Raw genomic sequence first — 56677 nt, forward strand, 5'->3', positions numbered from 1 at the left:
CTTCTCCCCCGCTCTCGCCCTTCCCGTCGACACCGCCGCCGCCTCCCCCGCCGCCACTGACTTTGGCGACTGGCACCACGGTTATGCCGTCCTGGCTGATGGGTGAGCCGAATACCTTTTGTGCCGCCGTGCTATCGACGACCTCTTTCACTGTCTCCATAACACTTGTCGCGTGGTTTGTCCGTTGCTGCATGGTCGGACTTCCCTTCCCACACCGGCGTTCTGGTTCCTCAACGAGAATACCAGTCAGGCGTTGGTAAGGATCAATATCCGGGCGTCAGTTGCCGTCGTCGCCCGACCATGGCCGCAGCCAACGGGGATCGGGCTCGACGTCGATGGGAACGAACCGGATGTCGGCCGACATGCGCATCGAGCTGGTCGTGGTGTCGAAGGTGGCATGCACCAGGTGCGGCGAGTGGATGGCCACATCGCCGGCGGCGAAGTCGGCGCACAGCCAGCGCCCGCCCAGCTCTTGCTGGGTCCAGCCGAGGTCGTGGCTGATGGGCCGCGGGTCGTCGGGGCGATCGGTGCGCCTGTTCTTGAGCAGCTGCAGCTGCGCCTTCGGGAGGCGATGAGAGCCTTCCAGATAGGCGATGCCGCCGGTTGGCACCGGGCAGTCACCGATCGGGATCCACATGGTCAGGACCTGATCCGAGCCGCGATCCAGGTAGTCGAAGTCGGTGTGGGCGCGCGAGGCGCGCGGGCCCTGGTGAAAATGCCGCACGATCTGGCGCGGCAGCCGCATCGTCTCGGCCCCATCGAAAAGCGTCTGCGCCACGGCGAGCAGTCTTTGGTCCTGCACGAAGTCGGCGAACACCTTCGAGCGCACGAAAGCGTGCGCGGGATGACCGGGATGGCCGTGCGGCGGCAGCCCGGCTGGCGCCTCGCCGGACCAGATTCCTTGCTGTGGCGTGGTTTCCTTCGCCAGGTACGACGGATCGAACATGCCGAAGTAGGCGCCGCGCAGCCCGATCACGGTGTCGCGGTCCAACACCTGACGCAGCAACACATAGCCGTCCCGGCGAAAGTTCTCCCGCAGCGCCTGCGGATCATCGAGACGGGACGTGCGCATGGCAGAGGGCGCGGTGCTCAGGGCGACACCATTGGACGTGACTCGCATCGATTCAGGCCTTCCTCGCAACAACTGTGCACCCGATCTTCGCCTGGTCGGCCGCGCCCGGTGCAGAGCAATCGTCCCTGTCCGTCTAGGGACCAAAGGCCCTACCGCCGTCCCCGGCCTAGGGCAACGCGGGGCATGCGAGCTAGCATCCGTTATGCAGCTATTGGTGCTTGGGCACGACGAAGTCACGCAGTTGTTGCCGATGACGGAGTGCATCGAGGTCATGCGCGACGCGCTGCGAAGCCTGGCCGCCGGTGACGCCCGCCAGCCGTTGCGGTCCACGATGATGGTGCCCGGCCTTCCCGGATTCCTCGGCCTCATGCCCGGCTATGTGGGCGGGCCGCAACCGTGCCTGGGCATCAAGTTCCTCGGCATCTTTCCCGGCAACCCGGCCGTGGGCAAAGACCCCCATCAGGGTGTCGTGATGGTGCTCGACGCGGCGACCGGCGAGCCGAAGGCGGTGCTCGATGCCTCCGCGATCACCGCGATCCGTACCGCGGCCGTGTCGGCGGTGGCCACCGATCTCCTGGCCCGCGAAGAAGCCGCCACGCTGGCCGTCATCGGGACAGGCGGGCAAGCCGTGGCGCACGTGCGGGCCATCGCGCAAGTCAGAGCCTTGACCGAGGTCCGGCTGGTGGGCCGCGACAGCGTTCGCGGGCAGAACGCGCAGGCAGGTCTGGCCGCACAGCTGAGAGTGCCGGTGCGGTTCGGCACGGACTGCCAAGCCGCGCTCGACGGCGCCGACATCGTGGTCACGGCGACCAACTCGCCCGTACCGGTGCTGCGCCACGACTGGCTCAGCCCCGGCGCACACGTCAACGCGGTCGGCGCGTGCCTGCCCAGCCTGCGTGAGCTCGACACCGCGACGGTGGTTGCCGCACGGCTGTTCACCGACCGGCGTGAGTCGGCGCTCAACGAATCCGGTGACTTTCTGATCGCCGCCGCGGAATCAGGCATCGACGCCGATCACATCGTCGCCGAGCTGGGCGAGGTGCTGGCGGGAACGGCAGCCGGGCGCACCTCGGCCGGGCAGCTGACCGTCTTCGAGTCGCTGGGGCTGACCGTGGAGGACCTGGCGGCGGCGGCGCAAGTCTGCGCGCAGGCGGAGCGGCTGGGGGTCGGCACGCGGGTCGCGTTCTGACAGGATGTCGGTGTGCTTCCCACGATCGAGCAGATCATGGCCGCCCGCGGCGCTATCGCCGGGATCGCCATGCGCACTCCTCTGGTACCCCTCAACGCGCCGGTCGATGGCCCGCAGATCTTCTTGAAGCTGGAGAACCTGCAACCCACCGGATCGTTCAAGCTGCGCGGGGCCGCGGCGTTGCTGGCCGACGCGAAACCCGAGGAGCTGGCCGAGGGGATAGTCACCGCCTCGGCGGGAAACATGGGCAAGAACGCGGCCTGGTTCGCCCGCCGCCTGGGCGTGCCGTGCACCGTCCTGGTGCCGCCGACCGCGCCGGAGGCGAAGATTTCGGCCATCCAGCACCTCGGCGCGCACGTCATGAAGGTAAGCGCCGACGACTGGTGGCAGGCGTTCGAAACCCGGCGCGCCGAAGGCGTCGACGGCGTGTTCATTCACGCCTTCGACGACCCGGCGGTGATGGCGGGCAACGGCACCATCGGCCTGGAGATCGCCGAGGAGCTTGCGGACGTGTCGGCTGTCCTGGTGCCGTGGGGCGGCGGCGGTTTGAGCTGTGGCATCGCCACCGCGCTGCGGTCGGTGTCGCCCGCTACCAAGGTTTTCGCCGCCGAGGTCGCCACCGCGGCGCCTTTGCACGCCGCGCTGGCCGCGGGCCTACCGGTCACCGTCGACTTTGAACCGTCGTTTGTGGACGGAATAGGAAGCAAGACCGTGCTGGCGCCGATGTATGAGCGCGCGGTCGAGCTGGGCATCGACGCGCTCGTCGCACCCGTGGCCGAGGTGGCGGCGGCGTTGCGCACCCTGCTGGAACACAACCGGGTCCTGGCCGAGGGAGCGGGCGCCACTGGCGTGGCGTGTGCCCTAGCCGCGGCACGCGACGGCCGCTTCGGCGCCGGCGACACCGTGGTCTGCGTCGTCTCCGGCGGCATGATCGGGCTAGACACCCTAGCCGGCCTGCTGGCCTGACCACGCCCGGCCGGTGGATGTTGTCCACCGGCCCTATGCTGACCGGCTATGGAAATGCTCATCCCGGTCGTGTTGATACTGGCAATTCTCGCGTTCGCGCTGGGCACGGCGCGCGACAAAAGTCTCGCCAGGAAGATCGGCGGCGAGGTCAACGCGCAGACGCCGCCGGAGGATCCGGTGGTACTGATGGAAAAGCTGCACCAGCTGCACAAGGCGGGGGCGCTCACCGACGCCGAGTACGAGGCCCAGAAGGCGAGGATCCTCAACGAGCCCCGGGGTTGATAGGCAAGTGGCTACTTGCCTATAGTGGGTGGCGTGGGTGATGTCTTCAAGGCGCTGGCCGACCCGACCAGACGCACGATCCTGGACGAGCTGGCCGAGCGCGATGACCAGACGCTGTTCGAGATCTGCGGCCGGCTGGCCATGAAGCACCAGCTCACCTCCTCGCGGCAGGCGATCTCGCAGCATTTGGAAGTGCTGGAGGCCGCCGGCCTGGTGCGCACGCGCCGCGAGGGCCGCTACAAATTCCACACCCTCGACGCCAGCCCGCTCGAGCAGATCGCCGAGCGATGGATCCGCAAGCCGCAGGAGAAGCCATGAGAATCAACCTCGCCAGTGTCTACGTCGACAACCAGGACAAGGCGCTGGCCTTCTATACCGACGTGCTCGGCTTCGTGAAGAAGACGGAGGTGCCGGTGGGCGAACACCGATGGCTGACCGTCGTCTCGCCCGACGCGCCCGACGGCGTCGAGCTGCTGCTGGAACCCGATGAGCACCCGGCTTCCAAGGTCTACAAGGCGGCCCTGGTCGGCGACGGCATCCCGTTCACCTCGTTCGCCGTCGACGACGTGCAGGCCGAGTACGAGCGCCTCACCAAGCTGGGCGTGACGTTCACCCAGCCGCCGCTGGACATGGGCCCGGTCACCACGGCCGTGCTCGACGACACCTGCGGCAACCTGATCCAGATCGCCCACCAGAAGTAAGCCTTCTGCATTTCGGGGTGTGCTCGCTACGCTCACCGGCATGCGGATCGGTTTGGTGTTGCCGATGGGCGACGAGCGAGGACCCGGCATTCCCTCATCAGGGCGGGAGATTTTCGGGTTCGCCCGCGACATGGAGCAGGCCGGCTTCGACTCGCTATGGCTGTTCGATCATCTGCAGGCCTATGAGGGCGAGGCGGCCGATCCGAGCGCGACCTGGGAGGCGTGGACGCTACTGGCGGGCCTGGCCGCCACCACCGAGCGGGCGAGCCTGGGCACCATCGTGACCTGCACCGGGTTCCGCCCGCCCGCGCTGCTGGCGAGGATGGCGCACAGCGTGCACGAAATCAGCGGCGGCCGGCTGATCCTCGGGCTGGGCGCGGGCTGGCACGAGCCGGAATATCGGGCGTTCGGCTACCCGTTCGACCATCGCTACTCCCGTTTCGAGGAAGCGCTGACGGTGATCCGGGGCATGCTGGTCGACGGATCGTCCACTTTCGACGGTCAGTACTACCGCACCAACGACGCCCGGCTGCTGCCACCGCCCACCCAGCCCGCCCCGCCCATCTTGATAGGAACCCACGGGCCGCGGATGCTTGCGCTGACCGCGAAGTATGCGCAGGCCTACAACACCAGCTGGCATGCCCTGCCCGCCGAACGCTGGACCAAGGTCAAAGCGAGCCTGGAACAGGCCGGCGTGACCCAGCGGGTCACGGTCGGGCTGATGGTCAAGGGCGACAACGCCAGCGACGACGCCTTCGGCGTGCGCTGCGAGCCCGGCGCGCTGGCTGAGGCGTTCCAGCGCTGGGCGGCCGAGGGCATCGACGAGCTCATTGTGCTGCTCGATCCGGCCACAGTGGACCGAGCCGAGCGCACTGTCCAAGCGCTGCACGATTTTCGGGCCTCAACCACGTAACCGGCACCGGTGGAACTATGGCCCACCGGTGCGGCGTGGGATCTCCCGCAGCTTAGAGCGAACGGACGTTGTCCGCCTGCGGGCCTTTCTGCCCCTGTGTCACCTCAAACTCGACATGCTGGCCTTCGCTGAGTTCGCGAAAACCGCTGGATGCGATCGCGGAGTAGTGGACAAAGACGTCAGGACCTCCGCCGTCCTGCTCGATGAAGCCGAAGCCTTTTTCGGCGTTGAACCACTTAACCTTGCCGGTTGCCATTCACGTTCCCTTCACAGGTGCGGCGAGATCGCCCACACTGTTCCAGCCTAGCCAAGCCGATCCGGGACGTGGTCATTTTGCGCCGCGTCGGTGGTAGTTGGGCCCATCCGGGCTGTTCGTGAGCCATGCTTTGGATATGGCCTCCACCGCGCTCGACCGCCTGCGCCTCAGGCCGGTACCGCTCGTTCCCCAGATCCGGCTGCTGCTGGCCGAAGACGTGTGGGTTTTGACGGCACGTATGGAGGCCGAGGCAGGCCACGCGCTGGCGACCCCGTTCTGGGCCTCGGCGTGGCTTGGCGGCCAGGGCGTGGCACGCTACGTGCTCGACCATCCGCAGACCGTCGCCGGGCTGCGCGTGCTTGACCTCGCGGCCGGCTCGGGCCTGGTCGGCATCGCCGCCGGCCTGGCCGGCGCCGCACGGGTCACGGCCAACGACATCGACCCCAACGCCATCACGGCCATCGCCACCAACGCCTGGTACAACGGGGTCGAGGTGAACACGCTGCTTGCCGACCTGGTTGACGGCGATGCCGGTGACGCCCAGGTGGTGCTGGCCGGCGATGTCCTTTACGGCCAGCCGCTAGCTGACCGGATGCTGTCGTTCCTGCGCGCCGCGGCCGCCAACGGCGCCCGCGTCATCGTCGGAGACCCCGGCCGTGGTTACGCCCCACCGGATCTGTTACCGCTGGCCTCTTACGAAATAGAGGCGGTGGCCGACTTCAGCGACTCCGAACTGACCCACACCCACGTGCTGGAGATTCCTTCACCGCAGGGCGATCATGGCAGCGCCGCGGTGAGGTCGTCGGCGAGGTGATGCAGCTGGGCGATGATGCGCGGCATCGCCTCGGGCTCATGGCGCAGTTTGAACCGCACGATGTCGAAGACCGTGGCCACGGCACACACGGCCAGCACCCGCGGCCCGGCCACCGCCTGCCCGGCGCGCTGGATCATCGCGGCGACCTGCTCGCCGTAGTCCTCCAGGTAGGCCTCGCGCAGCAGCCAGGCGTAGTCGATGACCCGCGTGCCGCTGCCCAGCGCCTCGATGTCGATAACGCCGCTGACCCCGGTCTCGTCGAGGAAGATGTTGCAGCTGTTGAAATCCCCGTGCACCATGTCGCCGCCGGGAAGCCGTACCGGCCCGGCCTCGTCCCACAGCCGCTGGTAGCGATCCACCAGGCAGGTCGGAACCTGTGCGGGATCCGGGCGCATTACGTGGTCGCACCAGTCGCGCGCCGGGTCCGGATCCAGCCCGGCTTGGCTTTCCAGCACCCGCAGCAGCATTTCCGTCTTGTCTGAAGTCAGCGGCGTCGATGGCCGACCGGGCACCAACCGTGCGATGTGGTAGCCGGAACCGTCGGAAAACCGGCCGCTGGCAAGCCATTCAGGCGTCGGGTACCCAGCCTTCCGGATCGCGGCGATAACCTGACCGAGGCCGGGGATCCTGGACGCCGACTCGTTGCGGCAGATCTTCAGCACGGCCAGCGATTCCTGCGCCGGCGGACCGGTATGCGCCAGCAGCCACGCTCCGCCCTGCATGCCGCCGGCGCACCGGCCCCGCACGGTGAAACCCAGATCGTGCTCGGTGAGCAGCGCCTGCACGCCGGCCGCGTCGTCTGCGGTCACGGCACTGCCGGCTCGGGGATGAGATGGTCCTCAGCACGGATTTCGGGCAGGCGATGTTCGTGCAGGCCGAAGCGCGCGTGCAGCTGCGACAGCCAGCGGGGCGCCCACCAGTTCCACCTTCCCAGCAGGGTCATCGTGGCGGGTACCAGCAGGCAGCGCACCACGGTGGCATCGATGAGAACCGCCACCGCCAGTCCCAGCCCGATCTGTTCGATGTTGCCGATGCGGGCGGCGGCGAAGCAGCCGAACACGATGACCATCAGCAACGCGGCCGAGGTGATGACCCGGCCGGTGCGCTGCAGTGCTCTGCGCACGGCGGCATCGGTGTCCGCGCCCGCGTCGACGTACTCCTTGACCCGGCCGAGCAGGAAGATCTCGTAATCCATGGACAGCCCGAACGCGAACGCGAAGACCAGGACGACGACAAACGGGTTCAGCGCACCGATCGTCAGCGTGTCGAGCAGATCGCTGGCGAAGCCGTCGCCGAAGACCGCGGTCATTACGCCGAAGGTGGCGCCGAGGGACACCACGTTGGCCAGGATCGCCTTCACCGGGATGACCAGGGATCCGGTCATGGCGAAGAGCAGCGCCACCATGGCCAGCACGGTCAGGCCGATCGCCCAGGGCAGCCCGTCGCCGATGATGGCCAGCAGATCGCTGAGCGTGGCGGCGTCGCCGGTGACCCACGACTGGCCGCCTGCCGGGCGGTCGGCGCGCATCGCGGCGACAAGGCCTCGGGCCTCGGTTCCCTGCGGATCCCCGACGACATCGAAGCCTACGGATGCGGCCGTGGGCGCGCCCGTAGGCCCGAGCGGCTGTACCGGCCGAACCTGGGCCACCGCAGGGTTTGCGGCCCACCGTTGGGCCCACGCCTGCAGTGTCGCCGGGTCGGTATGCGCCACCACGGTGATCGCGGCGGCGGGCCGGCGGGCGAAGCGCTGCGCCAGGGTGTCGGCCACCCGGGCCGACTCGATGCTGCGAGGTATCCCCTCCAGGCCGGGCAGCCGCATCGCCGAGTCGACCAGCGGCGCGCCCGCCGCGAGCAGTATCGCGGCGGTGCCCAGCGCCACCAGGACCGGGCGGCGCTGAACCAGGCGAGAGAGCCGGGCGAAGAAACCGCGATCAGCGGAATCGGCGCCGAGGGTGGCGGCTTCGCGCAACTGCCGTTTCGTCGGCCGGATCCACCGGCGCAACAGCCCGGTGAGGGCGGCGGTGAACGTCAGCGACGCCACCATCGCCACCACCGCTATCGAGACCCCGGCCGCGCCGAGCGCGGTCAACGTGGGCAGGTCGAACAGGAGCAGGCCGGACAGGGCGGCCGCCACCGTCAAGGCGCTGAACAGGATCGTGCGGCCCGCGGTCGCCCAGGCGCGGGCGATCGCCGTCTCGGGCGGCCAGCCGCCCAGCAGCTCCTCGCGGTAGCGGGCCACCAGCAGCAGGCCGTAGTCGACCGACAGGCCGAGCCCGAGCAGGGTCACCACGGTGACGCCGTCCTGGTCGACGTTGGTGAACGTGGAAAAGCCGAGCATGACGCCCATCGCGGCGGCCACCGAGACCGCGGCCGTCAGGACGGGCAGACCGGCGGCGACCAGACCGCCGAAAACCACCACCAGCACCAGCAAAGTCACCGGCAGCGAGGTGTACTCGGCTCGCGCCAGATCCTCCTGCACGGTGCCTCGGGTTTGGACACTGAGCACCGGCGCGCCGCCCACGTCGACGCTCGCCCCGGCGGGCAGGTCGGCGCGCAGTTCATGGAGGGCATCGGTGGTCGCGATTGCCGCCTTGTCCCGGCCGGGCCGGTCCAGCGCGGTCAGCACTACGGAGACGAAGATCGCGTGACCGTCCGCCGAGACCATCCGCGCCGACGGCGTCGCCCCCGTATAGGGATGCTCGACCGTCTTGACCCCCGAGATGGCGGCCAGCCGGGGCAGGGCGGAAAGGACGGCTGAGCGGACCCGCGCGTCGGCCGGGTCGATCCCGTCGACGACGGCGATGACGGTGCCGGCCGAATCGTTGCCCTGCGAGATCACATCGGCGGCGGCGACCGACTCCACGCCCTTGGGCAGCCGCGTATCCGCAAGACGGCTAAACAGCGGCCCGACCGAGAAGACGCCGGCGCCCACCGCGACGGCCCAGATCAGCAGCACCCAGGCCCAGTGCCGAAAACACCAGCGCCCGACCCGCCCGACAACACTTTCCGGCATGCCCGCTCCCGTCCACCGCACCGCCTGTCCCCCACAGAATCACCTATCCCGATGCGGGCCTTCCTGTGGGGTCCGGGCGATCTGGACAGCGCCGTTCTGAGAGGTTACTCTCGAAACATGTCTCTCACGAATCGGTACGGCGATCTGGAGATCTCCGATCCGCAGGCGCTGCGCGCATTGGCGCATCCGACCCGGCTGGCGATTCTCGAGCGGCTCCAGCGCCATGGCCCGTCCACGGCGAGCCAGCTCTCCCCTTATGTCGGCGCGACACCGTCGGTGGTCAGCTGGCATCTTCGGCATCTGGCCGGCTTCGGCTATGTCAAAGACTGGGACGGTGCGGCCACCAAGCGGGAGCGCGGCTGGCAGGCGGCATCTCGTGGTTACCGGTATGTGGCTCGCGAAGGCGATGCGGAGGCGCTGGAGGCGGCCCGCCAGTTGCAGGTCGAGCACTTCGCCGGGGCGGCCGAGGTACCCATGCGATGGCTTGAACACGACGAGGCCCAGCTGCCCGCGCCGTGGCAGGAGATCGCCGGCCTGTCCAACACCAGGGTCAAGCTGACCCGCGCTGAGCTCGCCGCCGTCGAAGACGGCATCGAGGCGCTGCTTGCGCCCTATGTCAACCGCATCGAGTCCGACGCGCCCGAGGATGCGCGCGGGGTCCGCATGCTGCGCTATGTCCTGCCCGAGGCCGACGCCGAGCAGGCGCAGCCGTGAGCGCCGATGTCGTTGCCGCCGAAGAGATCCGGCCGGCTCCGTTATGGCGCGATCGACGTTTCCGCACCTTCTGGGTCGGCGACACGGTGTCGCAATTCGGCGACCGCATCAGCGAGCTGGCGATACCTTTCATCGCGGTCACCATGCTGGCCGCCACCCCCGGGCAGGTCGGCGTGCTCACCGCGGCAATCTGGACGCCCAACCTGCTCGCCGTGCTCATCGGGGCGTGGGTGGACCAGCGCCCGGTCAAGCGGCGGCTGATGATCGCGGCCGATGTGCTGCGGGCCGTGACGTTGCTGAGCATCCCGGTGGCCTATGCGGCCGGTGTGCTGACCCTCGCCCAGCTCGTCGTCGCCGGTCTGCTCACCGGGATCGGCCAGGTGCTTTTCGGCATGGCCTATCAAACCTTTTATGTCAGCCTGGTACCCAGTGAGTCCTATGTGGACGCAAATAGCAAACTGAGCATGTCGCGTGGCGTCTCCTTCATCGCCGGCCCGGCCGCGGCCGGGGGCCTGATCCAGGCGCTGACGGCCCCGGTGGCCGTGGTGGCCGACGCCCTGTCGTTCCTCGTATCGGCAGTGCTGGTGAGCCGCATCAAAGCCCAGGAGCCGCCGCCCGCCCCGGCCGGCCCGTCGACCTGGCGGCTGGCCGTCGACGGCATGAAAGTCGTGTTCGTACAACCCATCCTGCGGGCGAGCCTGGGCTGCACGGCAACGGTCAACTTCTTCACCTTCATCGCGAACGCTCTCATGATTTTGTTTGCGAGCCGCGAGCTCGGCCTCTCCGCGGGGGCGATCGGCCTGGCGTTCGGCGTCGGCGCCACCGGATCCGTGGTGGGGGCGGCAATCACCCCGCGCATCTCGCGCGTTCTGGGCGTCGGCCGCACCGCGATCGTCGGAGCCGCGGTGTTCCCGCTCCCGCTGGCCTTCGCCGCGTTGGCCTCCGGCAGCGACCTGCAGAAGACCGCGTTGCTGGCCGGGCTGGAGTTCGTGTCCGGGGTGGGCGTCATGCTCATGGACATCAACCTCAACGCCGTGCTCACCCGGGCCACGCCCGAAGGCGCGCGCGGGCGCAGGGCCGGCGCCTACAGCGCGATCAACTACGGCATCCGTCCGGTGGGCGCGTTGGTCGGCGGCTTCGCGGGCGCCGCCATCGGTTTGCGGCCGTGCCTGGTCATCGCCGGAATCGGAGGAGCCCTCTGCGCCCTGTGGCTGCTGGCCTCACCGGTGCGAAACCTGCGCACCGTGGAGGATGCCGCCGCGGCTTGATCTGCGACCACTGTCATGCATTCGACTGTTTGACTTTGCTTTCCGGCTCCCCGGCGGTTGCCCCGTCACGGAAATGTCGGGCAAACTTCCAGCCGTGCCCGACATTGTGCGGCTTGAGTTCGCCGGCCCCGACAACGCCCAGCGCGGCGACAAGCCGCTGCGATTGCTGGCCGCCGACATCACCGGCCAGCAGCTCGGCAACGTCGAGTTCGGATACGCGCCACCGCCCGAAGACAACAAGGGCGCCGATGGGATCATCGAATGGGTCAGCGTCGGGCTGGCGGCCGGTTACCTTCTGCGTGACCTGCTGCGCCTGGCGATGGACTGGTCGCGTCGGGAGAGACGCCCGGTCGTGGTGCACATCGACGGCGACTCGCTGATGCTTGGCGACGCCACCGATGAGCAGCAGCGCGAGCTTGTCGACGCTTTCCTTGCCCGGCATGGCGCCGATTGACGATGCCGCCCGACGACATGCTGCCCGCGCCGCCTCTGCCGCGCGGGCGGCGGCTGGCGCTGGTGATCGCGACCTCCACCTATCAAAGCCGGGCATACGAGGATCTGCTCGCTCCCGCGGGCGACGCCGACACCATGGCACGGCTGCTGTCCGATCCGGACATCTGCGGGTTCGAGGTGACCCGGGTCGTCGACCGGCCGTGGGCGGAGATCCAGCTGGCGATCAATCAGATCTTCAACGCGGGTGATCCCGACGATCTGGTGCTGGTCTACGTTTCAGGCCACGGCGAAAAGGACCACAACGGCCGCCTGCACCTGATCGCCACCGACACCGACCCGGCGACGATGCCGGCCACCTCGGTGACCGGCCGCTGGCTGCTGGACCGGGCCGAGGAGGCGGCCGCCCGCCGCCAGATCATCGTCATCGACACCTGCTTCAGCGGCGCGTATGACGTCAAAGGTGCGCTGCTGGCCGACGGGCTGGCGGCTGACCTCGAGGCCGACCTGTTTCCCTCGGCGGGGCGGGTCATCCTGACCGCCAGCCGGGGCACCGAATACGCCTATCAGGAGCGCACAGCGACCAACGCGGTCCTCGGGTCCGTGTTCACTTCGGCGCTTGCCGAGGGGCTGCAGACGGGGCACGCCGACCTGTCCGGCACCGGCCTGATCACCGTCTCGGACGCCTACCGGTACGCCTTCGCGGTCGTCGCGCGATCCAAGCACCGCCAGACCCCTCAGCTTCACATCAGCGGCGGCGAGGGCGCCGATATCGTGCTGTCGCGCAACCCGGCCGGGCTGCGGCCCTCGGCACCCGATCTTCGGGACATCCTGGTGGCCTTGGACAGTTCCTCCTCGGCCCTGCGCCGCGGCGCGGTGGACGATCTCGGGGCCCTGCTGCGCGATCCCAACCCGGCCCTGGCGGCGGCGGCCCGCAACCGGCTGGAACGCCTGGTGGCAGAGGACCAAGCGCTCGGGCCTGCGGCGCGGGCCATCCTCGACGGCGCCCGCGAGCGCACCGAACCCTCGTTCGTCGGCCGGGCACGACGCACCCCACGCACACGCCATACGCCACCGGGCGCGGACGTGCCATGGACACCGCCGGAAGACCGGGCACCGCAACAGCCAGACGTGGAAGACGACCCCATCCCCCAGCTGTTCGACTTTTCCGAGGAGGAGTTCAGCTCGCTCGGGCCGGTGGAGGACCCGCTCGGCGTCTTCGGCTCAAGGCGCGTCGTCCCCCTGGAGGACGTACCTTCGAACCTGGTGGCACGTTACCTGTTCCCGACCGAACGCTACCGGGGCGAATGGCGGCGGCACTGGTGGGACCCGTTCGCCGCGGCCGCGGTGTCGGGCTGGGCCATCGGCCGCGCGCAGCGCCCTCTCGACCCCGCCTTCCTGCGCCTGCCTTCACAGGTGCTGGGCTATCCGACGGCGACGGTTCTGATGTGGACACTGATCGGCATCGGCGTGCTGGCAGCGCATCGGGCGCTGTCCTGGCCGGTAAGGCGGCTGGTGCTGACCAACAAACGGGTGATGACGGTCAGGGGTCTGCTGTGGCGCCGCGTCTCGGCGGTCGCCCTCTACGACATGGTGGACATCCGCTTCTCGCAGACGCCATGGGGCGCCATCCTCGGCTTCGGCAAGCTGACCTTCGTGACGGGCAGGCTTCGGGCCTACGCCGCGCACCACCTGCCGAACCCGAACGAGCTTTACCTGCGCGTGATCGAGGAAAGATTTGAGCCCAACGCGGTCGAGGCGCGCCTTGGCCGCAGCGACGACGACGACGACGGCTACTGAGCCCGTCCCGGCGAGCCAGGCCCGCGGGTCCCAACGAAGTGGTCGTCGTAGTCGTGGCTGAAGCGGCTCACCTGATCCCAGCGAACCTGGACCCTGCGCGGGTTGTAGGCGTCGACCTGCACCGGCAAGGTTTCCCCCGCAACCGGCCAAAGCGAAGCTGCGACACGGTACTGGCGGATGCGCACGGCATGCGACGGGCTGCCGGGCGCATCGACGACGACGCGAAGCTCGCAGTCGCCAAAAGCCCCGGTGGGCGCGGGTGAGGCGGAAAGAACGCGCGCTCTGCCCTGCACCCACATCCGTTCCCGCCCATACAGATACGCCGCCGCCATCGCCACCCCGGCAGCCGCGAACAGGCCAGCACCGGCATAGAGCGCGTCCCATCGCCAGGCGCCAACGGCGAACAGGCTGACGAAGACCCCGGCCAGCGATGCGGCCGCAGCCCCATTGCGCACGAACCGGCCGGCACGCCGGTATGGGCGGTATCGCATCGCCACCTCCATCCGGCATCGTAAACGCCTTGTCGTCAGCACGGAACCGCCGAGCGCCCGATGCGGCAGCGCTCAAGCGGACGGGACCTTGACCGCTCAGCTTCCGTTGCAGGGCTGGCGATCCTGGCCGGGCGAGTGGCACGCCCGGCCGGATCTGCCCGTGAATCCGATCAGGAGGACCACGCCACGGTGAAGGCGGTGTCGGCCGAACAGGTCACCTGGACCCCGTCGGTGTTGTTCCACCCCAGCACTCTGCACCGCTCGGTGCCCTCGCCCAGCGCCGCCGCGTGTGCCACGCCACCGGTGAGGTCCAGTGGGGCGCGCACGTGGTAGCGCCCAGGCGCCAGCCGCTCGATGGTCACGCCGCCGCCCGTGCGGGTGGAGGTCACGAACGCCGCGTCCGGGTCCGCGCTGGACACGTAGAAGGCCGCGGCCCGGTTGGAAGTCAGCGCCGCGTCCGTGTCGCGGGCGAACACCAGGTTGAAGGTGCTGTCCGCGGGCGTGCCGCCGGGCGTGAAGCACCTGACGGCCACCAGCTCGTCGACGCCGGCGGCGTACCAACGAGAAACCTTGCACCAATTGCTCGACGAACCGGTCGCGCTCACCTGGGCATGACCGCCCGGCCCGCCCAAGCCAGGCATGCGCACCAGGTAGCTGCCGCTGGCCACCCGCGTCGTGGTGTTTTGGCCGCCCGCCGAGTTGAACTGATCGCCTGCCCGCACCCATCCGCCGCTGCCGACGATCCTCGCCGCAGGTCTGGTGTAGGTCAGCGAAAAGCCGGTGCTCAAAGGGTTTCCGGCCGGGTCGAAGCAGGCCACGTGCACGTCCACGCCCGGGTGCTCGGTGGGGCTCGGCCCCATCTGCGCGGCCTTACAGAAACCGGCGGCCGGCCCGGCCGCTGTCACCAGGACCGCGCCGATGACCTCCGGATCAAGGCCGGGCAGCCAGACCGTGGCGCGCCCGGCCCCGTCGCGGCGCACGGCGTTGAAATAGCCCGCCGAATTTCCGGTGTCGGGCGCGCCGATGACCGTCCAGGGCAGGGGCGGATCGGACGGCGGTGGCGACGGCGTCGGCGGAGGATTGGCGATGCCGAGGAACAGCTGGCCCTCCATCACCCCGTAGTGAGCCCGGTGCGGGCCGCCCCGCAGCTCAAGGTCCTGCACACCGCCCGCGCCGGTCAGCGGCGGGCGCGCATACGCCGGTGTCGATCCAGTCTGGACATTGGTTACGCTGGCGACCGCGACCGCCAGGCCAAGCACACCGGCAAAGATGCCGAGCAGGGTCCTCATATCCACCGTCTCCGTTCGATGTCGTCACCAAAGCGACACATGAGCTGTCGCGTACGAGTTCGGGGGTACGGTCGCATCGACTATCAAAGATGGTTCAAACATCGTTCAAACGACTCGTTCGAGTGGGGGACGCGATGGTGGCAGACCCGTTCGCCGGGCGCGTCACGGTCGTGCTCGGCGCCGCCGGTTACGGCAAGACCACAGCCGTGCGGGCGTGGCTCGGCGACCGGCAAGCGAACTGGTTTCGCGGCCAGGACCTGTCGGGGCTCGGCTTCGCCACCGGCGAGCGGATCACCGTCATCGACGACATGCACCTGGCGAACGCTGCGCCCCCGCGGCCCGCGCCGCAGCGCTCGCGCCTGGTGCTGATCGCCCGCCGCCCATTGAGCGCGGCCGTATTGCGTTGGGCGGCAAGCCCTCCCGCCGAGCTAGGCCCGGCCGCACTGGTGCTATCTCAGGCGCAGATCGAGCGGGTGCTGCTTCGCCGGTACCGGATAGAAAATCAAGCAATCGCCGCCAGCCTGCATCGCGTCACCTGCGGCTGGCCCGCGCTGGCGCAGCTGCTCACCGACGCGCTCGACCCGGCCCTGATCTCCACCACCTCCTCCATTTCGGAGGATGACCTGCTCGCCGCGCTCGTCTCGCCCGGTACCAGGGTGGCCGACTACGTGAGCGCGGAGGTGCTCGGTGATCTGCCCGATCCGGCGCGCAGGTTGCTCACCGACGCCGCGCACCTCGGCTCGATCTCGGCCGATCTGGCGGTGGGCCTTGGCCATCGCCGGCCCGAAGCGGTCATCGGCGCCTTGGCCCGGCTGGGCATCCTGCATCCGCCCTCCCCCGGTCACCGCTGGTACAAACCGGTGGCGGTGGTGGCCGCCGTGGCCCGGGCCGCATCGGGCCGCCCGTCACCGCGGCGGCGTCAGCGGGTGCTGGCCACGGCCGCCGACTGGCACCTGCGCCACGACCGGCCGGCCGACGCCCTGGCCCTGCGGGTGGCCGCCGCCGACCATGCCGCCTCCGCGGCGCTGCTGATCGAGCGCGGCCCGGTCATGCTCGCCGGCGGGTCCGCGGCCGATGTCGTCTCCGCGATCCGCCAGCTCCCGCCGCAACATTGCGATGAGCAGACCGATCTGTTGCTGGCAGAAGCACTGCAGCTGACCGGCGAGAGCGCGGCGGCGATCGCTGTCTATGAGCGGCTCGCCGACGGGCGCTGCGCTCTGCCTGCCGCGCTGGCGTGGCGGTTCGGGGTGGCCGTCTATCTGTGGGGCAACCCGCGCGACGCGGTGGGCGTTTTCGACCGCGGCATCCTCACCGACGAGACCACCGCCGACGAGGCCCTGCTGCTGGCCTGGATGGCGGCGGCGCACCGCCTGGCCGGAGACATGGACAAGTGCCAGGATCACGCCGTGCGCGCGCACCGGGCGGCCACCGCGTCGGGCAGCGCCCGCGCCGCGGTCTCCGCGCATGTCGCGCTGGCTCTGGCCGCTGATCTGGCGGGAGATCCGGCGGCGCTGCAGGCGCACTACGCGCAGGCCTTGGCGCTGGCCGAACCGGCCGGCGATGTGGTGCAGGCGATCAGGATCCGGGCCAACCTCGCCGTCGCGCTGGAACGGGAGGCCCGTTACGGCGACGCGCTGGAAATGGTGCGGCCCGCGGTGGCGCTGGCGCAGCGAGCCGGGCACGGCAGTCTGCTGGCCATGGCGCGCAACAACGAAGCGACGCTGCTGCACCGGCTGGGACGCCTGGACGAGGCGGCGCAGATGTATCAACAGTCCATCGAGGCTTATCAGCGCATCAATTCACTGAAGGTGGCCTATCCGCTGGGCGGGCTAGGCGACCTGCATCGCGAGCGCGGCCGGCTCAGCGAGGCGCGGGCCGCCTACGAGGAGTCGTTGCGCGCCTCCACCGCACACGGCAACCGGCAGGCCACGGTGCCCGCGCTGTGCGGGCTGGCCCGCACGGTGGCGGCGGAGGATCCCGCGTTGGCAGCGCAGCTTGCGCGGCAGGCCACCGAGCACGCGTCGGGCCCGGTCACCACCACCGCCCTGCTCGCCTGCGGGCATGCCGCGCTGGGGCGCGGGGAAGCCGCCGAGGCGCGGCGGCTGGCGCTGGCCGCCGCCGATTCGGCCAGCCAGCATCGCGACCGGGCCGGGCTGGCCGAATCGCTGGAGTTGCGGGCATCGGCCACGGTTGACCAGAGGGAACGGCGACAGTGCCTGTCCGAGGCGCTCGTGATCTGGCGGGGTGCTTCGGCCGGTTTGGACGCCGACCGGGTGAGGGTCGCCCTGGGCAGGCTCCCCGCGGCGCGCAGCGAGGAGGCGCTCGACGCCCGCCTGGCCGCGGGAAGGCTTGCGGCGGCAGGGGTGCTGCTCCCAGCGGCGCTGGTGGACTCGGCGCATGTGGTGATCCGCACGTTCGGATCGCTAGGGGTGCTCGTCGACGGCGAGCCCGCGCCGGTGTGGCAGTCGCGCAAAGCCTACGACCTGCTGCGCATCCTGATCGCGGGCAGAGGACGGCCGGTGGCCCGCGATGAGCTGATCGACCTGCTGTGGGGGCGGGAGGCGGCCTCCGCGGGCGACGCCAAGAAAATCAACCATCGGCTGGCGGTCGCGCTGTCCACGGTCCGCGGTGTGCTCGACCCGGGGCGGCGCTCACCGCCCGACCATTTCGTGTCGGCCGGGCCGACCAACATCTGGCTCAACCTGGACCGGATGAGCGTCGACGTCGAGTCGTTCCTCACCGACGCCCGGCACGGGCTGAGGCTGTGCGCGCAGGGCGCCGCCGACGACGCGCGCATCGTGCTGGCCGCGGTCGAACAGGCTTACAGCGCCGAGGTTTTCGCCGACGAGCCTTACGACACGTGGGCGCAGCCCCTGCGCGACGAGGTGCGCGCGACCTACCTCAACGTGCTGCGCACGCTGGCCCGGCTGGCACGCCACGCCGGCGAGGTCGACGAAGCAACCGTCCACCTGCGCCGCATCATCGCCGACGAGCCCTACGACGAGCAGGCGCACCGGGATCTGCTTGACACGCTGGTGGACGCGGGCCGCCACGGCGAGGCGAGGCGGGCCTACGACCGCTATGTGGAGGCGATGACCGACATCGGTGTGCCGCCACCGGATCGCGCCATCCTGTTGAACCGGCTTTGAGCCGTCTGTGACGGGCCCGCCGATGCTCGTCGTCACCTGGCGCGGGCAGCGCCAGACGACGAGACAAGGAGACGTGATGAGACGCAACCACAGACGGGCCTGGGGCGCAGCCGGGGTGGTGCTGGCCCTGGCAGCCGGGCTTCTGGGCGGGATAGCCCCGGCGGGCGCGCATCCCGGTGTGCCGCTGGCGGTCTTCGATCCGCTGGTCACCGACTGGGGGTCGTTGCGCGACATGACCGACGCGCAGTTCGACTCGGCGATCACGCAATGGCGCGCGAACGGCTACATCGCCACCGACATCGAGGCCGACACCACCGCGGCCGGGACCAGGCGGGGCGTGGTCTTCCAGCGCAACACCGATGGTCGTGATTGGATAGTGCAGAAGGAGCTGACCGCGGCGCAGTACTCGGCCGCGTTCGACACCAACACCTCGCGCGGTTACCGGCTGGTCGACTTCGAGACCTATGTGCGCGCCGGGGTGCGCTACAACGCGGCGTTGTGGGTCAAGAACATCGAGGGGTTCGGCTGGTCCCATCTGTGGGGGCTCACCTACGACCAGGCGGTCACCTACTACGAAGAGCAGCGCCAGACCAGGCTCCCGGTCGACGTGGACGCCTACCTGTCCGGCGCGAACATCCGCTACAGCCTGACCTGGGCGGACAACGGCACCAACCTCGACTGGCGGCTGCACCTGGACCTCAGCTCGTCGCAGTTCTCCACCAACTTCGGAACCTATTCCTCGCAAGGATTCCGCATGCTCATGGTGGACTCGGTGCGGGGCGCCGCCGACCAGCGTTACCTCGGCATCTGGTACAAGAATCTCAACGGCAACGGCTGGCTCGAACAGCGCGACATGTCCGACAACGACTACGCCAACCAGTGGCATCGCCACGTGGACGAGGGATACCGCCTGATCACCTACGAGCGGTACGAGACGGCCGGCGGCTGGAAGTACACCGCCACCTGGCGGCGCAACGGCAACCGCCCGCTGTGGTCGCTGCGCGACGAGGTCGACACCCGCATCCAGAAGGAAATGAACGACTTCGACGTGCCGGGCATGAGCGTGGCCGTCATCCACAATGGACAGTTCGTCTACAAGCGGGGCTGGGGCCACGCCGATGTGGCCAACGACATCTGGCTGCACTCAGGGCATGTGCTGAGGCTGGCCTCGGTGAGCAAGGCGGTCGCGGGCGTGTTCACCATGCTGATGGACGAGCAGAACGTCGTCGACAAAACCGACGACGTGGCCGACTACATCCCCGGTCTGCCCGCACAGCACACGCAGACGGTGGAGCAGCTGGTGAGCAACCGCGGCTGTGTCCGCCACTACAACGGCAGCGCGGTCGACGCCACGCTGGCCTCGACGGAGTACAACAACCTGGCCACGCCGACAGCGCTGTTCTGGAACGATCCGCTGGTGTGCGCCGTGGGAACGTCGTTCTACAGCACGTTCGGCTACAACCTGCCGTGCCTGGCTTTCGAGAAGGCGACCGGTGTGCCGTTCCAGCAGCTGTTCGTCAACGAGATGACCACCCCGTTCGGGCTGGGCACACTGCGTCCCGAGGATCGCGACGACACCTCGGTCAACCGGTCCAAGCTCTACAACACCGACAACAGCGAGGCGACTCCGGATGAAATCAGCTGGAAGACCTGCGGCGGCGGACTCGAGGCGTCGGTAGCCGACCTGGCGTCGTTCGGCGACAAGGTGCTCGACGGCGACATCATCACGCCGGCGTCGGTGGAGTACATGTGGAGCGGGACGCCGTGGAGCTACGCCTACGGGTGGGGCGAGTTCGCCGAGGACGGGCACCGGGCCGTCGGCAAGAACGGCGGGCAGCTGGGCTCCAACGCGTGGATCCAGATGTACCCCGATGACGGTGTCGTCATCGCCGTGCTGAGCAACCGCCAGAACGGCGGCCACAGCGCCGAGGCCGTCGGCCGCGACATCGGCTCGCTCATCGTCGCCACGCTGCCGTAGCTTCGGCCAGCAAGATAAGGCTGCGCCTTGTTTGCGGGATGCACCATCCCGCGACAGGCGCAGCCGACGCGCACAATCCCTAGTGCTGGTCTGGAACGAACCGCGGGCTGACCAGATAGTCGGAGTTTTCCCAGCTTTCGGCCGGGAACGGCGGGTTGGTGTCGGTGACCTGGGACCAGTCGGCGTAGACGTAGAGCCCGTTGCCCGAGCCGATGGTCGAGTTCGCGTTGGAGGGCGCGTTCAGATGCCCGGCCGGCGCGTTGGACACGTCGTTGTCGAAACCGTGCGGCACATAGGAATACTGTCCACCACGGATCCAGAACCCGACCACATAGTGCTCATTGGCCTGCACCGTGCGGGTTTGGCAGCAGAACCCGATCTGGTAGAAGCACGGGGCGGCGAAGCTGATGCCCTCGGAGGCGCTGCCCCTGGTGAGCAGCGTGCCGTCGGCGCTCCAAAGGAAGGCGAGCAGGGGCAGCCGTGGGTTGACTTCCTGCTGGCTCAGATCGAGGCAGATCTGGACCCCGGTCACCGTGCCGCTGACGGTGGGCGACCACTCCACGGCGAGCAGGACATCGTTGGTGTCGGTGACTTCCTGGACCCGTAGGTCGAGGTAAGGATCTGTTGCGGGATAAAGCACCTCTACCCCACCGCCGTGGGCCGCGGCGGGCCCCGCTGGGACGATCGCCGCCGCAGAACATGCGACGATCATGATGGCGGACAACACATTCGCGAGCCTGGACCTGTTACGCAAAGTCTCTCCCCGGTTCCCGATGTAGCGCCTAGGGCGCGGGCCGACGCGATTGTCGCACGCCGATTCATCGACGACACCCACTTCGACGCGAATGAATCCGCCAAGTTTCAGTGGTGGAAGACGGTGAACCCGTCGCGGGTGGGACACACGTACTTGCCGGGTGGCCCGTCACAGAAGCCGCGCATGGTGATGCTTCCGAGGTTCTGCTGCTGACCGGTCCGGAACGAATACACGCTGACCTCCGCGTCGAAGAGGGTCTCGCCGTTGTAGTCGGCCGGGGCGGGCCGCGGGAGCTGCTTGAGCAATGTCAGGTGATCCGGGCCGTACCATATGGCCTGCTTTCCGTGCATCGCGGCGGGCGTGATGTCGTTGCCGGCGGCGTCGAAAAGCGACGCGGAGTCGTCGCCGGTGACGAGGATGCGGCCTGAAACGGCGGTCGCGATCGAGGACCGAGCCAGCTTTTTGCGCCAAAGCTCATGTCCGGTACTGGCGTCCAGGACGATAAGGACGCCGTCTCCCCCGCTGACGCACACGTACGCATCGCAGCCAGATACCATCGCATAGCTGACTTCGGCCACCTTGACAGGGGTCGTTGCCGCCCGCAGCTGCAGGCGCAGCACGCTGTCGTCCGAGCGAAGGTATGCGTACTCGCCGATCTGGATGACGGGGGCGGTGACCGCACCCAGATCGGAACGCTCGAGCAGAATACGGCCGGTGGCCAGATCGTGCTGGCGCAGCACGTGTTCAGGCGTGATCCGCAGCAGCGTCTCCGGCAGGGCGATGCCCGTCGTCCCGGGTGGCTCGGCGATCGTCCATTTTGTTTTTCCGGTACCGGCGTCCACTCGCGACAGTCCACCGGCCGTGCTGATCAGCACATCCCCCGCCGCCATCGTGGCGTAGAGGTCGTCGGCGGCCCGCTGCCATTTGATGGCGCCGCTGGCCGGGTCGACCGCCATCACGGTGCTGGTCTGGCTGTCGGAGTCGTCAGCGCCCGTGACAAGCACGGCCGCGTCGGTGACGCCGATGATGTTCACGCTGTCGTCGTGGTTGCCAAGATCTGTCCACGACCACAGGGGCCTGTTGCTGGTCAGGTCGATTGCGGCCAGCCACGCCTGTCCGGTGAACTCGTGCGAGACGAGGTAGGCCCGGTCGCCATCGGCTCTGACGCTGGCGGTGCGCGGGCTGGCCGGGTATTCGAGCACCAGCTCCGGGGTGACCGGGGGAAGCTGCGGAATCGGGCCGAAAAGGGCGACGGCGACGGCCACGGCAGTACCCAGGCCGAGGAAGGCGGCAACCGTCCTGAGCGCATTGTTCAGCCGTCGCCGCTTGGCCCGCGCGGCGACCTCACGCAGACCTGTCCGCGGGGCGTCAGGTTCCCCGAGCAGCACCGCGAGGTTGGCCCGCCCACGTGACAGCCAGGTCTTGACGGTGTTCTGATTGGTACCCAGCTCGGCGGCGATGTCGGCGATGGAACGATCCAGCAGATAGTGCAGCGCGAGGGCGCGGCGCTGCTGGATCGGCAGCCGTTTGAGGTCGGCGATCAGGTGCGTCAGCCCGTCCTCGGGACCTGCCACCGTTTCCGGCTGCGAGGGCGTCTTGGTGCGCCTTACCGTGAGCCATCGCCAGCGGTCCACCGCCAGCCTGCTGACCACCAGCCGCAGCCACGACTCCGGATCGTCGTAGCCCTGCACCTTCGGCCAGCGCTGCCACGCTCGGGCATATGCCTCCTGGGCCAGGTCCTGCGCCTCGGACATGTCGGCGGTCAATCCATAGGCATAACGGACAAGGCGGCCGCTGGTGCCGACGTAGAAGGTTTCGAAACTCGTGCTCACAGAGGGGACACGGGCATCGGGGCGCGCAGGTTTCACCAACGATGAATACCAGGAGTTCGGGGCAGAATGGTGGCGACGACGGAGGCGAGGCGGCAGACCACCACATGAGCGACTACGACGTATTCCTGTCCGACTGTCCGGCACGCACCGCATTGGACCTGGTGGCCGACACCTGGTCAGTCGTTGTCGTGTACGGGCTGGGCCGCGGGCCGCACCGCTACAGCGAGCTGCACGCCCGCATAGGTGGCATCAGCAAGAAGATGCTCACCCAGACACTGCGCAAACTTGAGCGCAACAGGCTGATAGAGCGCCGGGTTCTGGCCACCGCACCGGCCGGCGCGGAATACCGGCTGACCCCGCTGGGGCGCAGCCTGCTCGGCCCGGTCACGGTGCTTGCGGGGTGGGCGGAGCAGCACGCGGAAGAGCTCGCCGGAGACGACGACTGATCGCAGGGCACCGGATGGTTCCCCACGCGCTTCTAGCGTTGCCGTCATGAGAATTGGAGTTATCGGCGCCGGCGCAATGGCCGATGTCCTGGGGACCCGGTGGGCCGGCGCGGGCCACGAGCTGATGGTCGCGGGCCGCACGCCGGGCAAGGCGGAAGCGCTGGCCGCCAAGTGGAACGCCCGCACCGGCACCATTGGCGAGGTGGCCGGCTTCGGCGACATCACCCTGATCGCCGTGCACTACCCCGACATGGCGGCGACGCTGACCCAGATCGGTGACACGTTGCGCGGCAAGCCCATCGTCGACTGCAACAACCCGGTCGAGATCGAGAACTTCACCCTGGTCACCGAGCCGGGCCGGGCGATGGCGCAGGACATCGAGCAGGCCACCGGCGGGCACGTGGTCAAGGCGTTCAACCTGTGCCAGGCCAGCGTGTGGCAGATGGAGCCGCCGGTCTTCGACGGCCGCCGCCTCGCTGTCCCCTACTGCGGCGACGATCCGCAAGCCAAAGACCTGACCCGGCAGCTGATCGCCGACCTGGGCTGCGACCCGCTACCGGTCGGTGGGCTAAGGCATGCCCTTCATCTGGAGGCGATGGGCGCGGTCATCATCTCCTTGCTGTGGGGCGGCCGCGATCCCTTGACTGTCTTCAATCTCGTCGACCGTCGCTGACGCTGTCACATCATCCGGGTGGCCAGAGCGCGGATCGTCGCGGCGAACTCCGGATCCTCCTCGTACCGGTTGTGGCCGTGGATGGGCAGGTAACGTCCTTTGTCCGCGGGGATTTCGAAGACGACCGGGTCGCACAGCAGCTTGTCGACCGCCGCGCTGCCGATCGGGCCACTGACCGGATCGGTGTGGCGATGGAGGTTTACCCATCGCGGTGGGGCCGCGGCGGTGCTGAGCGCCGCGGCCAACTCGCCGAAGAGCTCGTCGTTGAAGTGCTGCCCGAAGATTCGCTTGTACAGCAACCCAACCGGCGATCCTGCCGTGACGAGGGCTACCCGCTGACGAGCCTCGTCGGGCAGCTGAAGCAGGGCCGCGACGGCCAGCAAGGAACCCTGCCCGTAGCCGACCACCACCACTGCGGCTTCCGGTTTCGCGGTGGCCAGCTCGTTGATCCGCACCACCAGCTCGGGCACGGTTCGCGACGCATAGCAAGGTGGGGCTAGCGGATGGCAGCTGCGCGGCCAGAAGGTGCCCAGCTCCCAGAGGAAACCGAACACGGTGCGGACCCGGCGATTGGCGGCGGTCAGCACCACTAGGACAAACAAGACCAGCAAGGCCGCCACGATCACGTACGGCCCGGAGCCGGCCGTGAACCACGACTGGCCGAGGAATGGCGAGGGCGGATAGTTGCGCAAGGCGTTCACCGCCCCGACGATGGCAAGGACCGCGATCGGAATGCTGGCCAGGATGAGCAGCCCGACGACCCGGCGCACGATGTCGCTTCGGGCGGTGGCGCGGTCGATGCGCGCCGCACGGCGTGGGCCCAGCACCCGCTTGCCGTCGAACATGTCGTCGGTTCGCTGCCGGGAAAGGTTCAGCTCTGTCTGGTTAGGACGCACGAGGATCAGCCCGGCGAGGGTGGCCAGCCCCAGCATCACGGCGAAGCCGACGCCCGCCCACTGATAGGGCAACGCCGGGAACGATCCGGGTTCGGACAGCTTTGCGGTGACCTTCTGCCCGCTGAGCAGGTCTGCCATCCGGTAGATGACGATCGACTCCACGGTGACCGCGGCGCCGAGCGCCAGCGAGGCCACCACCGGCGAGCCCAGATCGGCCACGCGCCAATGCTTTGGCCGCCGGGTGACCGCGAGCGCAAGCAGGCTCAGCCCGATCAGCAGCTGCACCACGAACAGCCAGGTCACCTCCTGCCGGTAGAGCGGCAACGCGGTGCCTTGCCAGCTTCGCGCCGAGGCCAGGTCAGCCGTCGCGGAATAGCGCAGGGTGAGCAGAGTGAGCGCGATGCTGAGCACCCGCAGCAGCGTCACGAAGGTGTCAGCGCCACCGTTCTGGGTGTGCTGCACCACCCAGGGCAAGGCCAGCCCCGAGACGCAACAGGCGAGGACAGCCGCGCAGCTGAACAGCAGCGTCAGCCCTTCCTGGGTGGAGCGCATCTGGGACAGGGCGCCAAGCAGGACGAGATTGATGGTCGCGAAACCCGCGGCGATGTGCAGCGCTCGCAGCCTGCGTACGGTATGGCGGGTCTCCCAGAACGCCGGCGAGCCGAGCTCGCTTTGCGAGCCGCCGTCAGTGCGCGGCCACGCCGGATCGGGATGCTGCTCGTAATCTCGCCAGGTGAGATTCGCCAGGTACCAGACAAAGCAAACAACGGCAATCGGCAACAGTGACATGGCCGCGAGCCTGCGCCCCAGGTGTTGCGGGCCGTTCATCCAATCCGGAAAGACGCTGCCGACGCCGTCGCAGGCCTGATCGCGAAACACACATTGCCAGCCCGCGAGGTCGAGCGCTATCCCGGCCAGGGCCAGCACCAGGGAGACGGTCAACGTCAACGCCAGCACCCGGCACAGCAGCTGCATGAGTCCGCGCCTGAACCCGCGCCGCGCCGGGCACAGCCACAGGGTCACGTTGCCCAGCTGGAACGGCAGCAAAAGCAGCCACATCAGGCGCACCGCGACGCTCGCGGCCAGCCTCCCCCAGCGGTAGGTCTCCACGCTGGCCCCCGCGGGCCAGCCCTTCAACGCGAAACGGTGAAAGCCCGCGTCCTCGTCACCGGCGGTTTGGGCGGCGCGCCGGACCCCGGGTTGGACCACGCCGAACGGCTGCTCGGTCACATTGACAACAGTCACATTTTTCGGAAATCTGCCCCGTCCCGCCTCCATCGCCTCCGCGTCGGACATTTCTGAGCCAAGCACCACCGAAAATGTCAGCTGCTGCGCGCCGGAGTCTTCCGCGACGGCCGACAGCCGCACGTCCTTGACCATCAGCCGCAGGCCGTCCAGCGCTTGCAGCCGCTCGGCATTGGCCGGCTGTGCGGCGGCCTTGGCCTTGGTCTTGCGGCGCTCGAACATCTCCCGGATGCCCAGACCAAACGCGGCCAGGACACCGAGGATCGTGAGGAGGGCTTCGAAGCTGATCCCGGTGAGGAACGTCTTCACCTCATCATCATGAATGATCATGTTCGGTTAGGGCCGTGGCGGTTCGGCCAGCGTTAGCCTCCCCTCGGACGGCGACGTCTGCGGGCTGGGTTCAGTGGGGGACGCGCAGCACGGCCAGGCAGGCATCGTCGCGAGTGGATGCGCTGGGGAGCATGCCGCGCGCGATCCCGTCGACGAGGCGCTGAGCGATCGGCACCACACTGGGCTCCTCCAGCATCGCGCGCAGGTAGGCCGTCGCGGCGGCTTCGGCAAGCCGCCCATGCGCGGCGGCGGACAGATCCACGGGGAAATCGGTGAGGCCGTCGGTGTAGGCGCACAACGCGGTGCCGGGATCCAAAGTGGTCTGCACCGCGCTGAACGGCGCGTCGGCCAGAATGCCCAGCGCCGGGCCGGGCTCGGCGAAGGATGTCACCCGCGGTAGGACCTCGGCGGAATCGAAATGGGCCAGCAGCGGCGCGGGATGTCCCGCGTTGGCCACCGTCAGCCGCCGGGTGTGCGGGTCGTAATAGGCCACCAGCGCCGTGATGTAGGTGTCGTCGTGGTAGCTGGCGAGCACAAACCTGTTGAGGCGGGCCAGAATCCGCGTGGGGTCGGGGTCCTCCATGGCGTAGCCGCGCAGCACCGCCCGCACCGGGCCCATCACCGCCGTGGCGACGTGCTCGTGCCCGGCGACGTCGCCGACCACCATGACCACACCGCCTTGCCAGGGCACGAAGTCGTACCAGTCGCCGCCGATATCGAGCCGATCCGGCGCCGCCATGTACGCGGCCGCCAGCTCCACGCCCGCCACTTCGGGAACGTCACGCGGGAACATGGCCAGCTGCATGCGGTCCTGCACCCGGCGCTGCGCCCGCCAGTCGGCGCGCATCTGCAGCCGGATCTGTTCCTCCGCCACCTCGGTCACATCCTGGGTTACGCCCCATAGGGTTCGGGCACGCAGGCCGTCCTCCTGTGCCGCCGCCGAGATGCGGCACGACACGATCAGCGAGTGCACCACACCGTCCAGATCGGCCACCCGTAACTCGACCACCTGCGGCTGGCCTGTGCGCAGCGTGCGGTGTGCCATGTCTTTGGCGCGATCCAGGTCGTCGGGGTGCACCCGCTGCCACAGCAGGTCTGTGCGCACCGGCTCGCCGGGCAGCCGCAGCAGGTCACGCAGGCCGGGTGAGAGCTCGATGACGCCGGTCTGTGGGTCCATGTCCCATTGCCCCGCCCGGGTCACCCGCTGCGTCTCGCCGAGCAGGTCGGTCAGGCGTGCCACGTCGCGGCGCAGCCCGGCCTCGCGGCTTTCCAGACCGGCCAGGCGCCGCTGCGCCCGTACCGCCTCGGTGGCGTCATCGATCACCACCATGATCCGTTCCGGGCAGCCTTCCCTTACCGGGTAGAGACGCACGCTCAGCCAGCGTTCCTCGTCGAGCGCCGTGCGCACTCGCAATTCGCTTCCCTGCGCCTGTACCCCTTGCAGGATCGTGGCGCGCAGACGATCCCGGTCGGATTCCTCGACACAGCTGAGCCAGCCCAGGCGCAGCAAGCTCTTTCGCGTCCGGCCGGTGATCTCGGCGAGCCGGTCGTTGACATAGGTCGCCGAGCCGTCTTCGTGCGCGAGCGCGACCCCGGCCCTGGTGCTCTGCACGATGGCGCGCAGCCGGCCCTCGCTGAGCCCGAGCGCCTCCGCCTTCTGGAACAGTTTGGACTTGAGTGCTTGCCGATGTTCGTCGGCGAACTCCTCCACGGTGGCCACCGGCGCCAGCGTGGCGGGCACCATGCGCAGCAGTGAGTCCAGCGCCGTCAGCACCACTCGCGGGTGCGCCGGCTTGACGATCACATCCTGTACCCCGCACGCCCGCGCCAGATTGGCGATCTCATGCCGGGCGTAGTGCGCGGTGCTGAACGCGATCGGGACATGGCTGGTGGCGGGCATACTGCGCAGGAGGCGGGCCAGCTCGTAGCCGTCCATTCCGGGCATGAGCACATCGGTGATGACGGCGTCGGGCGGCTCTCGACCGGCCAGGCTCAGCGCGCTCTCCCCGTCGGCCGCCTCGCAGACCTGGTGTCCACGATGGACCAGCAAGGTCCGCAGGAACTCACGATTGGTCGCGTCGTCGTCGACGACCAGAACTGTCGCCATCGGTCGATCTCCTGTCGCAGTGGGCGCCCGTGATTCGGCATCCCAGCTTCGCTCGCCCGGAGGCCCTCGTGCGTGAGTGTCATTCTTGTGGGTTACACCCGGTGCCGATCACGATGAGTGAAGGCTAGGTTGATTGCCTAGATTGCTGTCCCCTGCCCGCCGGAATGAGCCATGACCCAGCCGCGAATCCCCGCACCGCCGCCGGAGCTGTCCGTCCAAAAGGTACACACGCAGCTGGCGGCGATCGTTTGCTCGTCCCACGACGCGATCATCAGCAAGACCCTCGACGGCGTCGTCACCTCCTGGAACGAGTCGGCCGAACAGCTTTACGGCTACCTCGCCGACGAGATCATCGGCTGCAAGGCCGAGGTGCTCTACCCGGAGGCGCGCCGCGAGGAGGAGACGGCGATCCTGGACCAGATCGCGCGTGGCGAGCGGCTCGACCAATACGTCACCGACCGGGTCCACCGCGACGGCAGCTTTGTCACCGTGTCGCTGAGCGCCTCCCCGATCGTCGACGCCGACGGGCAGATAGTGGGCGCCGCCACCATTTCCCGTGACGTGGGCCGGTTGCGCCGGGTGGAGGCCAAATGGCGGGCCATGCTGGAAGCCGCGCCCGATGCCATTGTCGCCGTCGATCAGGCTGGTCGGATCACGCTGGTCAATGCTCAAACCGAGCGCCTTTTCGGGTACCAGAGAGAAGAGCTTCTAGGCCAGCTGGTGGAAATGCTGGTGCCGCCGCAGGCGCGCGGAGTGCATCCCCGTCACCGAATGCGCTACCTGTCCGAGCCCAAGCCCCGCCCGATGGGCGCTGGCCTGGAGCTCAGCGCGATGCGTCGCGACGGCACCCAGTTTCCGGCCGAGATCTCGTTGTCGGCCATCGAAACCGACGAGGGTGAGCTGGTCGCCGCCGCGATCCGCGACGTCTCCGAGCGCATCCGCTTCGAGCGCCAGCTGCGTGAGAAGAACCTGGAGCTGGAGAAGGCCAACAAGGCCAAGGACGCGTTCCTGGCCAGCATGAGCCACGAGCTGCGCACCCCGCTCAACACCATCATCGGTTTCACCGGCACGCTGCTGATGGGCATGCCCGGCCCGCTCAACGAGGCGCAAACCCATCAGCTGCAACTGGTCGAGACCAGTGGCCAGCACCTGCTCTCGCTCATCAACGATCTGCTCGACCTGGCCAAAATCGAGTCGGGAAAAGTGGAAATCACCCCGGTGCGGATCGATTACCACAGCGTCATCGAGGACGTGGTGCAGTCGATGGGGCCGTTGGCCGAGGAACGCGGCCTCATGCTGACCGCGCACCTGCCCGACGAGGACTGCTACGCGATCGCCGACAAGCGAGCCCTGGGCCAGATTTTGATAAACCTGGTGCACAACGCGATCAAGTTCACCAGCGAGGGAGAGGTGCGCATCGAGCTGTCGCGGGAGCCCGATGAAGAGCAGTGGACTCTCACGGTCAGCGACACCGGCCCCGGCATCGCCGACGACGAGCAGGCACGCATCTTCGGCGCCTTCGAGCGCAGCACCTCGGCCCGCAAACACAGCGACGAGGGCACCGGTCTGGGCCTGTACATCTCCCACAAGCTGGCTGAGCTGATGGGTTTCCACATCAGCGTGCGCAGCTCTCCGGGCGTGGGCAGCACCTTCTTCGTGGTGCCGGTGAAGTGATCACGTTGGCCGCGCAGATCCTGATCGTGGAGGACAATCCGCAGAGCTTGGAGCTGATGTCCTATCTGCTGCAGGCCAGCGGTTACGTCGTGCATGGCGCCCAGAGTGGCGCTCAAGCCCTGGTGGCGGCGCGCAACGAGCCGATCGACCTGGTCCTGCTCGACCTGCAGCTGCCCGACGTCGACGGATACCACGTGCTGCGCGACCTGCGCGCAGAGGGTCGCACCGCCACCACCAAAATCATCGCCGTCACCGCGGTGGCCATGGTGGGCGACCGCGAGCGCACCCTCAACGCCGGCTTCGACCACTACGTGCCCAAGCCCATCAACCCGCGCACTTTCGTCAACGAGGTGGAGGCGTGGCTTCCGGCGAAATGCCGGTCCTCATATGGTTAACCGGCTGCGCCGGTGCTGTGGTGGTCGAGCTGATCGCGAATGGCTCGGGCTTGGTCCCAGGCGTGTTCGGCGAGGTCTGGTTTTTGGGCGTCGCGGTGGCTGTCGCCCAGACGGATGAGCGTACGGGCTTCGAGACCCCGGTCACCGATCTTCCGGGACAGCACGAGCGATGCTTCGTAGCACGAGGCGCTTTGGTCAAAGTCGCCTAGGCGGTGGTAGGCGTACCCGAGCGTGTCCCAGATGTGGGCCTCGGTGCCGATGTCGGGGCGCACCCCCAGCGCTCGCCGGCAATGGGCGACCGCCTGCTGGAAGTCGCCGCTCTCGACGTGCCCCCAGCCCATGGTGTTGAGGGCATTGGCTTGCCCCACGTGATGTCCGACCACCTCATACAGTTCCAGTGCCCGGCGTGCCGACCGGAGCCCACTGTCGATCTGGCCGCGTTCGATCTGCAGGTTGGCTGTTCCCTGAAGGACATGGCCTTGCCTGACAAGGTCGTTCAGTTCCTCGAACAGCGGAAGTGCTTGCTGGTACTGGGCATGGGCGTCGTCGAGCCGGCCCAGGTGGGCGTAGGTGGCCGCCAGGCGTATCAGGGCGAAACCCTCGGGGGCGGGTTGGCGAAGGCTGCGCGCGGCTTGGACGGCCAGCTGCTGAACGGTGATCTGAGCCTGCCACATGGCGTGCCGGTGCAGGTACCACCGCCAGGCGCGGGCAAGCTGCCACACATGCTGATCGAATCCGGCGGCCGCGGCCCGCTCGATCGCGGCGAGCGCCACCTGACATTCGGCGTCGCACCAACGGGCCGCTTCCTCGCCGCGGCCGAAATGTTCCAAGGTCACGCCCGGCTGGATCTCGGCGAGGTCGAGGACGTCGTGCAGGCCGAGGATCTCGCTGGCCGCATAGGCGCAATGCAGGTAATAGTCGAGCAGGCGGTGAGTCGCGGCGCGGCGCTGCTGCTCGCTGTCGTCGGCTTGCGCCAGCTCGCCGGCGAAGGCACGCAACAGGTCGTGCAGGCCGAAGCGGCCGGGGACGTGCTGGGTGATCAGATGCGCGTCGGCCAGCTCGGCCAGCAGATCACGGGCCCGGTCCATGGGCTGGGCGGCGAGGCTTGCCGCCGCTGTGGTGCTGATGTCCCAGCCAGGATGAAGGCCCAACTGCCGAAACAGCTGGGCGGCCTGCGGGCTGAGGGCGTTGTAGGACCAGGAGAATACCGTCCGCAGATCGGTGTCGTGGTCGCCGCCGTGGAAGCGGCCCAGGCCCGCGCCGGTGTCACGCAACTGCGTGGCCAGCGCGCTCAGCGAGAAGTGGGGATGGATGCTGGCGCGGGCCGCGGTGATGGCAAGCGCCAGGGGCAGACCGGCGCAGGGCGAAACCAGCGCCTGGATGGCTTCTGGCTCGGCCGCGACCCGATCGGCGCCCACCCGCTGAGCGATCAGATCGCCGGCCTCGGCATTGGACAGTGGGTTCAGCTGCAGCAGATGAGCGCCACTGGTGATGGCCAGTGACGCGAGCTGGTTGCGGCTGGTGACGATGACGAGGCATCCTCCTGAACCGGGCAGCAGCGGCCGGATCTGCTCGGCATCGCGGGCGTTGTCGAGCACGAGGAGGATTTTGCGGCCGGAAACCAGGCTGCGGTACAGCCCTATCTGGGCTTCCTGCTGGGTGGGGATCTGGTCCGCGGGAAAGGCCAATGAGGTCAGCAGATGGCGGACCGCGTCGATGGGTGCCATGGGCGAGCCGCTGACATGGAAACCGCGCAGATCCAGATACAGCTGCCCGTCAGGAAAAGCGGGTGCCGCACGCTGCGCCCAATGCACGGCCAGCGTGGTCTTGCCGACGCCGGCCAAGCCGGACAGGGCAACGACCACCGGGCCGGAGTACATCGGCGCCACCGCGAGAAGATCGTCCAGCACGGCAAGCTCGGAATGACGGCCGGTGAAGGTGGTGATCGCCAGCGGCAGCTGCGCCGGAACGACCCGTTGCGCCGCGCTGGCCACCGTGGCCAGGCTCGGGCTTTGGCGCAGGATGGCAATTTCGAGTTCCTGCAACGGTTTACTCGGCACCACGCCGAGCTCGTCGTCGAGGGCGTGGCGAACCCGCTGGTAGGTCGCAAGCGCGTCGGCTTGCCGTCCTGAGCGATACAGCGCCAGCATCAGCTGACCATGCAGGTGTTCGTCCAGCGGGTGCGGTAAGGCAAGTGCCTCAAGCTCGGGCAGGAGCTGCCGATGCTCCCCAAGATCTAGACGGGTGTCGATGAGCAGTTGCCGGGCATGCTGGAGCAGCTGGTCAAGCCGCCTCGCCTGGCCGTCGAACCAGGCCAGCTCGGCCAGGCCCTCGAGCGCGGGCCCCCGCCACAGCGCGATGGCGGACTGCAGCAATTCCTTGCGCTCGTAGAGGTCTGAGCACCGATCGACGTGTTTGATCGACCACTCGGCGACCTCGACGTCGGTGCTGCCGGCGCCCAGATCCAGAAGGTAGCCCGCCGATCGCGAAACCACATCGCCTTGCCCGTCCAGGATTCGCCGAAGATACGAGACGTGGTTACGAAGCGTGTCGCTCGCGGTCCTCGGTGCCGCGTCCCCCCAGACGATCTCGACGAGGCGATCGACGGTGACCACCTCGCCCGGGTGCAATGCCAGTGCCGCGAGCACCGCATTGCGGCGAAGGCCATGGATGGGACGCGGGACGCCGTCTGCGAGCACCGTTACCGGGCCGAGCAGCCTCATCCGCACCTCGCTTGTGGATAGTTCCACGCCCCAGTCACCCACCATCCGCGCGCCTTGCCGATTCCAGCTACAGCAAGGACGCTTGGCGGGGCCTCGATGGTTCACTCAGCAATGGCGAAGCCGCCGCGGTCGGTCTGACCACGGCGGCGATCACGCCGCACTAGTGATGGGATCCGTCCCACAGGCCGATGCCCAGGTGCACCGTGGTGGTGCCAGGCCGGTTCTTGGTACCCGGGTAGGGACTCTGCGACCGGACCGTGCCGGCGTCGGCGAATTCGTGGACCGGCACCGTAAACGTGTCGGAGGGGTATCCGCCGAACTCCAGTGTCCATCGTGCGGCGGCCGGGGCTGCGCCTCGTACATCCGGCACGATGTTGATACCGACATCACCCAACAGAGCCCAGGTCGTGCTGCCCTGCGCTCGCCGGAAGAGCCGTCCTGACCCGCCCAGGGCAAACAGCTCGACATGTCCCGACCCGTTGCGTTCCGCGGCCAGTTCGACAAAGTTCTCCGGCGCTGCGCCGGAGTCGGTCCAGCCCGACCAGGAACCACCGGCGACGGTCTGAGCGCACATGACAACCGCACCCTGGCGCAGACCGTAAAGCTGAAGACGGTTGTCCTGATGGCGCACCGCTGTCACGGCGTAGATGCGGTCACCACCCAACGAACCCCACTGCGACCAGTTGCCTCCCGGGGTGATCTGGCTGCGATGCACGACCGTGCCCGCAGTGGTGACGCCGAAGACTTCGAGCCGGCCATCGGCGTTGGCTTCGGCCGCAATCATGCTCAATGGACTGCCCACCGGCACTTCGTCGAGTGGATACCACGGCGACCAGCCGCCACCGTTTGGCCAGTCCGGGTACCACTTCTGGCGCAGGAACACCTTGCCCACCCGGTCGACGGCGTAAAGGTCGAGCCGCCCGTCGAGGTTGCACGCGGAAGCGATGGATACCAAGCCACCCGCGGGTGGAGTCCAGCCTTCCACCGTGTACATGTCGAACACGTTCCACAAGGACCAGGTCCCGTTGGGCGTGTTCTGCCACGAGCGCCACACCTGCCCATCGGTGCCGAGGCCGAACAATTCGACTCGCCCGTCCCTGTTCGGCTCCGCGGTGAGATCCCTCAGCGGCGCCAGGTTGGGAAGGTTGCTCCACCCGGACCACGTCTGCCCCTCGGTATCCCATTCATACCGGTAGTAGCCTCCCACGCTGTCGGCGGAGTAGACGAGCAGCCGGCCGTCCTGATTGCGTGCGGTGGCCACCGATGGCAAGGCGAACGGGGTGGGCACCATCAGCTGGGTGTTGCGGTCCGTGTCGGCGCCGGGCCGGCGTCCCACGCCGTCCTTGCGCTGCTGCAGGTCGTTGGCCGCCAGCTCCCGCGACAGCGAGGCCAGCGTTTCCGGAGCGTAGATGTCCCCGTTCCGCCAATCCAAAGGCGCGTCGATATCGACCATCGTAGTGAAGATCGAGACCGTGCCGGATCCCTCGCCAATTTCGAATATCCTGCTCTGGTACGGCCAGTCGATGTGGGACGCGGTCGTCACCTCCCAGAACCCGCCGGTTCTGAGGTATCGCCTGGCGTGTGGCGCGATTTCGTTCCGGTGGTTGTGGCCGGTGACCCAGAGGATCACGTTCGGATACCGCAGCAGCAGCGTCACCAGGTCGCTGCCGCTGTGCGCGTTGGACTCGCGCAGGCGCGCGAGCCTGTTGCCCATCGACTTCGACGTGTGATGCGAATGAATCACGATCAGCTTGTCTACCGCCCCCGGATTGGAGACCAGCCGGCAGTCCACCGTATTCGGGTCGCCGTCGATGTATTGCGAGCTGTTGGCCCGCAGCACCCCTTCCAGCCACTGGAACTGGGTGTCGTCGAGCCATCCGTCCGGCCCGCCGACGGGGTAGGTGGTGTCCAGCACGACATGGCAGACCAGATCCGTTGGCCCGCCTGGGATCACGTAGTACGCCCGATCCGAACCGGCGGTGAAACCGTGCCCAGCAGGCGATCCCGTCGTCGTGAAATGCTCCTGCACGAATTCCCGCCGGCTGAGCAGCCTTCGCTGCTGGTCCGCGGTCACATCGCGACCCGATGGCGGGAACGGGAACAGCCCCTCCTCGATGGCGCCCAAGATGTCGCCGACGTCTTCGAACCGGTCCGGAAGACCGGGGAAGGCGCTGATCTTGAATCCGCCGATGGCGGTGTTCCTCGCGTTGAACAGATGGTCCCAGTCGATCGGCAGGTTCCCCTGCACCAACGCGTCGTGGTTGCCGTAGGCCGTGTACCACGGCATCCGCAGACCGTGCGCGGTGAACCGCCGCCGCGCCGCATAGGGCAGGGCGAGCACCTCCGGGAACCCGGCGCGGAAGTTCTCGTCCAGGCCCAGGCCGTCATGCAGCTCGTTGAATTTCATGGACGGAAGCCAGTAGTGGGGGTCCAGTCCCAGGACGCCACCGGTCGCGCTTTCGTCGCCCACGCCCCCCGAGTTCGGGGTGATGGGCTGGCCATCCAGCAGGTCGATGAACCAGCGGGTCTCGTTGTACTGGCAGTTGTCCACCGCGTCCCCGGTCACGATCGTGAACTCCAAGGGCAGACCGGTCTTCGGCCCGCGGCCCACTTTCTGGATCGCCCGGCACATCGCGTCCACGACTTGCGTCGACATGCTCTCGTGCGGCCGGTACGCCGCCCCCGTCGGCAGCGCTTTGTAATGCGGCGGACCGTCATCGGCCCATTGGTTCAGGCACTCGAACCGCATCGGTGACTGATCATCGACGATATGCAGATCGGTCATCTGCACGAACGCCGTCAACGGCCGCAACGCCACCGTCGAGCAATTGACATCGATCAACTCCGTGCGCGGCAGATGCAGCTCGGCCGGACCGTATTGCGCTTGCAGCTTCTTGTACCCGCCCGGACCGGCTTGCTCGTCGGGAACAAGCTTCACCGTCCCGTCCAATGTCGTCAGCGGCTGTGGAAGGTCAACGGCACCGGCCTCATCCACCTCGGTGAGATCGACCGCTGCCAACGCCACACCCGCTGCGGCGATCTTCAACAGACTACGCCGAGAAATGCTCACTGCTACCCCTTCACTTGCGTTCTTCGGCTCCACTCGCTTTCGAGCATCGACCTCAGATGTGGTACCGGTGTGGAACGCCTGTGGAATGACGAGGTCCGCTTGCCGAAGTAGGCTGCCGGCAGACCTTGCGCCGCATGCCGTTGAGGGAGTTCGCATGGCTGGCAACACGCTGCACGTGACGGTTCGCGGTGCCGGGCAGACAGTGGTCCTGCTGCACGGGCTGATGGCCAGCGGGGACATGTTCCGGTGGCTGGCCGAGTCGCTGGAGGAAGACTTCCGGCTGATCGTGCCGGACCTGCCCGGCCACGGCCGCAGCGGCGCTGTCGCGGGCCCGTACGCGGTGGAGCCGATGGCGCAACAGGTGGCGCGGGCCATGGAAGGCCTCGGGGTCACTGACGCCCAGGTGATGGGCTACTCGCATGGCGGGGCCGTCGCGCAGCAGCTGGCCCTGGACTTCCCGCAGCTGGTCCGATCGCTCGCGCTGGTGGCCACCTACGCCCACAACACGGCCACCGGTCGCGAGCGTCTCGAGGGCTGGCTCGCGCCGCGCCTGATCCGGCTGCTGGGCACGCACCGCTTCGCCAAGCTGATGGCCCGGCCCGGCACGGGTGGCGGTCCCCCACTGGATCCGGAGAGGGTCAGTTGGCTGCGCGACATGCTCGCCGGCAACGACACCGCGGCGATGGCCCAGGCCGCGCAACAGTTGTCCCGCTTCGACAGCCGGCCGTGGCTGGGCCGGCTGAAGGTGCCCACTCTTGTCGTGTCCGGCGGGCGGGACACCGCGGTGCCGGCCCACCACGCCCGCATGCTGGCCGGCGGAATCAGCGGCGCGCTCACCGAAGTCATCGCCGAAGCGGGACACACCATGGTCTGGACCCACCCCGACCAGCTGGCCAAGCTGCTGGCCACCTGGTGGCACCGAGTCGATCGCGAAAGCTCCACATAGGACATTGCCGAGACTGGGCCACGCGGGCCGCCCGGCCCAGGCTCGAGGCGCTGGCCGCCGACGTGACCGGCCGCTGCTGCAGGCAGCCGCGTGATCGACATTGACAATGACCTCTACGGTGCCGATGCTTGATCCATGGCCCAGACCGCCATGGATTTCGCCGAGGTCGACACCCTCCTCGCCACGCTAAGGCAGGCAACGACCACCCTGGAGGGCGGGGCGCAGACGTTTCGCGCCAACACGAGCACCGGCGGGCTGTTCGACATTCTCGAGTCGCTGATTGAAGCCCCGATGTTCGGCAACACGGCAGGCGGCCGAAGCCTCGGCCTGGCCTACTCCAGCTGCCAGCCGGTGATGGCCGCCTTGCTGGAGGCCTTCACCGCGACCTCTGACGCCGACGGCGAGCGCCTGGAGTTCGCGATCAGGCTGTTCCAGACCGAGGACGCCGACGCCGCCGACCGCATGCTGCGGGCCGGGCGAGATCGCCTGGACGTGTTCAGCACACACGTCGACAAGGGCGACGATGACGCGCGGCAGGCAGAGGAGATAAACACCATCGGCGAGCTGGCCGATGACCCGCGCTCCAACACGATCGTGTCCGGCGACTTCAATACCGAGCACTCCGGCGACGATCTGGCCGACGACGCGATCAACAGTCTGGGCGAGGACCGTGGTTTCGACGTGGACGCGGGCCGCATCGACGACGGCCACGACGGCACGTCGTCGGGCGGCAAATTCATCGACTATACGATGACCCGGGGCGTCGGCTCGACCGAGGCCACCCGCTGGGACCACGAAAGATCAGACCACGACGGGATCAGAACCGACGTGACCGTCACCGACTGGTAAGAGCTAGCCAAGCTCCATGTTGACCTCGATGGCGGCACGCCCGCCGTCCCCGTCGCCGATGACGGTGTTCTGCTCGCCCGTGGTCTGCAGGCCGTCGTGGGTGCGCACGACCACCACGTTGCCGAAGTCTTCCTTGCCCGGGATGTAGCCGCTGCCGCGCCACTTTTCGGAGGCCTGGCCGAAGTGGACCTCCCACCTTTCGCCGTCGCCGGCCAGCGCGTTGAGCTCCTCTTCGAGCTGCTCGGCGTCGACTCGAAAGATCTCCTGCAAGGTGGCGACGTCCACGTCGCCGTCGACGATCCGCTGCGCCAGCTCGTCCATGCGGCCCTGGTAGCCGTGGTCACCCCTGTCCCATGGCGCGGCTTTGTTGCCTTCGCCGCCCTCTTGGATGTTGAAGTTCAGCATGCGCAGCGTGCGGGCGGTCCATCTGTCGCGCTGGTCCTGCAGCGTCGGCAGCGCATCGGCCAGCACCGTCTTCGGCGGTGTCAGCTGCTCGTCCACCCGCCTCCGGATCTCGTTGGCCGCCGTAATCACGTTGTGCACCAAGGTTTCCTGTGCCTCGTCGGCGGGATGAAAGGTCCACTGCCCGCCGGATCGGGTCACCGCGATGCCTTCTAGCCGACAGCGTTCCTGGGTCAGCAGACCTTGGTTGTAGCGCAGCACATCGGCGCAGGTGTTCAAGGCGGTCACCACCTCACCCGCCAGGGCGGCAGCTGCTCCCAGATCAGCAGTCAGCTTTTCCCTGTGTACGGTGAACGCGTCGGCGGTCGACCCGGTCCAGTACTCGCCGTCGACCACGCGATCGGCGGCAGCGTCTATCAGATCCTGCGCCGTCTGCAGGTCGGTCACGCGTCCTTGCCACGTGATCGCGTCGGCTTCCAACTGGCCCGGATCGGCCTGCAGGTCCCACAGGTTCGACACCGTGATGTCTGCCATGAAGGGCAGCGTAGTCCCGCCCATCGACAGCGGCAAACCTGTTTGACCTCGGCCGTTCCGGGCATCCCAGCTTGCTTTAGTTTGGATGCACAACTAACATATTCATCAATCGATCACCACTGATATCGACGTCGTCCCCGGCGGATCTGGAGTTGGTCATGAACAGAACCTTCCGTTGGCGCCTGGCCGCACTCGCGTCGGCGCTCGCCCTTGTCATCTCCGGCTTCGCCGCCGCGCCCGCGCAGGCCGCCATCTGGTCCACATGCGACCAGTGGGGCAACTGGACCAGCGGCGGATACACGCTGTACAACAACATCTGGGGTTCGGGCAGAGGCCCGCAGTGCACCTGGGCCAACTCGCCCACCAACTGGGGGGTGTGGGCCAACCACCCCAACACCGGCGGAGTGAAGTCCTACCCCAACTCCACCAAGTGGTCCGGCAAACGGGTCAGCGCGCTGGGCACGCTCAGCAGCAGCTTCAACGTGAGCGTGCCCACCAGTGGAGTCGCGTTCACCAGCACCTACGATGTCTGGTCCAGCGACAACAGGTACGAAATAATGTTGTGGGTAAACAAGTATGGCGCGGTCGGGCCGATCGGCAGCTTCCAGACCACCGCGACCGTGGGCGGCCACAGCTGGAACGTCTACCGCGGCACCAACGGTTCCATCAACGTGTTCTCCTTCCTGCGCACCAGCAACACCTCCGCCGGCACGGTGGACATCAAGGCCATCTGCAACTGGATCCGCGGCCGCGGCTGGTTCGGTGACGTGACCATGGGCAACGTGCAGTTCGGCTACGAAATCACGTCGTCCAACGGCGGCAAGGACTTCGTCACCAACAACCTCACCATCACCGCGACCTGACCCGGATTGCTACACGAACACCATCTCGGGAAAGCGCGGCGACGGCTGATCCAGCAGGGTTTGCTCGGCCCCGCGTAGGTGTTGGTCCAGGAACGCAGTCACGTAAGCCCGGATCACCGCGACACTGCGGGCCGGGTCGATGGTGCCCAGCGCATATTGGACCTCCTGCGCGGACAGGCCGAAGACCTTGGCCAGAAACGGGATGGTGACCGCGAGGTCGTTCAGGCCCAGATGGGTGGAGCCCTGCAGGCACAGCTCGCGGTGCCAGCCCCGGGCGTTGGCCCGCATCGCCGTCCAGGAAGGGTCGGTGGTGCTGTCGTGGCCCGGGGTGCCGATCTGCAGGAACGGCCGATCCAGTCCGTGAAGTGCTGCCCTGCCAAGGATTATCGGGTCGTCGTCGGCGAGCAGTTTGCCGTCAAGGTTGCACCCGGCCCGCACCCGGGGGTCGACGAGCATGGTTTCTGCGGCGGCGTACCCGCCTGCGGAGTAACCGACCATCGCGACGCGCTCGAGGTCGAAGGCCCCGCGCAGCCCGGCGCCACGGGTGCCGCGATCGATCAGCGCCAGCGCGTCCAGCACGAACCTGGTGTCCGCCACCCGCACCAGGGCGCTCGCCTCACGGGTGCTGTCGGCCGGCCGCCGGTCCACCGCCAGCCGGCCGCCGGGAAACTCCACCTCCGCCGACTCGTAGGTGTGATCGATGGTGACCACCAGGTACCCGTGACTGGCCAGCTGTTCGGCCAGGACGGTGCCGGTGGTGCGGGCGTTGCCACCGCCGGGACTGTAGAGCACCACGGGATGCCCGCCCCGGCGCTTGAGCATCGGGGCTCTCAGACGGGCGTGGGTCGGCGTTGCGGCGTAGTCGACGACCCCGGCCGCATACCGCGGCAGCTGCTGGGCCAGCCCTTGGTCGTAGTGGGCGGCCGCGGCCGGTTGCATATACGGCGCCAGTTCTCCGTGACGTGACATGGCCGGGTACCAGATGCTGACCATGAGTTCGCGGAACGGGATCGACTCCACCCAGGGATCCCGGCGCGACGCGTCAACAAGGCGCAGCGCGACGGCGCCGATGCGGTGCGGGCCGGTCGGCACCGGAAGCGGCACATGCAGGCTCTGGCCGGACGGCTCGGCCGACGCGGACACCGCAGGAAGGACTGTGCCGACAGTGCCGGCAGCGGCGCCGATCAGGGCGCGGCGGCTCAAGGAAATCATGGCCACAGCCAAACATCCGCTTGATGCCCGCCACCATCCCGCAGACACGAACATCGATGGTAGGGCTACCCCCCGCCTCAGCCCACCGCCTCAGCCCACCGCCTCAGCCCACCGGCTCAGCCCACCGGCTTTGGCAAACGGCTTAGACAAACGGCTTTGGTAAACGGCTTTGGTAACGGCTCAGGCCGGCGGCTCAGGCGGCGGCTGAGCAGACGGCTCGGGCGGCCGCTCAGCGGATGGTGAAGGGCGGCAACAGGCCGCGGCTGACCAGAACCCGGTTGGCGTGGTCGAGAACCTCCATGGCATCGACGGCCAGATTGCGCAACGCCCCGCAGACCGAGTCCTCCGGGACGAACAGCCCTCGCAAAGCGGCCAGCACCAAGCGATAGCCGCGGTCGCTGACCTCCAGGAGACGCAGCTCAAACCTGTCCGCCGCTTCACGTCTGGTGGCGCGCAGGAACTCGGCCGGGGTCAGCGCGCCCAGCGCATCGCGCAGCTGCGCAAAGCTCGCGGCGTGGGTCGGGCCGTCGTCGACGATGAGGGTGTGCGCGTTGAAGAGGAGGTCGCCGTCGAACACCGGGTCGGTCGTGACCGCTGGGCGCAGCCGCTCGTAACGCCGGTCGACGGCGGTAGCGATGTGGTGTCCACGGGTGAGCAGTTGTTGCAGTTGCGCCAGATCGGGCGGGCCGAGCGCGATAGCGCCCGCCGTCTGGCTGGTGATGCTGGTGGCCCGCTCCAATGTCGCGTCTTCATTGGCTTTGATCAGTAGGCGGTTGATGTCCTTGAGCCGAAACATCGCGCTCAGCGCGAGATTGGAGGCGGCGCTTGCCGCGTCGCGGGCGGCGTCGCTGGTCGCCCCGCCCTCCTCGGCGTCCAGATCGTGGCCGAGCGAACAGCGCACCGACAGGGCCTCGACCACGAGCGCGTGCTCCACGGTGGCCAGGAACTTCAGCTCATCGAGGACCATTTCGCGACTCAGTGATTCGGTAGCCATAGTCCAACCATGCCACGGGTGGGCCTGCCGTCCACCGTCATGACATCGCATACGAAAGCGTGTCGCTCGTCGAGGGTGTCGTTATTGGAGCTCGTCCACCAATGCTCGCGCGATGGTGCCGATGCCAGCGTCGATGCGTGCCGGGTCGATCGTCGCGGCCGGCTCGCAGCGGGTGAACACCGCGACCGCATAGCGCTGCCCGGTTGGCAGGGTGACCACCCCGGCCTCATTTCTCACCAGGCCCATCAGCCCGCCGGTCTTGGCGGCCACCGCCACCTGCGGGCCGAAGCCGGAAGCGATGCGGTGCCGGGTCAGCTGCGACTCCATCGCCTGGCGAACGCCCTGCGCCGCCGCTTCGGACACGCCCTCGCCGGTCCAGATGGCCTGCAGCAGCCGCACGGTCTCCGCGGCCGTGGTACGCGAACCACGAGCCGGGTCGAGGGCGGCGCTGCCGTGCAGGCGCAGGCGAAGCTCGGCTAGCGACGGCGGGCCGGCCGCCGAGTCGTGATCGGCGAAGGCTGGATAGTCGGCGAAGCCCACCTCCTTGGCCATGGTGTCGAGCGTCGAACGCAGATCCTCGGTGATCTGGGTGCGGGTCAGGCCGAGCGCGCCGGTCAGTTCGTTGATCCTCTCCAGACCCACCAGCGCGATCAATTCGTCGGTGGCCACGTTGTCGCTGATCGTCAGCATCTGCGGGATCAGATCGCGCACCGACATGCTTACGTCGTCGCGCAGCAACGAAATTCCCACCTGCCCAGGAGTGCGCAGCCCGGCAGCGAGCACCCGCTGCTGGGTGCCGTCGAGAACTCCGGCGGCGATGGCCTCACCGGCCGCCAGCGCCACCTGAATTTTCATCACCGAAGCCGGTGTCACCAAATCGTTCTCGCGCACCCCCACCCCGCTGCCGCCGCCAATCGGTGCCGCGTAGGCGGCGCCACCCACGCCGAGCGCGTCGAACAGGTCAGACACCGTCATCTCACCAGTGTCCTCACGCGGATGGCGTGGGCGTCGGCCCGCTCCACGCCGGTGGCGTCCGGGTTGGTGATCGGCACCAGGCCGCGTACCTGACCGCCCAATCCCTGGTTCGTCAGCTGCACCACCAGCATGCCCGGGTTGTGGCCGTGCGAGGAGTGCGGGTCTCCCGACAGCGGGTTGGGGCCGCGGGTGGACATGAAGAACCAGCCACGGTCGGGCGAAACGGCGAACAGATCCGGTGTCGGGTCGGTGCTGAAAGAGGAGGTCAGGTCGACCGTGGCCAGGTGCGCGCCGCTGACGCCGTCGAAGACCTCCGCGACGTTGGCGTCGCGATCGCCCACCCAGACGTAACGCTGCCTGCTGGTCGCCTCGCTGCCGTGGGCGTCTCGTTCCGCGGAGTCGTCATCGAAGAGCCGCTCGACCGGCGGCATGTTCGGCGGGTTGGCCGGCGCATAGCCCGCCATCGGCAGGCGTAACACGCTGAACTGGTCGAGGTTGGCCGCGGTGCCGCCACCTCCGTCGGCGAAGATCTTGCCACGCGCCTCGGTGAAGCCGCAGCCGTTGGCCGGAACGTTGGCCAGGTCGTACTCCGCGACGATCGACATGGGAGTGGTGCGCCAGTCCACCACGAGCATGCCGCCGCCACGCAGGCTCACGAACAGCGGCCCGTTGTCGGAGGCGATGAACGGGCAGATCGGCGCATTGTCCGGCCGCACGCCGACGGCCTGGCAGGGCGCGCCGCTGGGGGTGGTGCAGCCGGCCAGGTCGAGAGTGGCGGCCGGCTCCTGGACGAACGAGGCGTTGCGGTAGTCGGTGCGGATGCGCTCCAGCTTCTTGCCATTCTGATTGGCCACCATCAGGTACCGGTCGTCCCGGCTCGGCCAGATCGCGTGCGCCTGCCGCGCGCCACCGGCGCCGGTCTCGGCGCGCACACAGGCCAGCGGGCGGCGCGTGCGGGCGTCCAGGAAGACCACGTGACCACTGGCCACAAAGGAAAGCGCGGCATGGGTTTGCGCCCCGTTGAAGGTGAGCATGTGTGGGCGCACCGGATCGGCGCCCGTGCTCGCCCGGCACAACTCGGCGGTCTGCGCCCCCAAATCGATGACGCTGGTGGGAATCGCGTGCGATGGGTCCGCTCCGGTGAGGTCGCGGCCGTCGTAGACCCGCAACGTCCCGCCGTAGCCGAGCCCGGTGGTGTCGGACTGATCGACCAGCCACACCTCGAACGGTGTCGCGGCCGCGCTGCTCGCGTCACCGGCGCCGCTTCCTCCGACCGCCAGCAAAGCGGCCGCCAGCACCACTATCGGCGCATAGATGGACCTTGTCCCAGCCATAGCGGTCAGTGTATTGGCGCACCACCGCAACCGCTGTCCCGCACCTTGGCCAGGCCCGGGAACACGGCGAGCGGATGGCTCAGATCCTCAAGGACACCAACGTCTTTCCAACGGCGTTGTGCACTTCGACAGCAGTTACCTCGTCGAGTGGTACCGCCGCGGCTCCGTCCACGTTGGTGCCTTCAGCCTCCCCCTTCTCCGAAACCATCCAGCTCGCCGCGATCTCCTTGCCGCCGTCGCGGTTCACCACCACGATGCGGCATTTCTCCCCCCGGGCCACCCCCGATACGGCGACGTTGAGCCTCACCCAACCCTGGGCTGGCACCATGGTCACCACAATTCTCGTCTTGCTCTGCGCGTCCACGGTGGACGCCACCTTTGTCCCGGGGACCACCAACGGCTGCGCCGTGGGAGACGTCGCTGTCGGTGTCGTGTGTGGTGTGGGCGACCGGCCCAGCATCACGCCGAGCGCGATGCAGGCCGCCATCGCCGCCGCCACCGCGATGCCCTGGCGCAGGTGCTGCCTGCGCCAGAGGACAGCGGCCTCGGCCCGGATCTGGCGCAGTGTGCGCTGCAGCACCAGGTCGCCGCCGTCGGGCGGACCGGTCAGCACCGCCTCCGGCGGAAGCTCGCCCAGCATCCGGGTCACCTCTCGCAGCTCGGCAAGCTCGGTGCTGCACCGCTGGCACAGCTGCACATGCTGCGCGATCCTTTCTCGCTCCCCCATGTCCAGGGCACCGAACGCATATGCGCCGAGGGCATCGCGGTCACAGCTGGTCGTCGCCATCACGCGAGCCCTTCCACGCAGGGCGGCGGGCCGCCGATCAGATCCCGCAGCGATCGCAACGCCCGGTGCGAACGTGACTTCACCGTCCCGGCCGGTATGCCAAGCACTTCCGCCGCTTCGGCCACCGAGCGGCCGTGGAAGTAGAGCTCCACCACGACGCTGCGGTACTCCTCGGTGAGCTGCTCGAGTGCCTCGATGGTCACCATCGAGTCGACGACACGCTGCGCGTGATCGCCCACCGCCGGGATCGCCTCGGCCGCACCGGCATCGGCGCTGATCTCGGCCGGGCGGGCGGCGCGGCTGCGGGCGCGGTCAGTGATGATGTTGCGTGCGACGGTGAACAGCCATCCCCGGATGGAACCGGCCTGTTCGTCCAGGATGTCGCGGTGCCGCCAGGCACGCAGCAGCGTCTCCTGCAGCACCTCCTCGGCTGCCCAGCGGTCACCGGTCAGCCGTGTCGCATACGTCAGCAGCGCGTTGCCGTGCTCGCTGTAGAGCATGCGCACGAGCGTCTCGCCGCCGGCAAGGCGCCGGGGCGGTGACCAGACCGGCACCGGGCAACCGTCCTTCCTTCACTCCCCCTCCGCTATCACTACGTGGCTAGGCCGCCTTGGTTCCCAGTGCGCGCAATATTTCTCGCATCAACGGCTCGGGAATGATCGCGACGAAGTCGCTGTGATCGGTGGCTGGGCTGCCGCCCTGTTCCGGAAAGCCGTCGATGCGGTAGCGCGCTCGGTGTGGTACCTGGTAGCTCACCGTGATCTCCAGCCTCGGGATAGGGAAGGTCTTCGGCGGGCAGGCGCCCGAGGCGGCCGGGAACACCACGTGGTCGCGATGGTTGGGGCTGTCCTTGCGCAGACCGTCCCAGCAGCTGGGGAACGTGAACGTGCGGGTCACCAGCTGGCCTTCCGGGCACAGTGGATATCGCGGGCTCACCCGGTTTGGCGCGCCCGAGCAGGACCACTGCGCATGGGCATACCTCCCGCCGCTCGTCACCGCCCGGGCGTCGCCGGTGGAGATCCGCAGGAACTGCGGCATCGCCACCACATCGGTCAACCCGTTGCTGTAGAACGCTATGCGCACCTGTTGCGGTGCCACGATGCGGTGCGAGATGCGCAGCACCGGCCAGTAGTAGGCCGACAGATCGCCGCTGCCGCACGTCGTCCCCCCGGCCAGCAGAGATTCGTCTGTGGAGTAGGCGTGTGTGGTGAGGTTACCGACATATTCGTGGACGTGGTGCGCGGCGCCGCTCATGCCGGGCGAGGTGATGATGTTGTCGCTGTTACGGTGACCGTTTTCGTTGCGCCCGCAGTCCTGGCCGAACGATGCCGTGGCGGGGCGCACCTGCGTCGCCGGGATGCGGTCCAGGTCGACATAGAACCCGGTGGCCTGCGGCTCACCGGCAAGACAGAAGACCAGGGCGCAGACGATCAGCGCCGCAAGTCGAAGCGGCATTTTCCGACTATATCCGGCACTGTCTATGCGGCAGACATTGGCTTCAATATCAGGTGAGACCGAGCACCTCGGCGGCGACCGACAGCTCGGTTCCGCCGCGCCTCACGGAGCGACGCCGCGCCATGCCGAACAGGGCCGCAATGAAGACTGTCCCCGCATGTTCGCGGACCTTTATCAGCAGGTCACGCCAGTGGTAGGACCAGCGGGCCGGGCGCGCCTGACCATGGCGCGCAGATTCGGCCACGCCGACGGCCGGACCGGGATCCCTTGGTGCATCAGCACCATCTGCTGGGAGCCTTGGGACAAGGGCAGATAGACCACGCTGCGTGGGCTGACCGCGGCCAGGCGGAACAGCGCGCCGAGCCGGAACAGGTCACCGGGGTTGCCCGCCACCAAGGCTCCGCCGTGGTGCCAGAGCACGTTGTCCATCTTGGTCCGCGGCAGCGGATCGTGCGGAACGATGATGCGGCACAACGGAGTGCGGTGCACCCGCACCCGCACCCGTAGCTGAGTTCGCCCCGCACCGTCATTGGCACACTATGGCACGTCAGCACCTCACCGATCCGCTCAGTTTCGCGGGGGCGTATTGCCTTGGAAGCTGACCGTTCAGCTGATCTTCAGAATGTGACACCTGCCTAGAGTCTCCACCTGTTTGATCAACCAACGGGGAAGGACATCATTGATGGACACCGATAGCACCACAAGCTTTGCCATTTATGTCGCCGCGCTTGGCCTCAGCGGCCTGCTGTTCATCGTCCTGGCGATCCTGGGCCTGGGCAACCGGATCGCCAACGGCCTGCTCGGCCTGGTCGCGGGCGGTTACGCCGGCTACCTGATGTACGAGTTCCTGACGATGGAGTTCTTCACCTACCGGCGCTTCATCTACGCCTACATCTTCCCGTTCTTCGCGGTTTACCAGCTCTACAAGGGCCTCAAGGACCGCAAGAACGAGCGGGCGGCGGTCGCGGCCCAGGCCGCCCAGCCCGCAATGGCGCCTCAGCCGGCCCAGGAAGCCTGAGCCGGCAGGCGCCCGCCCCGCCGCGGAAGCTGTCTTTGCGCGGCGGGGCCACCCGCATATCGGTGGCGGGGGCACGAGCCGATCCCTATGCTCTGACGGATGTCCAGCTTGATCCGGTATAGCTCTGACGACGAGGACAGCGGCAGGTGGCTCGGCTTCCAGTTCCGGCCCGGTGACATTGTCATCAGCACCCGGTCCAAAAGCGGGACGACGTGGATGCAAATGGTCTGCGCGCTGCTTGTCTTCCAGAGTCCCGCGCTTCCCGCGCCGCTGGCCCACCTGTCGCCGTGGCTGGATTGGCTGACGATCCCGCATGACGAGCTGCGTGCCTTGCTGACCGCGCAGACGCACCGGCGTTTCATCAAGACCCATACCCCGCTTGATGGGGTACCCATCGAGGCCGAAGCGTCGTACATCGTCGTGGCCCGGCATCCATTGGACATGGCGGTGTCGCTCTACCACCAGGGCGACAACATCAACCGGGAGAGGCTGCGGCAGCTGACCGGATCGCCGCCGCCGCAAAAGCCTGCGCCCGAAAGGCTGCCGCTGGCGACATGGCTGACGCGCTGGATCGAACCGGACAGCGATCCTCGCCAGCGGATGGATTCTCTGCCCGGGGTGATGTGGCATCTGCGGGACGCGTGGCAACGCCGCGGGGAACCCAACATCCTGCTGGTGCACTACGACGACCTGCTGGCCGACCTGCCAGCCGAGATGCGGCGCATCGCCGCCTGGCTCGGGATAACGGTGCCGGCCGAGCGCTGGCCGGAACTGGTGCAGGCGGCCACCTTCGCCAGCATGCGGCAGCGGGCCGACATTCTGGTGCCCGACACCAGCGGTGTGCTGAAGGACAGCCGGGCGTTCTTTCGCCAGGGGCGGTCCGGATCCGGGCGCGACCTGCTCAGCGCGGCGCAGCTGGATCGCTATCACGAGGTGACCAGCCGGCTGGCGCCGGCCGATCTGCTTGCATGGCTGCACCGGTAGTCTCCCCGCGCGGCCGGCGCGCGAGGCACGCCGGCCGCGAGCTAGGGGTTACGGCCGATTCTTGTTCTTGATGACCACCGGACCATCAGGTGGCGTGAACTCAATCGTGACCACCTTTTTGAGGGTGATGACGAAGTCGCCGACCGTACACTTGAAATCATATTCGATCTTGATTGTGATCTTTTCTTTCTTGTCCTTGTCGTAGGGAACCTCGACCGAGCCGTCGTCTTTGACTCTGGCGTTGTTGGGCTGAACCGCTTTGACGCTTGCCTTGACCAACTCGCACTTGCCCTCGGCGAAGTCGGCGACCGGCTTGATAACAATCTTGATGTTGGTACCGTCCCACGACACCGTGATGACACTGTGAATGTCCTCGCATGTCACCGGCCCGGCCATCACCTTGTTGCGCAACGCGACGTTGGTGGCCAGGAACGGTTCGATCGGGCACTGCTCGTCTGACGGCGTGGGCGTAGGCAGCGGCGGGAGGGTGGGTGCGCTCGTCGGCGGCAGCGTGGGCGGGGCGGTCGGCGGCTGGCTGGGCATTTCGCTGGATATCACGTCGCTCGCTCTGGCGCTGTCAGCGGCCGACAGTGCACTGGCGCCGGTGGAGATGAAGGCCACCGCGGCGGCGGCGGCCACCGCGGCCGTGAAGACCTTCGTCCTGATAGGACTGCTCATCGAGATCCTTTCGGAAAGGGAGGTGAACCACATGCCGTTAAGAAATCGATGAAGCGACGCATATGGATTTCATTTCAGCGGTGATTTTCTACTGGGGCGTAACTGCCGGTCGACACGATCGGAGCCGTGGTTGCCGCAGCGGCGGCCTGTGCCGCGCGGGCGTTGGCGATGCCCTGGTGGGCCCGCGCCAGCTCGACCGTGTCGCCGATCTGAGCGGCCAGCTCCAGCGCCTCCTCGTGCCGGGTCAGCGCCAGGTCGGCGTCCGCCATCACGCACAGGGTCTCGCCTGCGCTGTTGAGGTTCCTCGTGGTCAGCCAGACATCGTCGATCTCGCGGGCGATGGCCAATGCCCGGTCGAGATGGTCGAGCGCCTCGGCGAAGTGCCGCTGCTCCCGGTACACGACGCCGAGGCTGACCAGTGTCTCGCCTTCGAAGGAGCGGTTGTGGTTCTCCCGGTGGATGGTCAGGGCCCGTTCCAGCTCCTGCAGCGCCTCGTCGTGACGCCCGAGGCAGCAGTAGACGTCGCCGAGGTTGGTCAGGGCGGTGCCCTCCAGGTTCCGGCTGCCGATCTCGCGGCCGATGGCCACGGCCCGCTCCAGGTGCCGCGCCGCCTCCTCGTGCTCGCCGTGCCTGGTGTGTGACACGGCGATGTTGACCAGCTGACCGGCCTCACCGCCGCGTACCCCCAATTCCTTATATACGGCAAGGGATTGCCGCAGATGCTCCAGCGCCTCGCGGTGCCGGCCCAGGATGTCGTGCACGATGCCGAGCAGGCTGAGCGTGTATCCCTCGCTGGACCGGTCGCCCGTCTGCCGATGGCCCGTCAGCGCGCGGGAAAGCAGGTCGAATGCCTCGCCGGGCTGCCCGAGTCGCCAGTGCGCCATGCCGAGGTTGGTCAGCATGCTGGCCCGGTCGGCGTGCTGCTCGCCCGCGGCGTGCAACGCCTTGCTGTGCAAGGCGATCGCCAGCCCGAAGTGCCGGCGCGTCTGCAGGTAGTTCGCCACGGTCACCGACAGGTCCACCACCTCGTCGATCCATCCGTGCTCGACTGCCTGCCCGCACACGGCCACCACGTTGGACATCTCGGCGGCCAGCCAGTCGGTGGCCAGCTCCTCGGTGTCGACCGGCGCCACGGCCACCGACGGCGGGCCGAGCAGGCGGCGGGCCTGCTGGTCTGCGCGAAACAGCGTCTGCATGGCGGCCGCGGCGGTGTACCGGTAGTGCTCCAGCAGCCGCCGGGTCGCCGCTTTGCGGCTGGCCTCGCTGTCGGTGGCCTGGCACATTTCGGCGGCGTGGACCCGAAGCAGGTCGTGCAGGGTATAGCGGCCGGGTGCCAGATCGATGAGCAGGTTCGCGTGGACCAGCTCGGTGAGCCGGGCACGTGCCTGCGCCGGCCCGACCGCGCCCAGCGCGGCGGCCGCCTCAAGGGTGATCTCCGGCCCCGGGTGCAGCCCGAGAAGCCTGTACCCGGTGGCGGCCGCCGGATCCAGCGTGCGGTAGGACCACGAAAAAACTGCCCGCACACCGTCGGAAACGTTGAGCTCGTCGACGACCGAGGCGAGCGACAGCTGCGGCCTGGTGGCGGCGCCCGCGGCCACCAGGCACAACGCCAGCGGCAGGCCCGCGCACCCGGCGACGATCCTTTCCACCGCGCCCGGTTCGGACCCCAGCCGCTGCCCGCCGAGGCGATGCGCCAGCAGCTCGCGCGCCTCGCCCTCGGACAGCAGTCCCAGCGTCCACGGCCGGGCGTCCTGTGCCGCGACGAGATCGGTCAGGCGGTTGCGGCTGGTGACGATGACCACGGCGCTGGGCGAGCCGGGCAGCAGCGGGCGCACCTGCTCGGCGTCGCGGGCGTTGTCCAGCACCACCAGGACACGCCGGTCGGCGAGCAAGGTGCGGTACAGGCTGACCTGAGCGTCGGGGTCGGGCGGCAGGCGGCGGGCCGGGACGCCAAGCGCGTCAAGGAATCCGCGGACCGCGTCTTCGGCCGGAAGTGGGCCGCCCGCATCGAAGCCGCGCAGGTTCACATAGAGCTGGCCGTCGGGGAAGCGGTCGACGGACTGGTGTGCCCAGTGCACCACTAGTGCGGTCTTGCCGATGCCGGCCATGCCGTCGATAGTCAGGACGCCGTGGGTGGCCGCGTCGTCGAGCTCTTTGAGGTCGCCCGCGCGGCCCGCGAAGTGCCGCAGGGCCGCGGGCAGCTGGCGGGGTATCGGGTGTGGCGCACGCCCAGGCGAGGCGGGCACGCGACGCCACTCCTCCACCCTGTCTCGCGCTGTGGCCAGCGCGCCCTGCTCGGACGGCCCGGCGCCCAGCAGCCGGATCAGCGCGTCGAACCGGTCTGTCGGCGGAAGCACTTTGCCGGTCAGGTATTGGCCGATGATGCCGTGCGACCAGCCGGTCTGCTCGGCCAGCTCGCGATAGGTCAGCTCCGGGGTACCCCGGTGGCGTGCCTCCCGGCGGCGCAGCTGGCGCAGCAGCGCAGCCAGCTCTTCCAGCGAGGACACACCGTGTGGATCGATCTCCCCAGTCTGCGCGGCCACGCTCTCCTCCAACGTGTTCGCCGGCCCCAACCCTATCGAGGATGCCAGGCGGCCGCTATTCAATTCATCGATCTGTCACTATTTCGCCTCACCGGCGACGACGCATTGTCCAATTTAGACAGCCAATTTTACTGGCCAGTTCGTTCTCACAGCAGGACAATGGATATAGTCATATTCTAATAAGTGTAGCCACGAAGGCGACGTCACTCTCGGAGTTCGCTGATGAATCCCGCGACAATTCCCACCTTCTCCGCCCCAAACCCGATAGCCGTCAATCCATACCTCAACGACATCGAAGAGTATGTGCGTTCGTTTGCCACCAGCATCGGCGTCACCGGGACAGACGAGGGCAGGCGGCGGCTGAGCGCAGGCTACGGCCGCCTGGTCGCACTGACCTACCCGGAGGCCGACTTCGGCGATCTCACGCTTTGCGCCAAGTGGCTGTTCCTCACCTTTCTTCTCGACGACCTTCACACCAACGCCAAATACGACTCGCCGCAACAATGGGAGCCGCTGCGCTCGCGGCTTCAGCTCATCATCGACAGCGGCGGCACGGAGGGCGAAAGCCCGCAGGTCATCATGCAGGCGTTGGCAGATCTATGCCGGCGCACCCGGGCGCGCACCTCACCCGGCTTCTACCGTAGATTCGCCCTGCACCTGGAAATGCTCCTACGCGGATTCCTTGAGGAGTCCAAGAACCGCGCCGCCGGGCTCTACCCGAGCATCGACAGTTTCGTACACGCACGCCGCCTTTCGGTTGGCATGTGGTTTGGTTTCGACCTCATCGAGCTGAGCCAGAAGTTCGAGATACCCGATCGAGTCTTCGCCACCGCGCAGTGGCAGCAACTCGTTCACTGCGCAGTGGACATAGTGGCCTGGCAGAACGACATGTGGTCGCTTCGCATAGACAAGGAACGCGGCGACATCCACAACTTCCTGCTGGCGCTGACCCACACCCGCGGGCTCACCGACGAGCAGGCCCTGGCCGAGGTCACCGCAGAGATCAACAATCGTATCGATGAATTCGAAACAACCGAATCCCAGTTGCCCGATCTGCTGCGCCGGCTCGACCTGGACACAGCCACCCAACTGGGAACCCGGCGCGCCGCCGCCGGCATCAGGCAATGGACCAATGCCTGTCTTGTCTGGTACGGCCAGACCACCCGCTACGACTCGCCGGGCGCGGTCGAACCCAAGCAGCAACACTCCTACATCGAGGAGCTGTTCACCTGAAACCAGCTAGACAAGCCACTGGCCGGTAGACACGCTGACCGCGCGAACGATCAAATCGATCGTCGCCGAGATCATCGTTCCCGCCGGCCGGTAACTACGAAGCTTGACTGCCCTAACGCTCGCGGCCTATCTGGTATCCCTGGCCACGCAGCCTCCGCGCCCAGCTGTGCACGGTGTAGACCGGAACATCAAAATGCTCAGCCAGCGCCGAGACCGTCCCGGCTTTCTGGTAGGCCTTGAGAACTTCTTCGGGCTCGGGCATGCGCCGGTAGGCCCGGCCCTCCGGCTCGACGGCGACCTTGCCGCGCCCGGCCCGCGCCTTGGTCTTGGGCTTGCTCGCCCGGCGGCCACGTGCCGGCTTGCTCACCGCCTCGGCAGGCTCCGGCGACACGCTGGCGCCATTGCCCGCGCTGTCCAGGGTTTGATTGTCGGCAAGCGCATCGGTCAGCCAGTGCAGTGCGCGCCGCCGGGCGGACCCGTCGAGTTTGCTAAGCACCGCATAGGCCGATTCAAAAGCGGCTAGTTCATTTATTGTCATCATCCACCTCGCGAAGTCGATTCGGATTTCGTGCATCCTAGCGTTAGGTGATCACCTGCGGTCAACGGTGCGGACGGTCGTTGACAAGGGCGTCTACGTTGAAGCGGTGTTCACCTATTACAGCGATCGGACGGTGAAGGTGACTTCGCAGTCGCTCAAGATTGACGGTCAAATCTTCCTCTTGAGTGATCTGGGAGATGTCTGGCACAGCGAGTCCGAACCAGAATCATCCGGATCGCGCCGGAAAGGCCGTGAAATCTGGGCGATCTGGCGCGGCGAGGAGCGGATGCTGCTACGGGTCACGGACAAGACCCGGTTCGGCCAGATCTACCGGGCGATCCAGCGAACACTCGAACAGCACCCCAGATAGGCCGCCAGGGGTCACACGATGACGCGCAGCGTGGAGGCCTGCCCCGAGGCCAGCGCCGCGGCGTGCTCATCGACATTGAGGCATGCCCGCAGCCCCGCGCCCGTGGCGAGCACCTCGATGATGCGGGCCTCGGCGTGTTTGACTTGCGCCGCCGCGGCCAGCGTTGCCGGTGCGGTGGCGGGGTCGAGCACCACGATGCCGTCGTGGTCGGCGATGACCAGATCGCCCGGGCACACCGTCACACCGCCGCAGGTGACCGGTTCGTTGATGACACCGAGGCGCTGGGTGGCGCCGGCCATGGGGCTGGTGTGGCGGCTGTAGATGGGCAGCTCGCAGGTGGCGACGTAGGCCAGGTCGCGGTAGGCCGCGTCGACGATGATGCCGGCGACGCCACGGGCCAGCGCCGCGCGGGCGAACAGCTCACCGGCCAACGCCGTTTGGCTGCCGCCGCCGTCGACGACGATCACGTCGCCGGCTTTGGCTTGCTCGATGGCCAGGATGAGACCGAAGAAGTCGTCGCGGCAGCGCACGGTCAACGCCGGGCCCCGCAGGTTCGGGTTGGCCGAGCGGCAGCGCAGGGCGTCCGACATCACCCGGGTGTGCTTGGCTACGTCGCAGATCGCGCAGGTGTCGACTGGCCCGGCCGACGCGGGGGTCTGGACTTGATCGTTCACCACGACACCGTAACCGCTTCGTGCCAAAATCACGGCATCCATCTATGGCCATTAATCGCTCTTTCGGTGCGGTGGCACGCGGAGTATTTTCGCGTCTATGCGACAGGAAGAGGTTCCGGTTCTGATTGTGGGCGGCAGCCTGGTGGGCTTGTCGACCTCGCTTTTCCTTGCCCACCAAGGCGTGGCGCATCTGGTGGTGGAACGCCACCCCGGTACGTCGATACATCCTAGGGCGGCGTTCGTGACCCAGCGGACGGTGGAACTCTTTCGGGCCGTTGGCATCGAGGACGAGGTGCTGGCCGCCGCGCGTCGCGAGTTCGTGCAGAACGGGGCGATCGTCGCGGTCGACTCGCTGAGCGGACGCGAGTTGCAGTGGTTCTTCCGCAACATCAATGAGGGCGTGGAAAAACTCAGCCCGTCACCGCGCATCTTCGTCACCCAGATCGGGCTGGAACCGGTGCTGCGCAAGCACGCCACCCGCCTGGGTGCGCAATTGCTTTACTCGACCGAGGTGGTTTCGCTGGATCCGGGCGAGCAGAACGTGACCGCGGTGCTGCGCGACCGGGCCAGCGGGCAGGAACGCGTCGTGCACGCCCGCTACGTGGTGGCGGCCGACGGCGCGCACAGCGCCGTGCGCCGCCAGCTCGGCATCGCCATGACCGGGCACGGCGCCTTCTCCGACAGCATCACCATCTACTTTCGCGCCGACGTGCGCCACTTGCTCGGTGAGCGCAACCTCAGCGTCGTCTATGTGGTCAATCCGCGCCTGCAGGGGTTCTTCCGGTTCTCCTTCGATGCCCAGTCCGGTTTCCTGGTGGTCAACTCGGCGGTCGACGACGCCGGGCAGCGCACCACCACGGTGGGTGCGACGGCCGGCGAAGCCGACTGTGTGCGCTATGTGCGCGAGGCTCTCGGCGCGCCCGATCTGGCTGTGCAGATCGAAGATGTGCAGCGCTGGAGCGCGGCGGCGGACTGGGCGCAGCGCCTGCGCAGCGGCCGGGTCATGCTGGCCGGCGACGCGGCCCACGTCATGCCGCCGACCGGCGGGTACGGCGGCAACACCGGTGTGCAGGACGCCCACAATCTGGCCTGGAAACTCGCCTTTGTCCTGGACGGGCGCGCGGGTGAGGCGCTGCTGGACACCTACGAGCAGGAGCGTCTGCCCGCGGCACGGCTGGCCGTCGAGCAGGCCTACACCCGTTACGTGACCCGGCTGGATCCCGCGCTGGGCACCGAAGGTCTTGAACCGGTCATCGATGACGCCGTCGTCGATCTGGGCTACCGCTACCTTTCCGGCTCCATCACGGCCGACGCGGCCGACACCGGCGATGGTTGGGAGGATCCGCATGCGCCCACCGGCCGGCCGGGATTCCGCGCTCCACATGCGACGGTCATCCGCTACGGGGTAGCACTGTCCACATTGGATCTCGTGAAGCGGGACTTCGTGTTGTTCGCCGGCAATGAGGGCGGCGCCTGGGCGCACGCCGCGGTCGAGGCGGCCAAACGCCTCGGGGTCGGCATCGACGTTTTCCGCATCGGCGAGGACCTGCACGACCCGAACGGTGCCATGGCCGGCGTTTACGGCCTGGCACCAGCCGGCGCCGTGCTGGTGCGCCCGGACGGATTCGTCGCCTGGCGATCGGGAAACGCCGACAGCGACAGCGATCCGGTCGCCCACGCCCTCGCCCGAGCGCTGTGCCGCACCTTGACCTAGCCCGCAATCAGCGGGTCGTGCGGCAGCGCACCCAATCGAGATCGGCGAACGTTTCCACAGCGACCCGGGAACCGCGCTCGCCTT

General features: G+C 68.0%; 52 protein-coding genes (2 of these 52 only partly in view). 25 read left to right on the plus strand and 27 right to left on the minus strand.

The annotated features are described in order from the left end of the window. On the minus strand, positions 1-160 hold the 5' portion of the coding sequence (locus tag Rhe02_RS09000) for a spore germination protein GerW family protein (RefSeq protein WP_203907646.1). Its footprint begins 182 nt before the window's first position; only the first 160 of its 342 coding nucleotides appear in the window; it begins with the start codon at positions 158-160; the stop codon falls past the left edge of the window. 117 nt (positions 161-277) lie between these two features. Further along, complete coding sequence (locus Rhe02_RS09005; protein ID WP_203907647.1) at positions 278-1120, minus strand: phytanoyl-CoA dioxygenase family protein; 843 nt, start codon at positions 1118-1120, stop codon at positions 278-280. Between the two features lie 154 nt (positions 1121-1274). Between Rhe02_RS09005 and Rhe02_RS09010 the strand changes: the two genes are divergently transcribed. The 6 genes from Rhe02_RS09010 to Rhe02_RS09035 are packed head-to-tail and all read left to right on the plus strand — an operon-like array spanning position 1275 to position 5123. Beyond that, positions 1275-2261, plus strand: a complete 987-nt coding sequence (locus Rhe02_RS09010; protein WP_203907648.1) for an ornithine cyclodeaminase family protein — start codon at positions 1275-1277, stop codon at positions 2259-2261. A gap of 12 nt (positions 2262-2273) precedes the next feature. After that, on the plus strand, positions 2274-3227 hold the full coding sequence (locus Rhe02_RS09015; RefSeq protein WP_203907649.1) for a pyridoxal-phosphate dependent enzyme: 954 nt from the start codon (positions 2274-2276) through the stop codon (positions 3225-3227). A 48-nt stretch (positions 3228-3275) separates the two neighbouring features. Beyond that, entirely contained in the window at positions 3276-3509 is a 234-nt protein-coding gene (locus Rhe02_RS09020; protein WP_203907650.1) for an SHOCT domain-containing protein, read from the plus strand. 33 nt (positions 3510-3542) lie between these two features. Further along, positions 3543-3827: an ArsR/SmtB family transcription factor gene (locus tag Rhe02_RS09025; RefSeq protein WP_373320613.1), complete on the plus strand. Its 285-nt coding sequence runs from the start codon at positions 3543-3545 to the stop codon at positions 3825-3827. Further along, complete coding sequence (locus Rhe02_RS09030) at positions 3824-4210, plus strand: VOC family protein (RefSeq protein ID WP_203907651.1); 387 nt, start codon at positions 3824-3826, stop codon at positions 4208-4210. The genes Rhe02_RS09025 and Rhe02_RS09030 overlap by 4 nt, the downstream gene beginning before the upstream one ends. 40 nt (positions 4211-4250) lie before the next feature. Next, positions 4251-5123, plus strand: coding sequence for an LLM class flavin-dependent oxidoreductase (locus tag Rhe02_RS09035; protein WP_203907652.1), 873 nt, complete (start codon positions 4251-4253; stop codon positions 5121-5123). A gap of 52 nt (positions 5124-5175) precedes the next feature. Here the strand turns inward: Rhe02_RS09035 and Rhe02_RS09040 are convergent, their stop codons facing one another. Next, the gene (locus Rhe02_RS09040; RefSeq protein WP_203907653.1) at positions 5176-5379 is read right to left on the minus strand and encodes a cold-shock protein; all 204 of its coding nucleotides are present in this window, start codon (positions 5377-5379) and stop codon (positions 5176-5178) included. A 136-nt stretch (positions 5380-5515) separates the two neighbouring features. On the opposite strand from Rhe02_RS09040, the gene Rhe02_RS09045 reads away from it, so the two are divergent. Continuing rightward, positions 5516-6193, plus strand: coding sequence for a class I SAM-dependent methyltransferase (locus Rhe02_RS09045; protein ID WP_203907654.1), 678 nt, complete (start codon positions 5516-5518; stop codon positions 6191-6193). On the opposite strand, the gene Rhe02_RS09050 is transcribed toward Rhe02_RS09045, so the two are convergent. Beyond that, entirely contained in the window at positions 6157-7002 is an 846-nt protein-coding gene (locus Rhe02_RS09050) for a phosphotransferase (RefSeq protein WP_203907655.1), read from the minus strand. The two genes, Rhe02_RS09045 and Rhe02_RS09050, sit on opposite strands and share 37 nt — an antisense overlap. Beyond that, positions 6999-9206: an MMPL family transporter gene (locus tag Rhe02_RS09055; protein ID WP_203907656.1), complete on the minus strand. Its 2208-nt coding sequence runs from the start codon at positions 9204-9206 to the stop codon at positions 6999-7001. The genes Rhe02_RS09050 and Rhe02_RS09055 overlap by 4 nt, the downstream gene beginning before the upstream one ends. Before the next feature lie 117 nt (positions 9207-9323). Here Rhe02_RS09055 and Rhe02_RS09060 point away from each other — a divergent pair, with 117 nt between their 5' ends. The 4 genes from Rhe02_RS09060 (at position 9324) to Rhe02_RS09075 (ending at position 13438) form a co-directional block, all read left to right on the plus strand. Then, entirely contained in the window at positions 9324-9920 is a 597-nt protein-coding gene (locus Rhe02_RS09060; protein WP_203907657.1) for an ArsR family transcriptional regulator, read from the plus strand. Then, positions 9917-11188, plus strand: a complete 1272-nt coding sequence (locus Rhe02_RS09065) for an MFS transporter (protein ID WP_239123587.1) — start codon at positions 9917-9919, stop codon at positions 11186-11188. The genes Rhe02_RS09060 and Rhe02_RS09065 overlap by 4 nt, the downstream gene beginning before the upstream one ends. Positions 11189-11282: 94 nt before the next feature. Further along, on the plus strand, positions 11283-11642 hold the full coding sequence (locus Rhe02_RS09070; RefSeq protein WP_203907658.1) for an effector-associated constant component EACC1: 360 nt from the start codon (positions 11283-11285) through the stop codon (positions 11640-11642). A 2-nt stretch (positions 11643-11644) separates the two neighbouring features. Continuing rightward, positions 11645-13438, plus strand: coding sequence for a caspase family protein (locus Rhe02_RS09075; RefSeq protein WP_203907659.1), 1794 nt, complete (start codon positions 11645-11647; stop codon positions 13436-13438). Here the strand turns inward: Rhe02_RS09075 and Rhe02_RS09080 are convergent. Continuing rightward, the gene (locus Rhe02_RS09080) at positions 13432-13929 is read right to left on the minus strand and encodes a hypothetical protein (protein WP_203907660.1); all 498 of its coding nucleotides are present in this window, start codon (positions 13927-13929) and stop codon (positions 13432-13434) included. The genes Rhe02_RS09075 and Rhe02_RS09080 overlap by 7 nt on opposite strands. Before the next feature lie 170 nt (positions 13930-14099). After that, the gene (locus Rhe02_RS09085; RefSeq protein WP_203907661.1) at positions 14100-15218 is read right to left on the minus strand and encodes a hypothetical protein; all 1119 of its coding nucleotides are present in this window, start codon (positions 15216-15218) and stop codon (positions 14100-14102) included. 134 nt (positions 15219-15352) lie between these two features. On the opposite strand from Rhe02_RS09085, the gene Rhe02_RS09090 reads away from it, so the two are divergent. Beyond that, positions 15353-18367: a tetratricopeptide repeat protein gene (locus Rhe02_RS09090; RefSeq protein WP_203907662.1), complete on the plus strand. Its 3015-nt coding sequence runs from the start codon at positions 15353-15355 to the stop codon at positions 18365-18367. A gap of 76 nt (positions 18368-18443) precedes the next feature. Beyond that, on the plus strand, positions 18444-20345 hold the full coding sequence (locus Rhe02_RS09095) for a serine hydrolase (RefSeq protein ID WP_203907663.1): 1902 nt from the start codon (positions 18444-18446) through the stop codon (positions 20343-20345). Between the two features lie 79 nt (positions 20346-20424). Here the strand turns inward: Rhe02_RS09095 and Rhe02_RS09100 are convergent, their stop codons facing one another. After that, positions 20425-21072 (minus strand): DUF4082 domain-containing protein, encoded by a 648-nt coding sequence (locus Rhe02_RS09100; RefSeq protein ID WP_203907664.1) that lies wholly within the window; start codon positions 21070-21072, stop codon positions 20425-20427. A 134-nt stretch (positions 21073-21206) separates the two neighbouring features. Then, positions 21207-22931, minus strand: coding sequence for a sigma-70 family RNA polymerase sigma factor (locus Rhe02_RS09105; RefSeq protein WP_308441987.1), 1725 nt, complete (start codon positions 22929-22931; stop codon positions 21207-21209). A 41-nt stretch (positions 22932-22972) separates the two neighbouring features. Here Rhe02_RS09105 and Rhe02_RS09110 point away from each other — a divergent pair, with 41 nt between their 5' ends. Further along, positions 22973-23377, plus strand: coding sequence for a winged helix-turn-helix transcriptional regulator (locus Rhe02_RS09110; protein ID WP_239123588.1), 405 nt, complete (start codon positions 22973-22975; stop codon positions 23375-23377). Positions 23378-23423: 46 nt separating this feature from the next. Beyond that, positions 23424-24050, plus strand: a complete 627-nt coding sequence (locus Rhe02_RS09115; RefSeq protein ID WP_203907667.1) for an NADPH-dependent F420 reductase — start codon at positions 23424-23426, stop codon at positions 24048-24050. A gap of 5 nt (positions 24051-24055) precedes the next feature. Here the strand turns inward: Rhe02_RS09115 and Rhe02_RS09120 are convergent, their stop codons facing one another. Beyond that, entirely contained in the window at positions 24056-26500 is a 2445-nt protein-coding gene (locus Rhe02_RS09120; protein WP_203907668.1) for a hypothetical protein, read from the minus strand. Between the two features lie 91 nt (positions 26501-26591). Further along, complete coding sequence (locus Rhe02_RS09125; protein WP_203907669.1) at positions 26592-28628, minus strand: SpoIIE family protein phosphatase; 2037 nt, start codon at positions 28626-28628, stop codon at positions 26592-26594. 171 nt (positions 28629-28799) lie between these two features. On the opposite strand from Rhe02_RS09125, the gene Rhe02_RS09130 reads away from it, so the two are divergent. Together Rhe02_RS09130 and Rhe02_RS09135 are read left to right on the plus strand one after the other, a co-directional pair. Beyond that, entirely contained in the window at positions 28800-30302 is a 1503-nt protein-coding gene (locus Rhe02_RS09130) for a PAS domain S-box protein (protein ID WP_203907670.1), read from the plus strand. Continuing rightward, entirely contained in the window at positions 30299-30697 is a 399-nt protein-coding gene (locus tag Rhe02_RS09135) for a response regulator (protein WP_203907671.1), read from the plus strand. Before Rhe02_RS09130 ends, Rhe02_RS09135 begins: the two co-directional genes overlap by 4 nt. On the opposite strand, the gene Rhe02_RS09140 is transcribed toward Rhe02_RS09135, so the two are convergent. Then, positions 30694-33465, minus strand: coding sequence for an AfsR/SARP family transcriptional regulator (locus Rhe02_RS09140; RefSeq protein ID WP_203907672.1), 2772 nt, complete (start codon positions 33463-33465; stop codon positions 30694-30696). The two genes, Rhe02_RS09135 and Rhe02_RS09140, sit on opposite strands and share 4 nt — an antisense overlap. 115 nt (positions 33466-33580) lie before the next feature. Continuing rightward, a complete protein-coding gene (locus tag Rhe02_RS09145; protein WP_203907673.1) occupies positions 33581-36490 on the minus strand; it encodes a TIGR03767 family metallophosphoesterase in 2910 nt (969 codons plus the stop codon). A 154-nt stretch (positions 36491-36644) separates the two neighbouring features. On the opposite strand from Rhe02_RS09145, the gene Rhe02_RS09150 reads away from it, so the two are divergent. Both Rhe02_RS09150 and Rhe02_RS09155 read left to right on the plus strand, forming a co-directional pair. Next, entirely contained in the window at positions 36645-37436 is a 792-nt protein-coding gene (locus tag Rhe02_RS09150) for an alpha/beta fold hydrolase (RefSeq protein WP_203907674.1), read from the plus strand. A 135-nt stretch (positions 37437-37571) separates the two neighbouring features. Beyond that, positions 37572-38285, plus strand: coding sequence for an endonuclease/exonuclease/phosphatase family protein (locus Rhe02_RS09155; RefSeq protein WP_203907675.1), 714 nt, complete (start codon positions 37572-37574; stop codon positions 38283-38285). A gap of 3 nt (positions 38286-38288) precedes the next feature. Here the strand turns inward: Rhe02_RS09155 and Rhe02_RS09160 are convergent, their stop codons facing one another. Then, positions 38289-39221 carry a hypothetical protein gene (locus Rhe02_RS09160; protein ID WP_203907676.1) on the minus strand — a complete coding sequence of 311 codons (933 nt, stop codon included), beginning with the start codon at positions 39219-39221 and terminating at the stop codon, positions 38289-38291. Between the two features lie 158 nt (positions 39222-39379). Between Rhe02_RS09160 and Rhe02_RS09165 the strand changes: the two genes are divergently transcribed. Beyond that, entirely contained in the window at positions 39380-40084 is a 705-nt protein-coding gene (locus Rhe02_RS09165) for a GH12 family glycosyl hydrolase domain-containing protein (RefSeq protein WP_203907677.1), read from the plus strand. 9 nt (positions 40085-40093) lie between these two features. On the opposite strand, the gene Rhe02_RS09170 is transcribed toward Rhe02_RS09165, so the two are convergent. From Rhe02_RS09170 to Rhe02_RS09205, 8 genes are all read right to left on the minus strand, one after another. Further along, complete coding sequence (locus tag Rhe02_RS09170; RefSeq protein ID WP_239123589.1) at positions 40094-41296, minus strand: alpha/beta hydrolase family protein; 1203 nt, start codon at positions 41294-41296, stop codon at positions 40094-40096. A gap of 229 nt (positions 41297-41525) precedes the next feature. Further along, on the minus strand, positions 41526-42290 hold the full coding sequence (locus tag Rhe02_RS09175; protein WP_203907678.1) for a hypothetical protein: 765 nt from the start codon (positions 42288-42290) through the stop codon (positions 41526-41528). A gap of 81 nt (positions 42291-42371) precedes the next feature. Continuing rightward, positions 42372-43265, minus strand: coding sequence for a serine hydrolase (locus Rhe02_RS09180; protein WP_203907679.1), 894 nt, complete (start codon positions 43263-43265; stop codon positions 42372-42374). Then, the gene (locus tag Rhe02_RS09185) at positions 43262-44599 is read right to left on the minus strand and encodes a hypothetical protein (protein WP_203907680.1); all 1338 of its coding nucleotides are present in this window, start codon (positions 44597-44599) and stop codon (positions 43262-43264) included. Before Rhe02_RS09185 ends, Rhe02_RS09180 begins: the two co-directional genes overlap by 4 nt. A 79-nt stretch (positions 44600-44678) precedes the next feature. Then, complete coding sequence (locus Rhe02_RS09190) at positions 44679-45386, minus strand: anti-sigma factor family protein (RefSeq protein WP_203907681.1); 708 nt, start codon at positions 45384-45386, stop codon at positions 44679-44681. Further along, on the minus strand, positions 45386-45886 hold the full coding sequence (locus Rhe02_RS09195; protein WP_203907775.1) for a sigma-70 family RNA polymerase sigma factor: 501 nt from the start codon (positions 45884-45886) through the stop codon (positions 45386-45388). The genes Rhe02_RS09190 and Rhe02_RS09195 overlap by 1 nt, the downstream gene beginning before the upstream one ends. A gap of 100 nt (positions 45887-45986) precedes the next feature. Then, positions 45987-46841, minus strand: coding sequence for a DUF1996 domain-containing protein (locus Rhe02_RS09200; protein ID WP_203907682.1), 855 nt, complete (start codon positions 46839-46841; stop codon positions 45987-45989). A 174-nt stretch (positions 46842-47015) separates the two neighbouring features. Then, positions 47016-47342 (minus strand): hypothetical protein, encoded by a 327-nt coding sequence (locus tag Rhe02_RS09205; RefSeq protein ID WP_203907683.1) that lies wholly within the window; start codon positions 47340-47342, stop codon positions 47016-47018. Between the two features lie 181 nt (positions 47343-47523). On the opposite strand from Rhe02_RS09205, the gene Rhe02_RS09210 reads away from it, so the two are divergent. After that, a complete protein-coding gene (locus Rhe02_RS09210; protein WP_203907684.1) occupies positions 47524-47859 on the plus strand; it encodes a hypothetical protein in 336 nt (111 codons plus the stop codon). A 99-nt stretch (positions 47860-47958) separates the two neighbouring features. Next, positions 47959-48843, plus strand: a complete 885-nt coding sequence (locus tag Rhe02_RS09215; RefSeq protein WP_203907685.1) for a sulfotransferase domain-containing protein — start codon at positions 47959-47961, stop codon at positions 48841-48843. Positions 48844-48891: 48 nt separating this feature from the next. Here Rhe02_RS09215 and Rhe02_RS09220 read toward each other — a convergent pair whose 3' ends face one another. After that, positions 48892-49482: a hypothetical protein gene (locus Rhe02_RS09220; RefSeq protein ID WP_203907686.1), complete on the minus strand. Its 591-nt coding sequence runs from the start codon at positions 49480-49482 to the stop codon at positions 48892-48894. 113 nt (positions 49483-49595) lie between these two features. Continuing rightward, on the minus strand, positions 49596-52064 hold the full coding sequence (locus Rhe02_RS09225; RefSeq protein WP_203907687.1) for an ATP-binding protein: 2469 nt from the start codon (positions 52062-52064) through the stop codon (positions 49596-49598). A gap of 222 nt (positions 52065-52286) precedes the next feature. On the opposite strand from Rhe02_RS09225, the gene Rhe02_RS09230 reads away from it, so the two are divergent. Then, positions 52287-53297, plus strand: a complete 1011-nt coding sequence (locus Rhe02_RS09230) for a terpene synthase family protein (RefSeq protein ID WP_203907688.1) — start codon at positions 52287-52289, stop codon at positions 53295-53297. 112 nt (positions 53298-53409) lie between these two features. Here the strand turns inward: Rhe02_RS09230 and Rhe02_RS09235 are convergent, their stop codons facing one another. After that, a complete protein-coding gene (locus Rhe02_RS09235) occupies positions 53410-53835 on the minus strand; it encodes a hypothetical protein (RefSeq protein WP_203907689.1) in 426 nt (141 codons plus the stop codon). Between the two features lie 106 nt (positions 53836-53941). Here Rhe02_RS09235 and Rhe02_RS09240 point away from each other — a divergent pair, with 106 nt between their 5' ends. Beyond that, complete coding sequence (locus Rhe02_RS09240; RefSeq protein ID WP_203907690.1) at positions 53942-54205, plus strand: DUF6232 family protein; 264 nt, start codon at positions 53942-53944, stop codon at positions 54203-54205. A gap of 11 nt (positions 54206-54216) precedes the next feature. Here Rhe02_RS09240 and Rhe02_RS09245 read toward each other — a convergent pair whose 3' ends face one another. Further along, positions 54217-54879: an RraA family protein gene (locus tag Rhe02_RS09245; RefSeq protein WP_239123590.1), complete on the minus strand. Its 663-nt coding sequence runs from the start codon at positions 54877-54879 to the stop codon at positions 54217-54219. A gap of 97 nt (positions 54880-54976) precedes the next feature. Between Rhe02_RS09245 and Rhe02_RS09250 the strand changes: the two genes are divergently transcribed. After that, positions 54977-56593, plus strand: coding sequence for an FAD-dependent monooxygenase (locus Rhe02_RS09250; RefSeq protein WP_203907692.1), 1617 nt, complete (start codon positions 54977-54979; stop codon positions 56591-56593). Between the two features lie 7 nt (positions 56594-56600). Here Rhe02_RS09250 and Rhe02_RS09255 read toward each other — a convergent pair whose 3' ends face one another. After that, positions 56601-56677: the 3' portion of a hypothetical protein gene (locus Rhe02_RS09255; RefSeq protein WP_203907693.1), read on the minus strand. 817 nt of this gene lie beyond the right edge of the window; 77 of the gene's 894 nt are visible here — the last part of the coding sequence; its start codon lies off the right edge, out of view; its stop codon occupies positions 56601-56603.

Origin of the sequence: Rhizocola hellebori, from assembly GCF_016862955.1 — a bacterium.
Classification (GTDB): domain Bacteria; phylum Actinomycetota; class Actinomycetes; order Mycobacteriales; family Micromonosporaceae; genus Rhizocola; species Rhizocola hellebori.

What these genes read in the sequence shown, in the direction of transcription:
- Rhe02_RS09115 (WP_203907667.1), top strand. Translation starts at nt 23,424, where the DNA reads ATGAGAATTGGAGTTATCGGCGCCGGCGCAATGGCCGATGTCCTGGGG.
- Rhe02_RS09170 (WP_239123589.1), bottom strand. Translation starts at nt 41,296, where the DNA reads ATGATTTCCTTGAGCCGCCGCGCCCTGATCGGCGCCGCTGCCGGCACT.
- Rhe02_RS09045 (WP_203907654.1), top strand. Translation starts at nt 5,516, where the DNA reads ATGGCCTCCACCGCGCTCGACCGCCTGCGCCTCAGGCCGGTACCGCTC.
- Rhe02_RS09010 (WP_203907648.1), top strand. Translation starts at nt 1,275, where the DNA reads ATGCAGCTATTGGTGCTTGGGCACGACGAAGTCACGCAGTTGTTGCCG.
- Rhe02_RS09140 (WP_203907672.1), bottom strand. Translation starts at nt 33,465, where the DNA reads ATGGTGGGTGACTGGGGCGTGGAACTATCCACAAGCGAGGTGCGGATG.
- Rhe02_RS09150 (WP_203907674.1), top strand. Translation starts at nt 36,645, where the DNA reads ATGGCTGGCAACACGCTGCACGTGACGGTTCGCGGTGCCGGGCAGACA.
- Rhe02_RS09185 (WP_203907680.1), bottom strand. Translation starts at nt 44,599, where the DNA reads ATGGCTGGGACAAGGTCCATCTATGCGCCGATAGTGGTGCTGGCGGCC.
- Rhe02_RS09080 (WP_203907660.1), bottom strand. Translation starts at nt 13,929, where the DNA reads ATGCGATACCGCCCATACCGGCGTGCCGGCCGGTTCGTGCGCAATGGG.
- Rhe02_RS09060 (WP_203907657.1), top strand. Translation starts at nt 9,324, where the DNA reads ATGTCTCTCACGAATCGGTACGGCGATCTGGAGATCTCCGATCCGCAG.
- Rhe02_RS09210 (WP_203907684.1), top strand. Translation starts at nt 47,524, where the DNA reads ATGGACACCGATAGCACCACAAGCTTTGCCATTTATGTCGCCGCGCTT.
- Rhe02_RS09020 (WP_203907650.1), top strand. Translation starts at nt 3,276, where the DNA reads ATGGAAATGCTCATCCCGGTCGTGTTGATACTGGCAATTCTCGCGTTC.
- Rhe02_RS09110 (WP_239123588.1), top strand. Translation starts at nt 22,973, where the DNA reads ATGAATACCAGGAGTTCGGGGCAGAATGGTGGCGACGACGGAGGCGAG.
- Rhe02_RS09125 (WP_203907669.1), bottom strand. Translation starts at nt 28,628, where the DNA reads ATGGCGACAGTTCTGGTCGTCGACGACGACGCGACCAATCGTGAGTTC.
- Rhe02_RS09130 (WP_203907670.1), top strand. Translation starts at nt 28,800, where the DNA reads ATGACCCAGCCGCGAATCCCCGCACCGCCGCCGGAGCTGTCCGTCCAA.
- Rhe02_RS09005 (WP_203907647.1), bottom strand. Translation starts at nt 1,120, where the DNA reads ATGCGAGTCACGTCCAATGGTGTCGCCCTGAGCACCGCGCCCTCTGCC.
- Rhe02_RS09175 (WP_203907678.1), bottom strand. Translation starts at nt 42,290, where the DNA reads ATGGCTACCGAATCACTGAGTCGCGAAATGGTCCTCGATGAGCTGAAG.
- Rhe02_RS09085 (WP_203907661.1), bottom strand. Translation starts at nt 15,218, where the DNA reads ATGAGGACCCTGCTCGGCATCTTTGCCGGTGTGCTTGGCCTGGCGGTC.
- Rhe02_RS09155 (WP_203907675.1), top strand. Translation starts at nt 37,572, where the DNA reads ATGGCCCAGACCGCCATGGATTTCGCCGAGGTCGACACCCTCCTCGCC.
- Rhe02_RS09190 (WP_203907681.1), bottom strand. Translation starts at nt 45,386, where the DNA reads ATGGCGACGACCAGCTGTGACCGCGATGCCCTCGGCGCATATGCGTTC.
- Rhe02_RS09160 (WP_203907676.1), bottom strand. Translation starts at nt 39,221, where the DNA reads ATGGCAGACATCACGGTGTCGAACCTGTGGGACCTGCAGGCCGATCCG.
- Rhe02_RS09195 (WP_203907775.1), bottom strand. Translation starts at nt 45,886, where the DNA reads ATGCTCTACAGCGAGCACGGCAACGCGCTGCTGACGTATGCGACACGG.
- Rhe02_RS09090 (WP_203907662.1), top strand. Translation starts at nt 15,353, where the DNA reads ATGGTGGCAGACCCGTTCGCCGGGCGCGTCACGGTCGTGCTCGGCGCC.
- Rhe02_RS09200 (WP_203907682.1), bottom strand. Translation starts at nt 46,841, where the DNA reads ATGCCGCTTCGACTTGCGGCGCTGATCGTCTGCGCCCTGGTCTTCTGT.
- Rhe02_RS09040 (WP_203907653.1), bottom strand. Translation starts at nt 5,379, where the DNA reads ATGGCAACCGGCAAGGTTAAGTGGTTCAACGCCGAAAAAGGCTTCGGC.
- Rhe02_RS09180 (WP_203907679.1), bottom strand. Translation starts at nt 43,265, where the DNA reads ATGACGGTGTCTGACCTGTTCGACGCGCTCGGCGTGGGTGGCGCCGCC.
- Rhe02_RS09165 (WP_203907677.1), top strand. Translation starts at nt 39,380, where the DNA reads ATGAACAGAACCTTCCGTTGGCGCCTGGCCGCACTCGCGTCGGCGCTC.
- Rhe02_RS09035 (WP_203907652.1), top strand. Translation starts at nt 4,251, where the DNA reads ATGCGGATCGGTTTGGTGTTGCCGATGGGCGACGAGCGAGGACCCGGC.
- Rhe02_RS09230 (WP_203907688.1), top strand. Translation starts at nt 52,287, where the DNA reads ATGAATCCCGCGACAATTCCCACCTTCTCCGCCCCAAACCCGATAGCC.
- Rhe02_RS09095 (WP_203907663.1), top strand. Translation starts at nt 18,444, where the DNA reads ATGAGACGCAACCACAGACGGGCCTGGGGCGCAGCCGGGGTGGTGCTG.
- Rhe02_RS09235 (WP_203907689.1), bottom strand. Translation starts at nt 53,835, where the DNA reads ATGACAATAAATGAACTAGCCGCTTTTGAATCGGCCTATGCGGTGCTT.
- Rhe02_RS09055 (WP_203907656.1), bottom strand. Translation starts at nt 9,206, where the DNA reads ATGCCGGAAAGTGTTGTCGGGCGGGTCGGGCGCTGGTGTTTTCGGCAC.
- Rhe02_RS09075 (WP_203907659.1), top strand. Translation starts at nt 11,645, where the DNA reads ATGCCGCCCGACGACATGCTGCCCGCGCCGCCTCTGCCGCGCGGGCGG.
- Rhe02_RS09250 (WP_203907692.1), top strand. Translation starts at nt 54,977, where the DNA reads ATGCGACAGGAAGAGGTTCCGGTTCTGATTGTGGGCGGCAGCCTGGTG.
- Rhe02_RS09215 (WP_203907685.1), top strand. Translation starts at nt 47,959, where the DNA reads ATGTCCAGCTTGATCCGGTATAGCTCTGACGACGAGGACAGCGGCAGG.
- Rhe02_RS09030 (WP_203907651.1), top strand. Translation starts at nt 3,824, where the DNA reads ATGAGAATCAACCTCGCCAGTGTCTACGTCGACAACCAGGACAAGGCG.